Genomic DNA, 57671 nt, shown 5'->3' with positions numbered 1-57671 from the left:
GCGCTGTGCCACGGCGCGGACGGCCAGGGCCAGTCGAGCGGCGGCAAGCCGGTGTTCCCGGCGCTGTGGGGCGCGCGCTCGTTCAACTGGGGCGCGGGGATGGGCGACATCCGCAACGCGGCCGGCTTCATCAAGGCCAACATGCCGCTCGGGCTCGGCGGCACGCTGACCGATCAGGAAGCGTGGGACGTGGCAACCTTCATGGACAGCCACGAACGCCCGCAGGACCCGCGCTTCACGGGTTCCGTGCAGGACACGCGCGCGAAGTTCCACGATTCACCCGACTCGATGTACGGGCGCAGCGTGAACGGGCGCGTGCTCGGCGCGCCCTGACGATCAGGCCGCGCCGGTCGATACGGCCCGCGCGGCCGGCGCGGTCACGGACGCCAGCGATACACGACGATGCTCGACCCGTTGTAGTTGTCCTTCGTGATCACGTACTCGCCGGTCGAGCGCAGGTATGCGCGCACGCCGTACATCGAATCGACGTCGTTGCCGACGTCCATCGCCGACGGGTTCGAGTTCGTCAGCGTCGTGACGAACGCACCGGTGTTCAGGTCGAATATGTCGATGTTCGGCACCGTGTGCACGTAGCCGACGAACAGGTAGTGGCCGGCGGCCGCGATCGATTTCGGGTTCGCGCTCGTCAGGTTGATCACCGGGTTCGGCGTGCTCGTGTTGCCGTTCTTCCAGCCGTGATAGACCTCGATGTGCCCGTTCATCGCGGTCCAGTCCCAGTTGCCCGCGAGGCCCTGCGCAAGAATCATCGTGTCGCTGTCGGCCTGGTAGATGATGCGCGTCACGGGCGCCACGCTGCCCGGCACGGCGGTCGTCACCGGCTTGCCCCATGACGGCTTGCCGGTCGTCGGGTCGAAGCCCGTCATCGGGTAGCGCGTGATCGCGTTGGCGCCGTTCAGTCCGGCCCACACGTCGCCGTTGCCGTCGATGTCGAAACCGGCCGTCACCTGCAGCGTCGTGTTGAACGGCTTGCCGGGCAGCGAGCCGGCCGGAATCGCGATGTAGCCGCTCGCGGTGTTGAAGTAATAGAAGTTGAAGTTGCCGGGGTTCTGGCCCGACGCAACGAGGATCCGGTTGCCGCCGACCGTCACGAGCTGGCCGAAGTGCTGGCCGCGCTGATAGTCGTTCATGTCGAGGCGCGGGTCCTTCGGATAGGTGAACGGATCGACCGTGTTCGCGACGAACGTGCCGCCCGCGGTGCCCGTATACACGTTGTTGCCGCTGAAGAACAACGTGCCGTCCGTCGCGGGATCGGGCGCGGCGATCCCCTCGAAGTTCAGCGCCTGCAGCTTCCATTGCAGCGTGCCGATCGGGCTGTACGAATGCAGATCGGTGCTGCCGTTGCGGCCGAGATCCCAGCCGCCGCCCCAGGCGTTGTTCAGCACGTACAGGTTGCCGGCCGCATCCTTGCCGAGCGCCGCGACGCGCGTGAAGCGCTTGTCGCCGACCTGCCCCTTGATGCCCGTCGTCGTGTCGAGATAGCCGCCCTGCACGCCGAACGTGCCGACCTGCACCGGCAGCCCGGGCAGCCCGCCGTACACCTTGATGTTCATGTCGGGCCCTTCATCGCCCACCATCAGGCGGCCCATCGACGCATCGAAGTACAGCGACGCCGGCCGCGCGCCGGCCGCCATCTGCAGCGTGTTCATCGCCGCCCCGGTCGGACTGAACTGCGCGACGACGCCCGCGCTCTTGCGCGCGACCCACAGGTTGCCGGCCGCATCGAGCGCCAGCGCGCCGGGCCCCGTGACGCCGATGTCGCGCTGCCACACGCCATCGGTCGTATAGACGCGCACGCGGTTGCCGTAGAAGTCGCTCACGTACAGCAGGTTGCCGCCCGTCGCGAGGCCCGTGATGACGTCCGCATACTGGATGCCCGTCCACGTGCTGACCGGAATGCGCAGGTCGCGCTGGTTGGTGCTGCGGTTGTAGCGGCCCACCGAGCCGCTGCCGAACGTGCGGTTGTAGCCGAGCGCGACGAACAGCGACGTCGAATTGCCGGTGATCGCGCCGCCCTGGAATTCGTCGTGGATGCCGATCGTGCCGAGCGGCTGGCCGTTCTGGTAGATCGCGACGCCGCCCGCGTTCTCGTCCCAGCGCGACGCCGTGTAGATCACGCCTTCGGGCGCGACCCACATCGAGCGCGCGCCGTTGCCGACGTGCGAGGCGAGCGTGCCGTAGGTGTTCGCGAGCCAGTCGGTCGAGTATTGCGCCTGCGCGTGGCTCGCCGGCGCCAGCATCGCCATGCACATTCCCAGCAACACCGCGCAGATTTGTTTCATTGACATGAATAATGCTCCCAGACGAACCATGGTCGACACTGTAAATCGCGGCGCATGAAATATTGGTGATTCAGGCAAATGCGCATTCGCCGTTACCCCGAATTATTCACTGCACGCCTTTTGCCGTCCGGCGCTTTTTCGTCAATGATCGAAAAATCTGCGAACCCACGCCACGACGGCCTTCCAGCCACGCTGTCGCGGCGCATTCCCCGGCATTTTCTTCCGGGTCATCCAATGCCAATGCGTCATTTTTTCTGATATGAGCGCATTGCTTTTTCATTCCCCGGCGATCGTTTTGATTATTACAAATAGAAATTAAAATGAAAGGAAAAAAATATTATCCGGCGAGCCCGGCGTTTGCGATTTCGTGCAGGAAGGGAAAACAGGAAGGAAAGCGGAATGCAGCGGGGAAAGCCGCGCGCCGGCCGTACCGGCGCGCGGCGGCGATCGTTCAGTTCGCCGGATCGAGCGTCGGGCCGTCCCAGCCGTCGACGTATTTCGGCAGCGCATCGACGACGTCGAGCACGCGTTGCCGGTAGAACAGGTGCATCGTCGGCTGCAGGTCGCCGGGCAATGGCCCGCCGTGCGCTCGCGCGGTCAGGCTGTTCGGCACGACGCGCATGCCGAGCCGGTTCGTCCCGAACACGATCTCGCCGCACGCTGCGCACCACGTACGCGCCATCGACTTCGACGGATGCGGAAACGTCGCGTGGCCGCCGTCGATCGTCACCTGCTCCGGCGGCCATGCGGTCGCGGACAGCATCGGCGTGCCGTAGAAATCGCGGCAGGTCGCGCAATGACAGTTCGCACGCGCGGCCGGCTCGCCGCGCAACGTGACGGTCACGGCGCCGCACAGGCAGGGCGCGGAAAGCGTTCGGGTCATGTCGTCTCCTCGAAAAGCGAGGCGACAGTATAGAAGCATGCATGCAACGTGACCCGCATCGGCTGCGAGCCCCGTTGCACGCGCAACGACCGCTGCGTCAGAACTTCTGGCGCAGCCCGAGGCTCACGATCGCCTGCGACCGCGAATCGGACGAATGGCCGTTCGCCTTGTCGGACACCGACGCGGTCGCGTCCACCGGCCGGCCGAGCGCGTCGAGCGTCGTGCCGGACGCATGCTGATACGCGCCCAGCAGGTACACGCTGGTGCGCTTCGACAGGTCGTAGACCGCGCCGAGCGTGACGTTGTGATACTGCGCGCGGTTGTCGATACCGTCGACGTCGCTGCCGCGCGTGTAGCTGTAGCCGGCGAACAGCTGCGTCTGCGGCTGCACGTTCCAGCGCGTGAACACGCCCGCGACATTGAACGTCGCATGGCCGCTGAACAGCGACTGCGCGCCGCCGCGGTACTGCACGTTGCTGTAGTTCACGCCGACGACGGCCGGGCCGAAGTCGTACGTCGCGCCGGTCGCGATCACCTGCTGCGACTGCGCGCTCGCATAGCCTTCGTTGATCGACGAATTGAACAGGCCGTCGTCGGTGCTCTGCCACTTGCCCGCCGTCGGGTCGGTCGCGCCCTTCTTGCTGTTGTCCGAGCGCTCGTAGCCGACGCCCACACGCAGCGGGCCGGCCGCGTATGCGGCGCCGACGCTCCACGTGTTGCGCTGCTTCATGCTCCCCGGCTGGCCGCCGAAGCCGTACAGCGCGCCGAACGTGAAGCCCGAGTAGTTCGCGCTCGTATATTTGATCGAGCTGTCGACGCGCGCGGTCTGATCGAGATCGTCGATGTCGCCCGGGTGCGCGCCGAAGCCGCCGATGAACGACGACGGGCCGACCGGGCTCACGAAATCGTCGAGCGACGTGTACTGGCGACCGAGCGTGACCGTGCCGTAGCGGTCGCTGCCGACGCCGACGAACGCCTGCCGGCCGAACTGGCGGCCACCCTGGCCGGACGTGCCGTTGGTGATGTCGAAGCCGTTCTCGAGGACGAACAGCGCGCGCATTCCGCCGCCGAGATCCTCGGAACCCTTGATGCCCCAGCGGCTGCCGGACAGGTTGCCGGTCGTGAGGCCGACGCTCGAGTGCCCGGTGTACGCGCCCGCCGAGCCGACCCGCTCGTTGCTACGATAGGTCACGCCCGCGTCGACGATGCCGTACAGCGTGACGGAGCTTTGCGCGGCGGCGATACCCGCGAGCGAGAGCAGCAGCGGCGCTGCGATCAGTTGCTTGTTCATGTTGTATGTCTCCGGGCGGTGAGCCCGTTGTTCTGGCTGGCTGTTTGCGAGTGGCGCGCGCGGGCGCCGACATCCGCCGGCGGTGCGAGACCGGCGACGTCCACGCGCGACGACGCGGCGGGCATGCCCGCTGCGGCCGGTATGGTAGTTGGAACCGGTTTCGTTCCAAAGCGGAATAATGACAACAGTTTCTTGTCGAAATTGAGATAGTTCGGGCGTGGCCGTCGCCGCTCACTGCCGCGCCTGTACAGCGAGGGCCGACGCCCCCGATAATCGAACGCGCGCCCTCCATCGGGAGTTCAAACATGCATGAAACGACCCTGCTGATCTTCGCCGCTGTCGCATTCGTCGGCATCGCGACACCCGGCCCGACCGTGCTGCTCGCGCTGACCAACGGCTCGCGCTACGGCGTGCGCCGCGCGGCCTACGGTTTCGCGGGCGCGATGCTGTCCGACTTCGTGCTGATCGTCGCGGTCGCACTCGGGCTCGGCGCGCTGCTGATGGCGTCGGCGTTCTGGTTCTCGGTCGTGAAGTGGCTCGGCGCCGCCTACCTCGCCTATGTCGGCATCCGGCTGCTGACGTCGAAGGGAGCGCTCGACGTCGCGGCCGCGCAACACGGCACGGCAACCGAGCGCAACGCGTCGATCTTCGCGAAAAGCTTCCTGACCGCGGTGACGAACCCGAAGGGTTATCTCTTCTTCTCCGCGTTCCTGCCGCAGTTCCTCGATCCATCCGCGCCGCTCGCGCCGCAGTACGTCGCGCTCGCGGTCACGTTCGCGCTGCTCGACGGCGTCGTGATGTTCGGCTACGCGCTGCTCGGCGCACGCGCGGTGCGGCTGTTGAAACGCGCGGGCGCGCTGTGGCTCGAACGCACGTGCGGCGCGATGCTGCTCGCACTCGCCGGTTCGCTGGCGCTGTACCGGCGCCATGCCGCGTAGGCGCCGGGCTCGATGAAAATCGCCACGCCGCCGCGCGCCGGTTACCCCGGGCTGTCGCTCAGGCAACTCGAACGCGCGGACCTCGACGCGTGGTACGCGTACCTGTCGAATCCCGACGCCGTTCGCCACACGAGCTGGAACCTGCGCTCGCCCGACGATCTACTGCCGCTGTTCGACAACATCGAATCGACCGATCCGGATTCGATCCGGCGTCTCGCGATCGTCGACACCGCGTCGGGCGCGCTCGCCGGGACAGTCGGGCTGCATACGGTGTCGACCGTGAACCGCTCGGCGGAAATTGCGTACGACCTCGCGCCGTCGCACTGGGGGCGCGGCATCGCGAGCGCGGTGTGCGAAGCCGTCACCGCGTGGGCGCTCACGCACGGCGGCTTCATGCGCATGCAGGCGGTCGTGCTGACCAGCAACGCGGGCTCCGCGCGCGTGCTGCAGAAGTGCGGCTACCGCTACGAAGGGTTGCTGCGCGCCTACAAGATGGTGCGCGGCACGCCGGGCGACTTCGCGATGTACGCACGCCTCGCGACCGACTGACGCACGGCTCGCGGCCGCGCGCGCCGATGCCGTGACCCGATTGCACGACCCGCGCCGAATTGGCGACAATCGCCATTCCCCACATCGACTTGCCGCCATGAAAATCGCCGCGCTGTCCGACATCCACGGCAACCTCGCCGCGCTCGACGCGGTGCTCGACGACGTCCGCCGCCGCGGCGCCGACGTGATCGTCAATCTCGGCGACATCGTGTCCGGCGCGCTCCATCCGGCCGAAACGGCCGACCGCCTGATCGCGCTCGACCTGCCGACCGTCAAGGGTAATCACGAACGGCAGTTGCTCACCGGCGAGCGCGACGCGATGCGGCTGTCGGATCGCTGGGCGCACGACACGCTGCGCGCCGACCAGTTCGACTGGCTCGCCGCGCTGCCCGAACGCCTGACGCTCGACGGCGACGTGCTGATGGTGCACGGCACGCCGGCCAGCGATCTCGTCTATTTCCTCGAAACGGTCACGCCCGACGGCTGCCGCGCGGCCACGCCCGATGAAGTCGCGCAGCGCGCGGGCGACACGGCGGCGTCGCTGATTCTGTGCGGCCACACGCACGTGCCGCGTGCAGCACGGCTCGACGACGGCAGGCTGATCGTCAATCCGGGCAGCGTCGGGCTGCAGGCATATGAAGACGACCTGCCGCATCCGCACCGGATCGAGACGGGCTCGCCGCACGCGCGCTACGCGATGGTGTCGCGCACGGCGGCCGGCTGGAACGTCGAATTCCATGCGGTCGAATACGACTGGCACACGGCCGCCGCCACCGCGGCCGCGCGCGGGCGCGACGACTGGACCGTCGCGCTGCGCACCGGCCGCTGCTGACGCGCTCGCGCCGCTCGTCGTCCCGCTTCGCTTCGACTACCGGAACACCAACACGCCATGCCCGCTCCATCGCAATTGCTCTTCCTGCCCGGCGCATCGGGCAGCACCGCGTTCTGGCAACCGCTGGCCGGCAGGCTCACGCATCCGGCCGAGCGGCGGATCGTCGCGTATCCGGGCTTCGGCGACACGCCGCGCGATCCCGCCGTCGACGATTTCGACGGTCTCGTGCGTCATGTGCTCGCAAGCGTCGACCGGCCGACCGCCGTGATCGCGCAATCGATGGGCGGCGTAATCGCGATGCGCGCGGCGCTCGACAAGCCGGATCTCGTCACGCATCTCGTGCTGACGGTCACGTCCGGCGGCCTCGACATGGCCGGACTCGGCGCGCAGGACTGGCGCGCCGGTTTCGCCGAGGCGAACCCGCGGTTGCCGGACTGGTTCATGACGTTGCGTGCGGACCTGTCTCAGGACATCGGCCGTATCGCGCAGCCGACGCTGCTGCTGTGGGGCGACGACGATCCGATCAGCCCGGTCGCGGCCGGCCGGCGTCTGCTCGAACGGCTGCCCGATGCGCGGTTGCACGTCGTACCGGGCGGCCGGCACGATCTCGCGGCCGTGCATGCGCAAGCGCTCGCGCCGCTCGTCGACCAGCATCTGCACCGCGCGTGACGTCGCTCCCGTCGTACGCCGCAGCACGCGCCCGACACGGCGACGCTCGCGCGCGGCGTCGCATCAGCCCGCGTTCCTCAGCGTCAACGTCGCTTCGAGCCCGCCGCCGTCGGGCCGGTTGCTCAGCGTGAGCGTGCCGCCCATCGCCAGCGCCAGTTGCCGCGCGATCGCGAGGCCGAGCCCCGTGCCGCCGGTATCGCGATTGCGCGACGTCTCCACGCGCCGGAACGGCTCGAACACCGCGTCGAGCTGGTCGTCCGGAATGCCGGGCCCGCGGTCGAGCACCGCGATCACCGCGCCGCCGTCCGGCGCCGCCCGCACGTCGATCTCGGCCGCGCCCGCGAACTTCAGCGCGTTGTCGACCAGGTTGCCGACGATGCGGCGCAGCGCCTTCGGCCGCGTGACGAGCGCGAGCGGCGCGCGGCTGTGCAGCGCGACGTCCTGCCCCGCATCCGTGTAGTCGCACACGATGCTGTCGAGCAGCGCGTCGACGTCGATGCGGCGTGCGGCTTCCTCGGTGCCGTGCAGCGTCCGCGCGTACGCGACGCCCTCCTTCACCAGATGCTCCATCTCCAGCAGGTCCTGGCGCAGCTTCGCGCCCTGCGTGTCGTCGTCCATCACGTCGACGCGCAGCCGCATCCGCGTGATCGGCGTCTGCAGATCGTGCGAGATCGACGCGAGGATCTGCATGCGCTCGGCCATGTACTGCGCGATGCGGTCCTGCATCGCGTTGAAGGCCCGTGCCGCGCGCGCGACTTCCGACGGCCCGTCTTCGCTCAGCCGCTCGCCCTTCAGGTCGGGGCCGAGTGCGTCGGCGACCTGCGCGAGCTGCTTGAGCGGCCGCGTCGCGAGCCGCACCGCGAGCCAGCAGCACGCGGCCAGCACCGCGAGCTGCACCACGAGCACGGCCGGCAGCCAGCCCGACAGCGGCACCGTCGACATCGGATGAATGTCGATCGTCAGCGGCGAGCCGTCGGTCAGCCGCAGATGCACCTGCAGATGTTCGCGGTCGCCGGGGATCGAATTCGCGGTCAGCGGATAGTCGCCGCCGATGCCGTCCGAGATCGAGCGCTCGACGCGCGCCGACAGCCGCGCCTCCGGCGGCGTGCCGGTTTCGCCGGGCCCGAGGATGAATGCATAGCTGCGCCGTGCGAGGCGCGGCAGCCACGCGGTGCGCTCGGCGGGCGGCAGATGGTCGAGCAACGCGACCGAGCTCGCGACCTCGCGCTCGATGTAGCCCATCATCAGGTTCGTGGTCGCCTGGTCGCGCTCGGTCACGGTGAGCCAGAACGACAGCGTCTGCGCGAGCGCCAGGCCCACGCATAGGATCAGCGCGAGCCGCGCGAACAGCGAACGCGGCCAGCGCCACAGCGTGCGCGCGCTCATGGCGTACCGTCGACGGCGGTCACGGCCGACGAGAACACGTAGCCCTCGTTGCGCAGCGTCTTGATGTAGCGCGGCTCGCGCGCGCCGTCGCGCAGCCGCTGGCGCAGCCGGCTCACCAGCAGGTCGATCGAGCGGTCGAACGGGTCGGACTGGCGCCCTTGCGTGAGGTTGAGCAACTGGTCGCGCGTCAGCACGCGCTGCGGGTTGTCGAGGAACACGCGCAGCAGCCGGTATTCGGCGCCGCTCAGCGCGACCAGCGTGCCTTCGGCGTCGAGCAGATGGCGCCCGGTCGTGTCGAGCTGCCATTCACCGAACGCGAGCAGCGCGGCCGTTTCCGTGACCTGCATGCCGGGCGGCAGCATGCGCGCGCGGCGCAGCACCGAGCGAATCCGCGCCAGCAGCTCACGCACCGCGAACGGCTTGGCCAGGTAGTCGTCGGCGCCCATCTCGAGACCAATGATGCGGTCGGTTTCCTCGCCGCGTGCGGTCAGCATCAGCACCGGTACCGTGCGGAACTTGCCGGCGCGCAGGTCGCGGCACAGCGTCAGGCCATCCTCGCCGGGCAGCATCAGGTCGAGCACGATCAGGTCGGGCGCGCCGTCGTCCAGCGCGTTGCGCATCTCGCGGCCGTTCGCGGCCAGCGACACGCGCATGCCGTTCTTCTCCAGGTAGTCCGCGATCAGTTCGCGGATCGCGCGATCGTCGTCGACGATCAGCACGTGGTCGAGCTTGTCCATGAGTCGTTGCCGGTATCGGTGTCGGGGTTCGGGCGGGGCGATGTCCGCTTTTATACCGCACGGCGGGCACGCGTTTGTATCGCAATGTATCGCGGCGCCGCGACGACACACAACATTGCACACGCGCGGCTGGCCGGACACATCGCGGATACGTCGGCGCCGCCTAATGGGGCCTGTCGAAACCCGTCCGGCCGCCGCCCTCCCGCCGCGGCCCCAAAGATCAGGAGAACGCCATGCTGCCCCGCTTCAAGACCGCCGCCCTCGTCATCGCCCTCGCCGCCACGGCCGGGCTCGCCGCCTTCGCCGGCACCCGCGACGACGCGGGCGTGCAGGCAGCGCCGGCCGGCATGGCGGCGCCCGGTTTCACCGGCATCGACCGCTGGCACAACAGCGCGCCGCTGACGCTCGACCAGTTGCGCGGCAAGGTCGTGCTCGTCGATTTCTGGACGTATTCGTGCATCAACTGCATTCATACGATCCCGTACGTGAACGACTGGTATCGGAAGTATCGCGACCAGGGGCTCGTCGTGGTCGGCGTGCATACGCCGGAATATCCGTTCGAACGCGACGCGAAGAACGTGGCCGATGCGATCAGGCGCTTCGACATCCGGTATCCGGTCGCGCAGGACAACCGCTACGACACGTGGCGCGCATACGGCAACCAGTACTGGCCCGCGCTGTACCTGATCGATGCGAACGGCAAGATCGTCTATACGCGTTATGGCGAAGGCGGGTACGACAAGACGGAAGCCGCGATTCGCGGCGCGCTCGCGCAGGCGGGGGACGGGACGAAGGGTGCGACGCGCACGCCGTGACCGGGGCCGCGCGCGGGCTCGCCACGCGCCCGCGCGCGGCGGTCATGCGCTCATCCGCGCTTCGCGTCGGCCTCCGCCAGCATCGCCTCGCCGATCGCGAGCTGGCCGTCCGCGACCAGCGCTTCGCCCGCGCCGCGAATATCGGCCGCGGGCTTGTTCTGCCCGAGCTTGCGCTTGCCGACGAGCTGCGTGATCTCGATCTGCAGCCCGACGATCGCTTGCAGCATCGCGTCCATGTAGTCCTGCGGCGCGTCGCCCATCTTCCACGGCACCGGCTGCGACGCTTCGTGCGTGCGCGTCAGCCGCGCGACCACGCCTCGCACGAACTTCTCGTCGTCGCGCACCGTGATGCGGCCGTGCGCATGCACGACCCGGTAGTTCCAGGTCGGCACCTCCCGGTGCGTCGCCTGCTTGCTCGGATACCAGGTCGGCGAGATGTACGCGTCGCCCGCACGGAAGATCACGAGCACCTCGTCGCCGTCCGCGACGTCCTGCCAGACCGGATTCGCGCGGGCGACGTGTGCATGCAGCTCGCCGAGCCCGCCATCGCCCGGCATCAGCGCGAACGGGAGGTGGATCGCATCGAGCCCGCTCTTGCCGTGCGTGATCAGGCTGCCGAACGGGTGCTGCACGATCAGCTCGCGCAGCGCGTCCGGATTGGGTTCGTTGTAATCGGCGGGGATGTACATGTCGGCTCCACGGTCGTACGGGGTGGGAAAGGGGCGCGGGCGCAGGCCCGTCATACGTCGATTGTGGCCTTAAACTGGTTTATCCTGTAGAGCCGGTTTGAAACAATTTCAGCAGACCAGAATCATGGCAAGAACGGCCCGGATCGTCGAAATCCCGTCGCTCGGCGCGCTCGATCGCGCGGCCGGCGACCTGAGCCGCCAGCTCGCGCAGGCGCTGCGCGATGCGGTGCGCCGCGGCGACGTCCGGCCCGGCGACACGCTGCCGTCCACGCGGCTGCTGGCGGCGTCGCTGCAGGTGGCGCGCGGCACCGTCGTCGACGCGTATGCACAGCTCATCGCCGAAGGTTTTCTCGAATCGCGCGGCGGTGCGGGCACGCGGGTCGCGCACGCGCTCGCGGAGCCGCCACCCGTCGACGAACCCGAACCACCCACCCGCCATCAACGCCCGGTACGCGACGCCCTGCCCGAACCCGCCGCCGCCTTCGCGCGGCTTGCCAACGAATTCAACCCGCTGCCGGCGATGCCGTTCGCGATCTCGGTGCCGCTCGGCCTCACCGCGCCCGACGACATCTGGCGCCGGCTCGGCAATCGCCTGCGCGCCCGCGGCGCCGGCGCGCCGTCCGGCTATGCCGATCCGCAAGGCGCGCTGCCGCTGCGCGAAGCGATCGCCGACTACGTGCGCCGGTCGCGCTCGGTGCGCTGCGATGCCGGCCAGGTCGTGATCACGAGCGGCACGCAGCAGGGGCTGCATCTCGCGAGCCAGGTGCTGCTCGGCGACACCGACCGCGCGTGGGTCGAGAATCCGGCCTACCGCGGCATCACCGCGCTGCTCGAAAGCACCGGGCGGCGCGACGCGATGGTGCGCGTGCCGGTCGACGCCGACGGCCTCGACGTCGACGCCGGCATCCGGCTCGCACCCGATGCGCGCGCCGCGTTCGTCACGCCGTCGCACCAGTACCCGCTCGGCATGCCGTTGAGCATGGCGCGCCGCAATGCGCTGCTCGCGTGGGCGCGCACGCACCGCGCATGGGTCGTCGAGGACGACTACGACAGCGAATTGCGCTACGAAGGGTATCCGTTCCCGTCGCTGCAAGGCCTCGCGCCCGATCGCGTGATCTATCTCGGCACCTTCAGCAAGATCCTGTTTCCATCGCTGCGGCTCGGCTACGTGATCGCGCCCGACGATCTCGTGCCGGCGTTCTGCGGCGCGCGCGTACTGATGGACCGCCACGCGCCGACCGCCGATCAACACGTACTCGCCGCGTTCATCGCCGACGGCCATCTCGACCGCCACATCCGCCGCGTGCGCGGCGTCTATGCGGAACAGCGCGCGCTGCTGATCGACACGCTCGGCGCGCGACTGCCGCGCGAGCGCGCGTGGGTGCAGCCGGGCGACCAGGGAATGCACGTCGTGCTGTGGCTCGCGGCAGGCATCGACGATCTCGACGTGGTCGCGCGCGCCGCCCGGGCCGGTGTCGCGGTGCGCGCGGTGTCGCCGATGTTCGCGCCCGGCACTGCGCGCCCCGGGCTCGTGCTCGGCTTCGGCGGATTCGGCCGCGCGCAGATGGAAGCGGCCGCGCAACGGCTCGCGGACGTGGTTTCGTCGGTGGAATCGCGGCCCCACGGGCGGTAAAAGGTTGTCGGCGGGCAACAAACGTAATCGTCTGTAAATCCTGCAAGCAAACGGCCGTTTCGGCCGCCGGCGCGCGGGTTCCGTTTGCTAGGATCGCGCGTCTTCCTTCCGCGCCCCTGCCGCCTTGAATCGCTTCGTGCCGTTGCTCCGAGACGCGTGGCTCCGTTGCCGCGCCCGTGTCGCGCCATTCGCCGCCGCCTGCCGCACGCGCCTCGGTGCGCTGGGCGCCGGCGCGCTGCATCGCCTGCGCCATCCGACCCGGCGCGGCGTGGCGCTGACGTTCGCCGCGATCCCGGTGCTGGGCCTGCTGGTCCTGCTCGCGTTCGTTCCGTTCACGCCGAGCATCGGCGACATCCGCAAGGCGCGCATCGACCGCCCCGCGCGCGTGCTGTCGGCCGACGGCCAGCTGATCGCCGAGTTCCGGCCCGTGAACCGCGAATGGGTGCCGCTCAGGCAGATCTCGCCGCACATGGTCGACGCGCTGATCGCGACCGAGGATCACCGCTTCTATTCACATCACGGCATCGACTTGCGCCGCACGCTCGCGGCCGGCCTGCATACGTTCTCGGGCAGCCGCCAGGGCGGCTCGACGATCACCCAACAGCTCGCGCGCAACCTGTATCCGGACGAAATCGGCCGCGCGCCGACGCTCACGCGCAAGGTGAAGGAGCTGATCACCGCGTTCAAGATCGAAGCGGTGTACAGCAAGGACGAGATCCTCGAAACCTATCTGAATACCGTGCCGTTCCTGTACAACGCGTACGGCGTCGAAATGGCCGCACGCACCTACTTCGGCAAGTCGGCGAACCAGCTCGACATCGCGGAGAGCGCGACGCTCGTCGGGATGCTGAAGGGCAACAGCTACTACAACCCGGTGCTGAACCCGGAACGCGCGGTCCAGCGGCGCAACATCGTGCTCGGCCGGATGGCGCAGATGGGCATGCTGTCGCCGCGGCAGCTCGCGAAGCTGCAGCGCCAGCCGCTGCGCGTCGATTTCGAACCGCAGACGGCGCAGCCGGGCCTCGCGCCGCATTTCGCGGTGCAACTGCGCAAGTGGCTGATCGCGTGGGCCGACCGCAACAACTACGATCTCTACGCGGACGGCCTCGTCGTGCGCACGACGCTCGATGCGCGGCTGCAGGACATGGCCACGCAGGCGCTGACGCGGCAGACCGAACGGCTGCAGGCGATCGCCGACGGCGCCTGGCGCGGGCCGTCCGGCTGCGGGCTGCGCAACGACCTGTTCCGCGGCTTCATGCGCCAGACGCCCGAGTATCGCCAGGCGCGCGACACGGGGCTCGCCGACGTGGTTGCGCTGAAGCAACTCGGCGCGAATCGCGAATTCATGCGGGCGCTGTGCGAGCGCAAGACGCAGGTGCAAGCCGGCTTCGTCGCGATCGATCCGCGCAACGGCGCGATCCGCGCGTGGGTCGGCAGCCCCGATTTCGGCAGCGCGCCGTTCGATCACGTCGCGCAGGCGCGGCGCCAGCCGGGTTCGACGTTCAAGCCGTTCGTCTATGGCGCCGCGTTCGCGGACGGGATGCGGCCGGGTGACACGTTCGTCGACCGCCCCGTCGCGATCCCGATCGACGGCCGCGCCGTGTGGCGGCCGACCGATGCGGAACCACCGACCGGCGAGCCGATGACCCTGCGCGACGGGCTGGCGCTGTCGCGCAACCGCATCACCGCGCAGGTCATGCAGCGCGAAGGCGCCGCGAAGGTCGCGCAGCTCGCCCGTGCGATGGGGGTGCGCGACAGCCCGCTCGACGCGGTGCCGTCACTCGCGCTCGGCACGAGCCCGGTCACGCTGAAAGAGATGGTGTCCGCGTACGGCACGATCGCGAACCGCGGCGTGTACGTCGCACCGCGGACGATCACGCGCATCGAGGATCGCGACGGCAAGGTGCTCGCCGCGTTCGGCAGCGCGCCGCCGGAGCGCGCGTTGCCGGAGGCCGCCGCGCAGACGCTCGTCGACGCGATGCGCGGCGTCGTCGATTACGGGACCGGCGCGGACATCCGCTCGCGCTACGGGATTCGCATCGACGTCGCGGGCAAGACCGGCACGACGCAGGACAACACCGACGGCTGGTTCATCCTGATGCATCCGCAACTCGTGGCCGGCGCGTGGGTCGGCTTCGACGACGGCAGCGTGACGCTGCGCAGCGACTACTGGGGCGCGGGCGCGCACAGCGCGCTGCCGATCGTCGGGTCGTTCTACGATGCGGCGCTGCGCGCGCAGGCGATCGATCCGCACGTGCAGTTCTCGCCCGACTTCCGGCCGCGCAGCGCACCGGCGCCGAGGCGGCGCGCGCAGCCGCATTCGGGCCTGTTCGACTGGTTGAGGTTCTTTCGCTGATCGGGGTGGCTGCGCGCCGGGCTACCGAGGCGTCGTCATCATGTGCCCGTCCGCGTACAGCCACACGGGCACGCCGTCGCGATCGTCGTCGAACAGCGCAGCGTCGCCGAGCCGCGTGTAATGCGGCGGGTGCAGCACGGTGCCGTCCGCGCGCGGCAACGGCCTTCACGGCGCCGACGGCGAAGCGCCGCTGCGCGCGACCCGATACAGCTCGATGCCGTCGACCTGGAAGCCTTGCGTCATCAGCAGCAGGACGCCGGTGGTCGAACGCTTCGTCGTGAAGCCGTTGCCCGTGATGGACGTAACCTGGTACGGTGTCCCGATCGGCATCCTGATGATCTGGCCGCCCGGCACCTCCAGCACGCATGCGTCGGCAGGCGGCTTCTCCGGACCGTCCATATCGAGTTCAGCCACGTGCACCGGCGCCGTATCGACGCTCCAGCGCCCGGCTTCACGCGCGCGCAGCACGATGTCGCTCCCCACCTTCTCGACCCGCATCGTCGCGGGCTTGCCGGCGGCCGGCGCGTAATCGCCGAGTAACGCGTCGCAGGCGGTGCCGGCTCGCGCGGACAGCGAGACGAACAACATCAGACAGAAAGCGGGAATACGCACGGTGGAGCCTCTCAGGTTCGAATTGCTATTGGAATGCCGGCGCGGGCGCGCACGGCGGCGGCGCCACGACAGGGTGCTGCCGGACGCCAATATAGCGAACACAAGCGGCGTGTGCCAGTCTGGCTCAGCCCGCCGCGAGCGTTGCAGCGAGCGCATCGAACTCCGGCGCCCACGCGGCACGCCACGCCGCCTTCGTCGCGTCGTCGACCCACGCGCCGTCGATCCCGTTCAGCATGAACTGCTTCAGGTCGGCGACGGTAAAGCCGAAATGACTGAACATCAGTTCCCACGCCTCGCCCGGATTGACCTTGTGCAACGTCGGATCATCGGTATTCGGATGAATCTTCAACCCGAGGCCCGGCATCTTGCGCATCGGATGCAGCTCGGCCCATTGCTCCGGCGGCAGCGTGCGCAGGTAGTACGAATTCGTCGGCACGACGGTAAACACGATCCCGCGCTCCGCGTAGCGCGCGCACAGCTCGGGGTTGTCGACGACCGTATAGCCGTGATCGACGCGGTCGACCTGCAACAGATCGACGGCCGTCTCGACGTTGCGCCACGGCATCCCGAACTCGCCCGCATGCGCGGTCGTGCGAAAGCCGGCCGCGCGTGCATTGCGGTACGCCTTCCAGAACAGTTCGGGTGGCCGGTCGTTCTCGCGATAGTCGATGCCGAGCCCCGCGACTTCGTCCGCCCGATTCGCCTTCATCCACTCGACGATCTCAACCGCTTCGTCGGGGTCCTGCTCGCGATCGATGCTCGGAATCAGGCGCGCGCCGATCCCGAAATCGCGCGCGGCATCGCGGATCGCCGTCACGATCGCGGCCTGCGCGTCCGCATACGCGATGCCCGACACGCGCACCGTTCCCGTCGGATTCCAGAAGAATTCCGCATGCCGCACGTTGTGCGCGGCCGCGTCTTCCAGATACTCGTATGCGATTCGGCGCAGGTCGTCGGGTTGCGTCAGCAGATACTTGTCGAGCGCACGCAGCACGTGCAGCACGCCGACCGGCTTCTCGCCGCGCGCGTAGAACGCGTCGATCTCCGTCCGCTCGATCGGTGCGCCGCTGCGTTCGGCCAGCGCGACGAACGTGTCGTGCCGCACCGCGCCGAGCAGATGGCAGTGCAGCTCGACCTTCGGCAGCGCGTGGAAGAAGGCCCGATGGGCCGGCGTGATGTCGATGCCCGTGCGCGCGGCCGGGACGTTGCCTGGTGTTCCCTTCATCTCAGTCTCTTTTTCGGTAGTGCGATGCGTGGCGAAGCCGTCTCTCAGTGCGGCTTCACGACGGTCCAGAAGTAATAGCCGAGCGGAATCGCAAGCACGACGAGCCCCCACGACACGTCGCGCCAGCGGCCGGCCAGCAGCTTGACGAGCACGTAGCACAGCAGCCCGCCGGCAATGCCGGTGCCGAAGCTGTTCGACATCAGCGTGAGCAGCACCATCGACATCACGGGCAGCGCATCGGTGAAGTCGTCGAAATGCGTATGGCGGATCGTCGCGAACATCGACAGCCCGATCAGGATCAGCGCCGGCGCGGTCGCCTCCTTCGGGATCGCGAGCGCGACCGGCACGAACAGCAGCATCGCGGCGAACAGCACGGCGGCAGCCAGCGACGACAACCCGCTGCGGCCGCCGGCTTCGACGCCCGCCGCCGATTCGATCAGCGCGGTCAGCGCCGGAATGCCGAACACGGGCCCGAGCGTCGCGGCGAGCGAATCGACGAGGAACGGCCGGTTGATGTCCGGCAGGTTGCCCTGTTCGTCGAGCAGGTTCGCCTTCGCGCCGACCGCGAGCGCGGTGCCGAGCGTCGAGAAGAATTCCGCCGCGAAGAACGCGAACAGGTACGGCGCGGCGGCCAGGCTCAACGCGCTGCCGATATCGAGCTTGAACGCGATCGGCGCGATGCTGTGCGGCAGCGACACGAACGACGCCGGCAGGTGCGTGACGCCGAGCGGCACGCCGGCCGCGGCCGCGACGAGGATCGCGATCAGGATCGCGCCGGGCACCTTGCGCGCCTGCAGCACGATCGCCACCGCGAGGCCGATCAGCGCGACCAGCGCGCCCGGCCGCGAGAAGTCGCCGAGCGCGAACGCGTTGGTCTTCGCGTTCGCGACGACCATCCCCGCATTGCGCAGCCCGAGCATCGTGACGAACAGCCCGATCGACGCGCCGAGCCCGAGCTTGATCTGCACCGGAATCAGCCGCACCACGACGCCGCGCGCGCCGAGGATCGTCAGCAGGAAGAACAGCACGCCCGACACGCACGCGATGCCGAGGCCCGTCTGCCAGCCGACGTGCTCGGTCGTCGCGAGCGTCACGCCGATGATCACCGAGCCGCCGATACCGGGGCCGACGAGGAACGGCAGGTTCGCGTAGAGCCCCATCAGCGTGGTGAACAGCACGAACACGACGATCGTCGCGGTGGTCGCCGCGCCGCGCTCCATTCCGCCCGTCGCGAGCAGCGACGGGATCACGACGAGCAGGTACGCGGCCGCGAGGAACGACGTGACGCCCGCGATCGTCTCGGTGCGCACGCTCGTGCCGCGCGCGGCGAGCGCGAAGCGGCGTTCGAGCCAGTTGGCCGGCGCACGTGCCGGCATCGTGTCAGTCGCTGACATGGTGGTTCTCCTGTGATTCCGAATATTGTCCTGTGTCGATTCGTGCGGCGCGGTCTTATACTGCCGCGTACCGCTTCCCCGACCGTCATTGCCCGATGTCCGACCGCTCGTCGCTGCTGCCCGCGCTCACGCTGCGGCAAGTCCAGCACTTCGTAGTCCTTGCGCACGCACGCAGCTTCACGCAGGCCGCGCAGGCGCTGTCGCTCACGCAGCCCGCGCTCACCGCGTCGATCCGCCAGATCGAATTCCTGCTCGGCGGCCGCCTGTTCGCGCGCACCGCGCATCGCCTCACGCTCACCACCGCGGGCGAAGCCGTGCTGCCGCTCGCCGAACGCCTGCTCAACCAGGCGCGCGGCACCTTCGACGACATGACGCGGCTCATCGGCGAACGCATCCAGACCGTGCGCATCGCGTTCATTCCGTCGGTCGCGGGCCGCCTGCTGCCCGCGCTCAACGCACTGCGCGGCACGCACCCGACGCTGCGCTTCACGCTGACCGATTTGCCGAACAGCGCGCTCGTCGAAGCGGTGCGCGACGGCGTCGCGGATCTCGGCATCGGCGTGCGCGAACCCGATAGCGACGACGGCACGCTGCGCTACCAGCAACTGTTCGAGGACGAGATCGTGATCGTCGTGCGGCACGACGATCCGCTCGCCCGCGCGAAGAGCGTCACGTGGGCGAAGCTCGTCGATCGCGAACTCGCGGTGTTCGTGCGCGGCAGCGTCAGCGAATCGCTGCATCGCACCGGCGGCGCCGGGAAGCTGCGCCTGAACGTCACGTACCGGATGGAATACACCGAGCCGCTCTACGCGCTCGCGCGCAACGGTCTCGCGACCGCCGTGCTGCCGAGCCTCTACACGATGCATCTGCACGATCCCGAGCTCGTCGCGCTGCGTGTCGACAAACCGCGCGTCACACGTGCGATCTCGCTGATCTCGCTCGCCGCCGACGATCGCGGCCCGCACGTGCGCGCGTGCCGCGAGTGGATTGCGAAGCACATCTGATGCCGCGTCCGCCGCGCTTGCCGCATTTGCCGCGCGCGTTCAGGGCAGCTTCGCGATGCGCTCGACGAGCGTCGCGTAGAAGCGGTCCGCGTCGACCTCGTTGATCCACGTCGCGTTCGCCGCACGGCCGCTGCGCCCGTTCCAGTCGACGATCGTCTCGCCGAGCGTCCACTGCCCGGTCGTCTCGACCACCACGTTCACCTTGCGTCCGCCGAACAGCGTCGGGTCGACGAGATAGCCGACGGCCGTCGGGTCGTACATCGGCGCGTCGTCGATCCCGCGCCGCTTCTTGTTGTAGGCGAGTTCCGCTTCCATGATGTCCGCGACGATCGCGCCGCAGCGGTTGCCGAGCGCGCGGAACGGCGCGACCCGCGCCGGCGTGATCGGCGCCTTCACCGCGACGTCGCGCGGCAGCACGACGATCGGCACGCCGCTGCCGAACACGACGTCGGCCGCCTGCGGATCGACGTAGATGTTGAACTCGGCGGCCGGCGTGATGTTGCCGCGCTCGAAGAACGCGCCGCCCATCAGCACGATGTCGCGCAACGCGGCGCGAACCTGCCGCGCCTCGACCAGCGCGGTCGCGATGTTGGTCAGCGGGCCGAGCGCGCACAGCGTCACGCTGTTCGGCGCCGCGCGGCTCAGCGTATCGACGAGGTACGACACCGCGTGACCGGCGGCGAGCGGCGCGCGCGGCGCGTGCAGTTCGACGCCTTCGAGCCCCGTCTTGCCATGCACGTTCGCGGCCGTCACGAGGTCGCGCACGAGCGGGCGCGGGCAGCCCGCGTACACCGGCAGCGTCTTCGTGCGGCCGGCCCAGTCGCGGATGATCCGCGCATTGCGTTCGGTGAGGTCGAGCGGCACGTTGCCCGCCACGGCCGTCAGCGCGCGCACGTCGAGCCGGTCCTGCGCGCCGAGCGCGAACAGGATCGCGATGGCGTCGTCCTGCCCCGGATCGGTATCGATGATCACCGTGCGGCGCGCGGCGTCGCCGCCGGCCGCGAACGCGCCCGTTTCGGGCAGCAGCGCGGTGCCGGCCAGCGCGGCCGACAGTTTCAGGAAGGTGCGGCGGGATGCGATCGGATGGGTCATGGTCGGTGCTCAGAAGACGTGCCGGACGCCGAGCGTCGCCATCATCTGGCGCGTGCCGGTCGAACGCGCATACGCGAAGATCTGCGCATGATCCGCGTCGCCGGCCGCCTGCTGCGCGATCACCGTCAGCGCGACGTCGGTGCGTTTGGACAGGAAGTAATCGGCCTGCAGGTTCACCTGATGCCATTTCGGACGCTTGTCGATCACGTCGTACTTGCCGTTCGTGAATGCATACGCCGCGCCAAGAAAGAGCTGCGGCGTCATCGTGTAGACGACGTTCACGCCCAGGTTCTGCAGGTGCAGATGCGAATTGTCGAGGTAATCGTAGCGCACGTCGGTAAACATCGCGGCGAACTGCGCGCGGCCGATCGTGTAGAAGCCGCCCGTGCCCGCGATCCGCTGCCGGCTCGCATACGCGGCCGGCGTCATCGCGCTCTTGCTGAAGATCAGCAGCGGCGACGCGTAGTCGTTCGCGATCGCGCCGTCCTGGTTCGTCGCGCTGTAAGGATGGTTGTACTGCGCATAGACCGCGCTCCAGCGCAGCGGGCCACGCTCATAGCCGAGCCCGAAGCTGTACGCGCTGTTGTTCGCGAAACCGGTCGCATTGCTGAAGCCGTACAGCGCGGTGAACTTCAGCCCGTAGTAGACGGGGCTCACGTACTTCACCGAGTGCTGCACGCGGATGTCGTTGTAGCCGTTGTCGTTGTCGCCGATGTTCACGCCGTTGCTCGCGATGATCACGGGCCCGATGTAGTCGTGGATCGCGTCGTACTGGCGACCGAACGTCAGCGAGCCGTAGGTGCGGTCGGCCAGGCCGACGTACGCCATGCGCCCGAACTCGCGGCCGTTCTGCGCGGCCGTGCCCGTCATCACGTTGAAGCCGTTCTCGAGTTGGAACACCGCGGACAGCCCCTGCCCGAGATCCTCCTTGCCCTTCAGCCCCCAGCGCGGGTTCTGGTTCGTGCCGGACAGCGCCTGCCATGCATTCTTGCCACCCTGGTTCGTCGCGAACCCGACACCGGCCGAGATCAGACCGTACAGCGTGATGCTGCTTTGCGCACAGGCATGGGTCGCGAAGGCGCCGAGCATCGCGAGCGGAGCGAGCTTGTAGAGAGTTTTCATGCGGGTCGTGTGGTCGGTGGTGGTCCAGGCGCGGCAGGGTTCCGCGAAACTGGACTCGACTATACGAACCCGGATCGGATAATAAAAGTTTGCTTTCCTTATATCTCAATAAAACGGATTTATTCTCATCCTCGCACCGCCCGCGCCCGGCGAAGCGGCGCTCAGTCCGCCGTATCACCGCCCTTCGGCAGCTTCGACCATGCGCCGCGCCCCGGCAGCGGCGACCACGCCGGGCGGGTCTTGCGGGCGCTGTCGATCACGACCAGGTAGCGGCCCGCGATCGGCGTGATGTCGCGATCGCGACGCAGCACCCACAGCGACTTGCCGGCCTCGACGCGAGCCTGGTAGTCGTCGTCGAGCAGCCCGTGCCGGTCGAGGAACGTGTTCAGCGACGCGGGAATCCGCACGCAGCCCTTCGAGTGCCGGATGCCGAGCAGCGCTTCGAGCCGGTCGGGGTCGGTCGCATGCATCTGGAAGCGCATCGGCGACACGCCGCCCTTGCCCCAGCCGCGCTCGCCGTCCACCCAGCCGAAATCGTAGATGCGCATGTCGCGGTGACCGTAGCCGCGAATGCCGTTCTCGTTCGTCGTGCCTTCCGCGCGGAAATCCATCGTGTCGGGCGAGTGATGGAACACGCCGAGCGGCGTCAGGAAATGGTCGTACTGGCCCGGCAACCCGGTGCCGACCGGCGATGCGCCGATCATCAGCCACGCATTGGCCGGTGTCGCGCGGAAGTAGATGAACAGCGCCTGCACGTTCGGCGCGCGGTCCACCATCGCGACGTATTCGCCGGCGAGATCGCCGAGATCCGCATCGGCGAGCGCTTTCTGGAGGCGGTCGCCGTACGCGCGCTGCTCGCTCGCGGGCACGTTCAGGCGGCGCGTGACTTCCTGCATGAAACGCTTGCGCATGTCGAGCGCGCGTGTCGTCGCGTTTTGCGCGTCCTCGGCCGACAGCGGCGGATGCCGACGCGGCGGCGTGGGCGGAGGCGGTTCGGCCTCGCTGGCGGGCGTGCCGGAGGCGGCCGATGCAGGTGCGCCGGCCGATGCCGCCGATGCCGCGGAAGCGGCCGACGCACCGGATGCCGTGCTTGCGGATTCCGCGCGATTCGCATGTGACGCGGCGGATGTCGGCGCTGCGGCCGATGCGTCCGACGCCGCATGCGCGGACGAAGCCGGATGCGGACGGGAGGCCGCCGAAGCAGGCGACGCGACGGATGAGGATTGCACAGCAGACGACGGAGCGCCGGACGCGGCAAAGGCAGGTCGTTGTGCGACAGCGGAAATCGACACCGCGGCAGCAAGCCACACGGATGCGGCGACTGCGCGGTTGAGGCAACGCGGCTGCGCGAAGCGCCGCGTCAAGTGGGCAAGAATCATATGTTCGAAGCCATCGGCCGATCCGGCCGCCGCATGGTGCTGCTGCGAGCGGCGCATCTTCCGCGCAAGCCATCGACACGCCCGGCACATCGCGTGCGCCCGGCGCCGACGCCTCTTCACGGCGGAGCCATTCGCTGATGCAACGCGGGCACTCCGATGGCGGCTAATGAGTCGTCAGGCCCCCTATTTTACTCGTCCATGCGCGAATCGGCCGCGGCCGGAAGCACGCTTTTACGGGGAATTGCGCTTCGTCACGCTTTGTTTCAACTCGTTGCCGCGTGCGTATTCGTGGCGTGGCACGCTTGCGTGTTCGATGCTTTCGGCACGCGGCCGAGTGCTGGCGCGATGGATCCGGTTCGAGCGCGTCTCCCGGTTGATTCGCACGACAAAGCATTTTGGCGAGGGGCAGGCCCGGAAGCGGAAACCCCGGACCGCATCGCACGCATGCCGCAACGAACCGTGCGACATGCGTGCGCACCCGCCGATCACTTGGAGATGGTTTCGAGCGCGATGCCCTTCGTGCGCGGCCCCATCAGCCCGATCGCGGCCATCACGATCACCATCGCGCCCGCGATGAACGCGAACACGCCGAACGTGCCGAAGCCGCGCAGCACGGCCGCGATCACGAACGACGAGAAGATCGCCGAGAAGCGGCTCCACGAATAGACGAAGCCGACGGCCCGCGCGCGGATCGACGTCGGGAACAGCTCGGCCTGGTACGCGTGGAAACTGTACGACATGATGTTGCTCGCGAGCGTGAGGCCGATGCCGAGCACGATCAGGAACGCGCCCGCCGTCGTCTGGCTGAACAGCAGCCCGCAGACGACGATCGCCGCCGCCATCGCGACGATCACCGACTTGCGCTCGAAGCGGTCGGCGATCACGAGGCCGATCAGCGGACCGATCGGCGCGGCGAGTGCGATCACGCTCGAATACATCAGGCTCGACGTGATCGTGATGCCCTGCTTGATCAGCAGCGTCGGCACCCAGTTCGCGAAACCGTAGAAGCCGACCGTCTGGAACACGTTGAAGATCGTCATCATGATCGTGCGGCTGCGATACGGCGGCACCCACATGTCGCGGAAGCTGCCGCGCGGCGGCACGGGTTCGGCGGGCGCGGGCGGCGGCAGCGGTCGCCCGTATTCGGCTTCGACCTTCGCCTCGAGCGCGCGCATGATGCGGTCGGCCTCGTCGACGCGGCCCTGCTGCGCGAGCCAGCGCGGGCTTTCCGGCAGTTCGCGGCGAATCCACCACACGAACAGCGCGCCGTGCGCGCCGATCAGCACGACCCAGCGCCAGCCGTCGAGGCCGAGCGGTGCGTGCGGCACCAGCAGGTAGGCGAGAAACGCGACCACCGGCACCGCGACGAACCCCACCGCCTGCTCGCACGCGAACGCGCGGCCACGGATCTGCTTCGGCACGAGTTCGGAGATGTACGTGCCGATCGTCACCATCTCGACGCCGAGGCCGAGACCGACGACGAAGCGCCAGAAGTTCAGCCCGGCCGCGGTGTCCTGGAACGCCATCACGACATTGGCGGCCGTGTACCACAGCAGCGACCACGTGAAGATCGCGCGGCGGCCGAAGCGGTCGGCGAGGAAGCCGCACGCGATCGTGCCGATGAAGAGCCCGGAAAACAGCGCGGCGATGAAGCTCGCGACGCCCGTGGTGCCGAACAGGCCGTGCGTCGTCGCGGACAGGATGCCGCTTTTCACGAGGCCCGGCGCGACGTAGCCGCTGTAGAGCAGGTCGTAGAGTTCGAAGAAGAAGCCGAGGCTCAGCAGCACGACCAGCTTCCAGACGCTGCGCGTCGGCGGCAGGCGGTCGAGGCGGGCCGAGATGGCGCCGGGGTCGATGGAAGGGGATTGGGCAGGTGCCTGGGAAAGGCTGTCCGTTGAGGCCATCTTGGGCGCGTCTCCTGATCGTGTCGTGTTGTGCGTTGTCGTCCGGCGGACCGCCGAACCGCCGCCGGGCGAACCGCTGCATTGTACCGGCAGCCCCGTTCGACGCACGGGCAAGCCGGCAGGCCGGACGCAGTGCGGGCACCGAAGCCATTCGATGCCCCGCTTTCGCGCCTGATAATGTGTAACTTGCGTAACCGTATGTCGGGTACCGACTGCGCGTTCACGTGGCGTTCCGCTACCACCGGCCTCGCGCGCAGGCCGCGCAGGCGGGTGATGACGGGCCTCCCGCGCTGCTTCACCTTGGTGCGCGCCGCGGGAATCGCCGCGAATCGCAACACGCAATCGGGACAACCACGCGTTCCGCGCCCCGGTAACATGCTAGCGGGCCAACTACCGGCTTCCGGCTGCCTTTCGGCAATCGGCATTGTCGGCAAATCGTAAGCATTCCATGTCCATACAACGACTCTCCACGTACGCCCGCCGGATCGCGCTGATCGCGCTGCTGCAGTTCGCGGCGATCGCGACCGCATCGGCGTTTCCGGCGGCCGCTTCCGCGCCCGTCGCGAGCGGCGTCGGCGCCACCGCGCCGGCCATTTCCCTGCCCGACGCCGTCGCGCAGCTCAAGCAGATGCAGGCCGAGCTGGACCGCATCAAGCAGCAGACCTCCACCGCATCCAACAGCAAGGAGCTGGATGCGCTCGACGATTCGGCGCAGGAACTGAGCACCGATGTCGCGAAACTGCAGAGCGACCTCACGCCGCAACGCGCGCAGGTCCAGGCGCAACTCGACGTGCTCGGCCCGCCGCCGGCCGAGGGCGCCGCGCCGGAAACGCCAGCCGTCGCGAAGCAGCGGGCCTCGCTGGACGCGCGCAAGACGCAGATCGACGCCGCGCTGAAGCAGGCCGCCGACCAGAAGACGAGCCTCGCGAACCTGACCGAGCAGTTCGCGAAGCTGCACCGCAGCCTGCTGAAGAACCAGCTCGCGTTCCGTTCGGGCAGCATCTTCAGCGCGCAGTTCTGGCTGCCGCTGTTCCACCTGTCGCCGGACGATCGCCAGCGGCTCCAGGATTTCGACGACGAACTGTTCGACATGCTGCGCTCGTCGTGGGTGCCGGGGCAGCGGGCCATCACCGCGGTGCTGCTGATCGCCGCGTTCGCGGCATGGCTCGGCGGGCGCCGCCTCATCGAGCGCGGGCTCGCCTGGATCGCGCTGAACCGCCTGCCGCCCACCCGCCTGCGCCGCAGTGCGCTGGCGCTGTCGACCGCGCTGTCGACCTTCCTCGCGACGGCCATCGCGATCCAGATCCTCTACCTCGCCGTCGCGCGTCATTACGAGCTCACGCCGTCGCTGACCGATCTGTGGGACCAGTTCGCGAAGCTCGCCGCAACCTGCGCACTGATCGCCGGGCTCGGGCGCGCACTGCTCTGCACGAAACATCCGTCGTGGCGACTGCCCGCGCTCGCCGATCCGGTCGCGCTCGCGATGAAGCCGTTCCCCGCGATCCTGGCTGCGCTGCTGCTGGTGTCGGGCACGCTCGAATCGATCAACCGGATCGTCGACACCAGCCTGTCGGTCACGCTGTTCGGTCGCGGCATCGTGTCGCTCGTCGTCGCGCTGACGGTCGGCGCGTCGCTGTTGCGCGCGAACCGTGCGCGCGCCGCGCTCGCGGCGGCAGGCGAGGCACCCGAGCAGCGCTCGACGCTCGCGGGCCTGATCCACGCCGGCGTCACGCTCGCGATCGTCGCGTCGTTGATCGCCCTCCTGATCGGTTACATCACGGTCGCGCGCTTCATCACGTACGAGCTCGTATGGTTCGAGATCGTGCTGTGCGCGACCTACATCCTGATCCAGTTGACGCGCGACGCGAGCGAAAGCCTGTTCTCGTCGAGCCTGTCGACGGGCCAGCAGATCAAGCACCTGTTCGCGCTCGAAGACCGCCACCTCGACCAGGCGCGCACGGTCCTGTCCGGCTTCGGCACGAGCCTGCTGATGCTGATCGCGGCGATCGCGCTGGTGACCGGCGGCTTCGGCACGACGCCGGGCGACCTGCTCGACAGCGCGGTCGCGATGATCGGCAGCCAGCGGCTGCAGAGTCTGAACATCATGCCCGACCGGATCATGAATGCCGTGATCGGCTTCGCGATCGGCTTCTACCTGCTGCGCTCGCTGCGCCGCTGGCTCGACGGCGAGTTCATGCCCGCGCTCGGCATGGACACGGGCATGCGCGTGTCGCTGATCACGCTGTTCACCAATGTCGGCTACGTGCTGCTCGTCCTGATGACGCTCGGGCTGCTCGGCGTCAGATGGAACAATCTCGCGTGGATCGTCAGCGCGTTGTCGGTCGGTATCGGCTTCGGCCTGCAGGAAATCGTGAAGAACTTCGTGTCGGGGCTGATCCTGCTGACCGAGCGCCCGGTGAAGGTGGGCGACATGGTCAGCATCGCGGGCGTCGAAGGCGACATCCGCCGCATCAACGTGCGCGCGACCGAAATCCAGCTGAGCGACCGCTCGACCGTGATCGTGCCGAACTCGCAACTGATCTCGCAGAACGTGCGCAACGTGACGATGGGCAACAGCACGCAGGGCGTCGCGACGCTGGTGCTGACGTTCCCGCTGAACACCGATCCCGAGCAGGTGCGCGACCTGCTGCTCGATGCGTATCGCGCGCATCAGGCGATTCTCGAGAAACCGGCGCCGTCGGTGACGTTCAGCCAGCTCGCGCCGGACGGGATCACGCTGAGCGTGACGGGTTACGTGTCGAGCCCGCGGATCGCGAGTTCGACGAAGAGCGATCTGCTGTTCGAGATCCTCAAGCAGTTGCGCGCGGCGGGGATCACGCTGTCGAGCCCGCAGATGCTGGTCGTGCAGAACATGCCGGCGAACGATGGCGCCACGCGGCACGAATCGTAGGCGAGCCATCGAGCGGGTCCGCTCACGATCGATCGGCGCGGCGCACGCATCGCAATAAACGACCAGGGCCGGTTACCGCTTCCACGGCAACCGGCCCTGTTCATTCGACGTCGAAGCGCCCAAGCCGGGCGCCCGCACTTATACGTCGAACTTCACCCCCTGCGCCAGCGGCAGCTGGCGGCTGTAGTTGATCGTGTTCGTCGCCCGGCGCATATACGCCTTCCATGCATCCGAACCCGACTCGCGGCCGCCGCCCGTTTCCTTCTCGCCGCCGAACGCGCCGCCGATTTCCGCGCCGCTCGTGCCGATGTTCACGTTGACGATCCCGCAATCGCTGCCGGCCGCCGACATGAACTGCTCGGCTTCACGCATGTCGTTCGTGAAGATCGCCGACGACAGGCCTTGCGGGACCGCGTTGTGCACGTCGATCGCGTCGTCGAAGTTGTCGTAGACCATCACGTACAGGATCGGCGCGAACGTCTCGCGCTCGACCACCGCCGATTGCTTCGGCATCCGCACGATGGCCGGACGCACGTAGTACGCATCCGCGTGGCCGACGTCGACGCGCTCGCCGCCCTTCACTTCGCCGCCCTGCTCGCGCGCATCGGCCAGCGCCTTCTGCATCGCGTCGAACGACGCACGATCGACCAGCGGGCCGACCAGCGTGCCTTCCTCGAGCGGATTGCCGACCTTCACCGACGCATAGGCCTTCTCGATGCGCGGCAGCAGTTGCTCGACGAGGCTGCGATGCACGATCAGGCGGCGCAGCGTCGTGCAGCGCTGGCCGGCCGTGCCGACCGCCGCGAACGTGACCGCGCGCACGACGAGGTCGAGATCCGCGCTCGGCGCGACGATCATCCCGTTGTTGCCGCCGAGTTCGAGGATGCCGCGCGCGAGGCGCTGGCTCAGCACCTTCGCGACTTCCTGGCCCATCCGCACGCTGCCCGTCGCGCTGACGACCGGCACCTTCTTCGACGCCGTCAGCACCTCGCCGACGTCGCGCATGCCGAGCACCAGCTGGCTCAGTTCCGCCGGCGCGACGCCCGGATGCGTCTTGTCGAACTCGCGCAGCGCCTTCTGGAGCAGCACGTGGCACGCGATCGCGGTGAGCGGCGTCTTCTCGGACGGCTTCCACACGACCGAATCGCCGCACACGAACGCGAGCGCCGCATTCCACGCCCACACCGCGACCGGGAAGTTGAACGCCGAAATCACGCCGCACACGCCGATCGGGTGCCACGTTTCCATCATCCGGTGGCCCGGGCGCTCGGACGCGATCGTGAGGCCGTAAAGCTGGCGCGACAGGCCGACCGCGAAATCGCAGATGTCGATCATTTCCTGCACTTCGCCGAGGCCTTCCGACGTGATCTTGCCGGCTTCGAGCGTGACGAGGCGGCCCAGCTCGGCCTTGTGCTCGCGCAGCACGTTGCCGAACACGCGCACGAGTTCGCCGCGCACCGGCGCCGGCACCGTGCGCCACTTGAGGAACGCGTCGTGCGCGGCGTCGATCTTGCGCTCGGCGTCGGCGGGCGTGTCGACGGCCAGCGTCGCGAGCGTCGCGCCGTCGAGCGGCGAACGCGCGGTCAGCGCGTTGCCTTTCCACTGGGCGAGATCGATGTCGAGCGCGGCAAGAATGTCGTTGAATTGCATCACTTCCTCTTCAGGGACAGATTGATCGATGCGGCGGCAGCGCCGCCCGCGTGATTCGATTGGAGCGCGTTCGAGCGCCTCGTGCAAGCGGATGCGCCGCGCGGCGGGCCGGTGCGCCATCCGGCGCATCGCGCTGCGCCGCCGCCGGAAGCCCGGCCGGACGGCGCGCCCCAGCCTCGCGAGGCACGATCCATGAACACATTGTCGATGGCCACAAGTCGGGCCGCTATTGATATTAACTCACGACTTCATTCCCAAAACGCAAGAAGTGCGCTGGCCAGCCGCGGCTGTTTCGATGCCGATATGGGACGTTTCCCAAGCCCGTAACAGGCCGCCCGGACGCATCGCTGCGCGGCCCAAGTTGATGACCATCCCGCATCACCCTGTTCGGAAATATCGTTTGCCGCCGGTGCACCGGGCCCACACAATCGGTGCGACGTCGAGGTGCAACGCACCCGGCGCGCCGCCGGCCGCCACCACGGCAGCCGGACGACCGACGAAGGCGACACGCACCACGGCCCGGCTCAGCGGGCCGGTTTCGCATCGCATCACCGCTGCCCGGCCCGCGAGCCGGCGACGCGTCGCGCTTCGTCACCGAAAAAACAATCCCGGAGACAGCGCCCAGCGCCCGCCATGCATTCAGATGCCCGCCCCGATTCGTCCCGCCCGTCCGGCTCGCCGCCCGCGAAGCCGTCCCTTCACCGCGCGTTGCAGGCCCGCCATCTACGGATGATCGCGATCGGCGGCTCGATCGGCACGGGCCTGTTCGTCGCATCCGGCGCATCGATCTCGCAGGCCGGCCCCGGCGGCGCAATGGTTGCGTACATGGTGATCGGCCTGATGGTCTATTTCCTGATGACGAGCCTCGGCGAAATGGCCGCGTTCATGCCGGTATCGGGCTCGTTCGCGACCTATGGCGCGAAGTTCGTCGACGAAGGCTTCGGCTTCGCGCTCGGCTGGAACTACTGGTACAGCTGGGCCGTGACGCTGGCGGTGGAGCTCGTCGCCGCGCAGCTCGTGATGCACTACTGGTTTCCGCACGTGCCGGGCGTGTGGTGGAGCGCACTGTTCCTCACGCTGATCTTCGCGCTCAACGCACTGTCGGTGCGCGGCTTCGGCGAAGCCGAATACTGGTTCGCGCTGATCAAGGTGCTGACCGTGCTCGCGTTCGTCGGCGTCGGCCTGCTGATGATCTTCGGGATCATGCAGGGCGGCCCGAGCGCCGGCTGGGGCAACTTCACGATCGGCGACGCGCCGTTCGTCGGCGGCTGGGCGACGATGCTCGGCGTCGCGATGATCGCGGGCTTCTCGTTCCAGGGCACCGAAATGATCGGCGTCGCGGCCGGCGAATCGGAAAATCCGCGTACGACGATTCCGCGCGCGGTGAGCCAGATCTTCTGGCGCATCCTGCTGTTCTACGTGTTCGCGATCGTCGTGATCGGCGTGCTGATTCCGTACACCGATCCGAGCCTGCTGAAGAGCGACGTGACCGACATCGGCGTGAGCCCGTTCACGCTGGTGTTCCGCCACGCGGGCCTCGCGTTCGCGGCCGGCGTGATGAACGCGGTGATCCTGACGGCCGTGCTGTCGGCCGGCAACTCGGGCATGTACGCGTCGACGCGCATGCTCTACAACCTCGCGGTCGAAGGCCGCGCGCCGAAGCTGTTCGCGAAGCTGTCGCCCGGCGGCGTGCCGCGCAACGCGCTCTATGCGACCACCGCCGTCGGCGCGCTGTGTTTCCTCACGTCGCTGTACGGCGACAAGACCGTCTACCTGTGGCTGCTGAACACGTCGGGCATGGCCGGCTTCATCACGTGGCTCGGCATCGCGATCAGCCACTACCGGTTCCGCAAGGGTTTCCTGAAGCAGGGCTACCGGCTCGACCAGCTGCCGTACCGGTCGAAGTGGTTCCCGTTCGGCCCACTGTTCGCGTTCGCGCTGTGCGCGGTCGTCGCGCTCGGCCAGGACTACCAGGCGTTCCTCGCCGACCAGATCGACTGGACCGGCGTCGCCGCGACCTACATCGGCCTGCCGTTCTTCCTCGCGATCTGGCTCGGCTACGCGCTCGTGCGCAAATGCCGGCTGGTGCGCTACGAGGACATGGAAATCGCGCCGTGGATCGAACGCAACACGACACGTGAAGCGACCGAAAAGGCCGATACCGGCTATCCGGCCTACGTCACCCGTCCGGCCAACCCGACGCCGGGCGCCTGACGCCCGGTCACGCGCCGGCCGCCGCTCCTGCGCGGCGGCCGCTGCGCTGAAAACCCCATTCGACGCGGCGCGCGCGTTCAGGCAAGATCGACGCGCGCCGTCCGCTTTTCCGCCGTCACGAATCACCGAAAACGCATGCAGAACTTCTACGAAGCCACCGTTACCCGCCAGCCCTATCCGCAACTGACCGGCACGATCGATACGCAGGTCTGCATCGTCGGCGGCGGCCTCGCCGGCCTGTGCACGGCGCTCGGCCTCGTCGAACGCGGCGTGCACGACGTCGTCGTGCTCGACAGCGAACGGGTCGGCTTCGGCGCGTCGGGCCGCAACGGCGGCTTCGTGTTCGGCGGCTACAGCCTCGACAACGCCGACCTGCTGCGCACGCTCGGCCGCGACGAAGGGCGCCGGCTGTACCGGCTCACCGTCGACGCGGTCGACCTGATCCGCGCGCGGATCGCCCGCTACGGGATCGACTGCGACATCGTCGACGAGGGCGTGATGCTCGCGAACTGGTTCGACGATCCGTCGCGGCTCGACGGTGTGCGCACGCTGATGAAGAACGAACTCGGCGTCGAATGGGAGCCCGTCGCGACCGGCGCGCTGCGCGAGCGGCTGAAGACGCAGCGCTATTACGGCGGCCTGTTCGAGCCGAACGCATTCCACTTCCATCCGCTCAAGTACGTGCTCGGCGTCGCGGCGGCCGCCTCGCGCGGCGGCGCACGCGTGTACGAGCGCTCGGCCGCGCTGAACATCGCCCGCGACGGCGCCGGGTACGTCGTGCGCACGGCGCAGGGCGCGGTGCGCGCGAAGGACGTCGTGTTCGCCGGCGGCGGCTACGCGCGCGGCGTGTCACCGCGCATCGAGCGCGCGGTGCTGCCGATCGCGACCTACGTGATCGCGACCGAACCGCTCGGCGCGCGCCTGCCGGACGCGATCGACGCGCCGTACGCAATCTACGACACGCGCTTCGCGTTCGACTACTACCGTCCGCTGAAGGACACGCGGATCCTGTGGGGCGGCCGGATCTCGGTGCTCGACCGCGGCCCCGACGCGATCGCGCGCCTGCTGCGGCGCGACCTGCTGCGCGTGTATCCGCAATTGGAAGGCGTGAAGGTCGACTACGCGTGGGGCGGGCTGATGAGCTACGCGCGGCACAAGATGCCGCAGATCGGCCGCGACGCGGACGGCGTGTGGCACGCGATCGCGTTCGGCGGCCACGGGATGGCGCCGACCACGGTGGCCGGCGAGACGCTCGCCGCCGCGCTGGCCGAAAGCCGGCCGGTGCCGGACGGCTTCGCCGCGTTCGGGCTCACGCGCACGTTCGGGCTGGCCGGACTCGCCGCCGCGCAGCTCACGTATACGGCGTACCAGGCCCGCGACGCGCTCGCGTCCTGCCGCCGCTGAGCGCCCGCGACGGCCGAAACCACCGCGCCGGCGGCCTTGCCGATTAGAGCGGAAGGTCGGCCGGGCGGCCATTTCCCGCATGCTAGAATGCCTTTTCCAAGCCGCCGCGAACCACAATAAAGTCACATGAAAGCAGGAAGCAAGGCCGCCACGTCCGACACCCGCGCGCTTGCGTCCGATGCGCGGCGTAAATACGATCCCGAGCAAACCAAGCGCAACATCCTCGATGTCGCCACGCAGGAATTCTCTGCGATGGGCCTCGCCGGCGCGCGCGTCGACGCGATCGCCGAGCGCACCAACACGACGAAGCGGATGCTCTATTACTACTTCGATAGCAAGGAAGGCCTGTACGAGGCCGTGCTGGAGAAGGTGTACGGCGACATCCGTGCGCTCGAGCAGGAACTGCACGTCGGCGACATGGAGCCGCGCGAAGGCATGCGCCGTCTCGTCGAATTCACGTTCGACTACCACGACAAGCATCGCGATTTCGTGCGCCTCGTGTCGATCGAGAACATCCACGGCGCGAAATATCTCGAACAGCTCAAGTCGTTCAAGAACCGCAACGTCAGCATCATCAAGACGCTCGAGGAACTGGTCGAGCGCGGCGCGGCCAGCGGCGCGTTCCGCAAGGACATCGACGCGTTCGACCTGCACCTGCTGATCAGCTCGTTCTGCTTCCATCGCGTGTCGAACCGCTACACGTTCGGCGCCGCGTTCGGCCGCGATCCGTCGGCGCCGCGCCTGCGCGCGCGCCATCGCGACACGATCGCCGACGCGGTGCTCCGCTACGTCGCCGCGTAAGCGGCGCCAGCAGCCGGCCGGGGCGCGACTCGTTCGCGCCCTTTGCATTTCGGCGTGTCAGCCCATCAGTCCGTCGGCGCGGTCGACGCCAGCGCGATCCGCGCCTTCTGTTCCGGGCTGCCCGCCACGTAATACTTCTTCGCCCAGCTCGAATCGGGCGCAAGCGCGAGCCGCGCATGCGTACCCGCGCCCGTACCGTGCTGCTGCTTCGCGTGGATCGCCAGCGCGCGGGCGCGGTAGTGCTCGTAAAGCCGCAGGAATTCCGCGAGATAGATCGCCGCGATCCGCTTGTCGCGGATCTCGAGCAGGTTCTCGTCGTTGTACTGCTCGGAATTGCGGCTCATGTTCGCCGAGCCCGTATAGACGACCGGATTCGCGCCTTCCGCATCGATCACGATGAACTTGTGATGGATCACCACGGGCGGAAAGGCCGGCGCCGGTTCGCCCGGGAAAAGCCGCAACTCCGGCTCGAAACCTTGCGGCACGGTAGCCGGCGAGAAATACGACGCATCGATCACGTCGTGGTTGTCGCGGCTGCGGTGGTACAGCTCGAGGTTCGCGAGCGTGGCCGCATCGAGCAACTGGCCGGCCTGCTGCGCAGCGTCGGCCTTCGTTGCGCTGCCCGCGTTGATCCGGTTCACGAGGCCGAACATCATCAGTCCGCGATCGCCGGCCGCGAAGCACGCATCGCGCAGCGCCGCGTCGGTCGGCATGAACAGGCAGAACGACACCGAATGCTTCGCGGCCGCGATCGCGGCGACGATCGTATCGATCTCGGTACGCTGCCCCGCCGGCTCCGGCGAGTATGCGACGCGCACCTGCGCGCTGCCGATCGTCATCGGCGCCGACCAGCCCGGCGACAGTCGCGCGGTTTCCGCGATCGACGGATTCCCGGCCAGCGCGTGGGCGCGCTCGTTGTACAGCGCGGCGAGCGCGGGCGAGTCGAACGCGTGCAGCACGTTGGCCTGCTCGGTCAGCCCTTCGGTCGTGAAGTTCGCGGAACCGGTCAGCACGCGCGCGGGCGCCGGGTTCGACGGTGCATCGGTCACGATGAACTTGTCGTGCATGATGTGCGTCCGGTCGCGCGGCGCGAGCGTCGCGAGGCCCTGCAGCGCATCGACGGCCGGCTGGTTCGGCGACGGCAGCGGCGGCTTGCCCTTGCGCGCCGTCGTGTGCGCGTCGTAGACGATCGCGAGCGACGCTGCGCCGTGCCGGCGGCCGAACGCGTCGAACGCGGGCAGCGCCCACAGCGAGTCGGTCAGGTGATAGACGGCCGACACCGCGCGCGACGCCGGATCGAGCATCTGCGCGAACACCTGCTCCATGTCGTTCGCGAGCCACGTGCGCAGCTTCAGCGCCTGCGCGGCGCTCGGCGCCTCGTTCGGCGCGAGGCCGAGCGCAGCAACCTGCTTCGCGAACGCCTGCGAGCTGACCACCGCGCGGTTGAACCACGTGCCGATGCCGTCCTCGATATGCGCGGGCAGCACGACGTCGCACACGCCGGCTTGCGCGTCGAGCACCTGCAGGTTCGCCGGCGTGCCGACGACCGGATAGACGTCGTAGCGGAACGACGCGTCGCGGTCCTGCGGATCGATGCGTGCATCCCACCACATGAATTTCTGGATCGGCGCCTGATCGGTCGGCGCATCGCCCTGCGTGTCGGCGGCCGGGCCGTCGAACGTCAGGCGGTTGGGCAGCCAGCTGTCCGGCGCACGCGTCTTGCCGTCGGCCGACCAGAAGCCCGGCGTGCGCCGGATCGCGAAGCCGAGGAAATCGGACCGCGACGCCGCATCGGGCCAGTCGAAAGCCAGCAGGACCAGGGTGGGGGAAAGATAGCTGCGCACGCTGACGGTCATTCGTTGCTCCCTGGCCTGACGGCCGGTCGAGGTGAATGAGTCAGTCTCGATGGCGGTTCTTCCCGCGCGATGACCGTTCGATGAACCTTGTATGTCGGACGCGCGTCAGTCGCACACGAGCAGCTCGATCCCGCGCGCCGTCAGCGCGCGGCGCACGGCCTTGTCGGGCGCGCGCTCGGTCACCAGATAGCGGGCGGCGGCCGCGCCGTTGATCCGCACCGGCGTCACGCGGCCGAATTTCGAATGGTCGGCGACGATGATCGCCGTGCCCGCCGCCGCGATCATCCGGCTGCGCACTTCGGCCGCGAGCCGCGAGTAATCGGTGCATTCGCCGTCGGGCGTGATGCCGCCGGCGCCGACGAACGCGAAATCGACGTGGTATTGCGCGAGCTGGTGGATCGTGTCGAGCCCGAAGGTGGCGTCCTCGTCGTCGGACAGCTCGCCGCCGAGCAGCGTCACGCGGTTGCCGTTGCGCCGCGCGAGCACGAACGCGGTACGCCAGTCGTTCGTGTAGATCGACAGCCGGTGCCGGTCGGCCAGCGCCAGCGCGACCGCATGCGGCGTGCTGCCCGAATCGATCAGCACCGATGCATCGTCGGGCACGAATTCGGCCGCGCGCCGCCCGATCGTGCGCTTCGCGTCGGCGTTCGCGGCCTCGCGCTCGGACAGGCTCGGCTCGCGGCGATCCGCGGCCAGCGCGCCGCCGTGCGTCATCACGAGCAGCCCGCGCGCGGCCAGCGCGTTCAGGTCGCGCCGCACGGTTTCGCGCGACACGTCGAGCGAACGCACGAGTTCCGCGACCGACAGCGCGCCCGACCGTCCGAGCTCCGACAGGATGTATTGATGACGTTGTTCCGCCAGCATCGCGTGTGCGCCCGAGGCGACTGGTAATGGGTAAGCCGGCCATTGTATTACGGACGTTTGACGACCATTTGACGACGCCGGGAAGCGCGGCCGGCGCGTTTCCCGAAAGCGAAATTCAGTATTGTCCGGCGCGCGCGAATCCGCGCGGCGGCGGGCGCTACACTTTGCGCTTCGCCGAACGACCAACCAAGGGGCTCGCGCCATGTATCGCAAAGGCAGTGTGATCGAAATCCAGTTTCCGCCGGAACGCCTCAACGACGCGGCGGGTGATCCGTACTGGATCGACCTGACGCTCGACGAAGCGCGCCGGCTCTACGAACAGCTCGCCGCGCGCTTCGCGACCGACGCGCGCGCCAACCAGCCGCTCGACACGTTCTCGATCGACTGATCGTCGCCGCTGCGCGCCCCTCCGCGCAGCGTCGTGCGGGGCACGCATCCCCACGGCACCACACATCCGGCGCGCGCTGACCGCCGGCACGATCACGCATCGCGTGGCACGAGTGCAGGATTCGACAAGACGCCGGCACCGCTTCGTCCGATACTGGCCGACTTTCCGGTTCTGTCCGGCCGCCTCGCGGCCCGTCACGCATGCTTACCTCGATCGTCGCCGCCGCCTTCGTCGCGCTCTGGTCCACCGGCTTCATCGTTGCCCGGGCGATCAAGCCCTACGCCGACCCGAACCTGTTCCTGCTCGCGCGCTTCGCGGGCACGGCCGCGTTGTTCGGCGTGGTCGCGCTCGTCGCGCGCGCGCCGTGGCCGGCCCGCCGCGAATGGCCGCGCCACCTGATCGCCGGCGCGCTGCTGCAAGGCGTCTATCTCGGCGCGAGCTACTGGGCCGTCGCGCAAGGGTTGAATGCGGGCGTGATGGCGCTGCTTGGCGCGCTGCAGCCGCTCGCCACCGCCGTGCTCGCGGTCCCGCTGTTCAACGAACGCCTGCCCGCGCGCGGCTGGCTCGGCATGGCGCTCGGGCTGGCCGGCGTCGCGCTCGTGCTCGCGCCGAAGGTCACGGGCGGCGTCGCACCGCCGCCGGGCGCCGCGCCGGCGTGGCTCGTCGTCGCCGTGTCGGTCCTCGCGGTCGGGTCGATCACCGCCGGCTCGCTGTACCAGAAAGGCAAGCTCGCGCAGAGCGACCTGCGCACCGCGGTCGCCGCGCAGAATTTCGGCGCGGCGATCGTCGCGGCCGTGTTCGTCCTGCTGCTCCATGAAACCCGCTGGATCGACGCGCCGGCGCTGTGGGTGTCGCTCGTGTGGGGCGTCGTGTTCCTGTCCGGCGGCGCGGTCACGATGCTGATGTGGATGCTGCGGCGCGGCAATGCGGCGCGCGCGACGTCGCTGCTGTTTCTCGCGCCACCGCTGGCCGCGCTGCAGGGTTACGGGCTGTTCGGCGAAACGCTCGCCGCGATCCAGCTCGCCGGCTTCGCGCTCGCGCTGGTGGGCGTCGTGCTCGCGCGGCGCTGACGCCGCCCCCGGGCGCCTGCCCGGCCGCCGTTCGCGCGGCATCCTGCCCCCGCCCGGCGCACCGTGCACCACGGCGATGCGCCGCGTCTCGTCGATGCAACGCAAAACCGCCGGATCGCCGGCCCGGCGCGGCGGCACGCCGCGATTGCGCTTATGATGGGCGCCTTGCATTTCGTTCCGGAACTTCCTTCATGACATCCGCCGATTACGCCAGCCGCCAACGCGCGATCATTGCCGAACTGAACGTCGCCCCGCACTTCGACGCCGAAGCCGAAATCGACCGCCGCATCGATTTCCTCGCGCAGTACCTTCGTTCGACCGGCCTGCGGACCTACGTGCTCGGCATCAGCGGCGGCGTCGATTCGTCGACGGCCGGCCGGCTCGCGCAACTGTCGGTCGAGCGCCTGCGCGCCGACGGCTACGATGCGCGCTTCATCGCGATGCGCTTGCCGAACGGCGTGCAGAACGACGAGGAGGATGCACAGCGCGCGCTGGCGTTCGTGCGCGCGGACGAGGTATTGACGGTCGACGTGAAGCCGGCCGCCGATGCGATGCTCCGTTCGCTGGTCGCCTCCGGCCACGCGTTCGACACCCCGGCGCAACAGGATTTCGTGCACGGCAACATCAAGGCGCGCGAGCGCATGATCGCGCAGTACGCGGTGGCCGGCGCGCGGCGCGGCATCGTGATCGGCACCGATCACGCGGCCGAATCGCTGATGGGGTTCTTCACGAAGTTCGGCGACGGCGGCGCGGACATCCTGCCGCTCGCGGGCCTGAACAAGCGCCGCGTGCGCGGGGTGGCGCGCGCGCTCGGCGGCGAGGAGCTGATCGTGATGAAGGTGCCGACGGCCGACCTCGAGGAACTGCGCCCGCTGCGCCCGGACGAGCACGCGTATGGCGTGACCTACGACGAGATCGACGATTTCCTCGAAGGCAAGCCGGTCGCCGACCGCGTCTACGAAACGGTGCTGCGCTTCTACGACGGCTCGCGCCACAAGCGCGCGCTGCCGTACACGATGTTCGACTGGCCGGCCGCGTAAGCCGGCCCCCGGCTACCGACATACCGCCGCGCGCACCGTCACGGCCGCGCGCGGCACGCTCGGGACGGGCAACGCTACGCGTGCCCGCCCGTCTTCTTCGCCTGCAGTGCACGAATCCGCATCCGCGCGCCCGTATCGCTGACCGTCGCGTCGTACATCGTCGCGAGATCGCGCTTGAGCGCGGTGCGCGAGCCACCGTCGAGATACACCATGTGCCCCGACGGATAGAACCGTGCGGACAGGTTCTGCCGCACCTTCTGGTCCTCCAGCGGCATCTGCTGCAGATCGATCACGGTCTGGTAGAACGGCGTGACGAAATCGTAGAAGCCGTTCGCCGACAGCACCTTCAGGTCGACGTTCAACGCCATCACCGCGGCGAGGTCACCGGCCGTGTAGAGGATCACGTTCCCCTGCGCATCGATGCCCTGCTGCGCGCCGGTCGGGTCGATGTGGCTGAAATCCCAGTTCTGGAACGCCTGGTCGTTCAGGTCCGTGAACGCGGAATTCGACGTGAACTTCAGCTGCTCGTTCAGGTAGCTGTTCCACATCGCCGTATAGACGCCCGTCACGGCCGTCATCGTCGGATCGTTGCCGCCCGAATTCGGGTCGATCTTGCCGGCGATACCCGACGAGATCCCGGTCACGCGGCCGTCGTACGAACCGAGCGCGAGCCCCTGCGCATGCAGCAGCGTCGTCAGGAACAGCGAATTGCCGCGCGCGTCGTAGCCGGCGATATTCAGCCCCCACGACTGCAGCGTCGCCGTATCGATGCCCGTGTATTGCGACAGTTTCTGCACGGTGGCCGGGTTCGCATGCGGCACCGCGCGCAGCGCGCTCAGGTAGTCGGTGCGCGCGAACTGCGCGACCTCCTCGACGAACGCGCCGAGATCGCTCGGCGGCGGCTTGATGCCGAGTTTCTTGTGATACCACGCATCGGCCGCGGCGGTCGGCAGCGTACCGACCGGGTTGCCGGCCTGCCGGTAGTCGAGGATCGACGATTGCAGCGTGACGCCGTTCAGGTCGACGCCGTCCTCGTGCAGCTTGTACGCGAGCACGCAGCTGCGCGCGGTGCCGTACGATTCGCCGAACAGGTATTTCGGCGAATTCCAGCGGTTGTTCTTCGTCAGGTAGCGCTTGATGAACTGCTTCAGCGAATTCGCATCCTGGTCGACGCCCCAGAAGTCGCGGTTCTTGTTCGGCGCGACGGCCGCCGAATAGCCGGTGCCGACCGGGTTGATGAACACCAGGTCGCTGTGGTCGATCATGCTGTCCGGGTTGTCTTCGATCTGGTACGGCGCGGGCGGCGTGAAGCCCGGCATCGACGTCTTGATGCGCTTCGGCGCGAATGAGCCGAGCAGCACGAACACCGACGACGAACCGGGCCCGCCGTTGTAGAAGAACGTCACGGGCCGCGTTTCCTCCTTCGCGCCGTCGGCCGTGAACGCGACGTAGAAAATCTTCGCGGCCGGCTGCGAACTGCTCGGATCGACGGTCACCAGATGGCCGACCGTCGCCGTGTACGCGATGCGTTTCCCGTCGATCAGGATCGTGTGGTGCGTGATCGCGGCCGCCTCGGTCGTGTCGGTCACCGAATCGTCCGGGCCGTTGCCGTACGCGACCGGGTCGAAGAACGGCTGGTCGCGGCCGTGGCTCAGCGCGACCGGGTTGATGGTCGGCGGCACGCCATGCGAATTGTGGTCGCCGTGATGCAGCGGATACACGCCGCCGGAAGATGCGGAATCGATGCCCATCGTGCTGCTCCTGGAGGTGAAAAAAGACGCGGGCAGACCACCCGCGTCGAACGGAAAGGCGTGCGCCGGCGCGTCAGCTCGACGGCTTGCGCGCGAGGATCGTGGCGAGCTGCGCGCCGTTCGGGCTGCCGAGGCCCGTGCACGCGTCCCAGCCCGACGCGGCCGCATAGGTGCCGTTCGATCCTTTCGTGATGTCGCGCAGCGCGTCCGGATGCTTGTACAGCACCGGATTGATCCAGCCGGCCGACGCGCCGGCCGCCGCATTGATCCGCGCGATCAGCGCGGCCCACAGCGGCGCGACCGCGCTCGTGCCGCCCATCACCGCGGGCGTGCCGGCCACCGACACTTCGTAGCCCGTCTGCGGCGACGCGTCGCCGGCGACGTCCGGCACGCCGCGCTTCGCGAGCGGCGTGCTGCTGCCGTCGGCGCGCGCGACGTTCAGCCCCTGCTGCCACGCCGGCAGGTCGAACAGCGCACTGACGCCGCCGCCACCCGCGCCGCCGCCCGACGCCTCGTCGTTCCACGTGACCTCGCTGCGAATGCCCTGCCCGGGCAGCGCGTCGAGCTGCGTGCCGCCGCAGCCGAGCACGTACGGGCTCGACGCGGGGAAGTCGACGTGATCGGCGCCATCCTGCAACCCGTCGCCCGAGCCGCTGTCGCCGGACGCCGCGCAGACGGTGATGCCCTGCGCGGCGGCCGCCTGCAGCACGCGGTTGAACGCGTGTGCGGACTGCGCCTGCCAGATCGCTTCCGGGCCGCCCCAGCTGATCGAGATCACGGACGGCTGGTTCGTCTTGTCGGTCACGGCCGCGTTGACGGCCTGGATGAAGCCTGCGTCGCTGTTCGGCGCGAAGTAGACGGCGATCTTCGCGGCCGGTGCGATCGCGCCGGCGATTTCGATGTCGAGCGCGACTTCGCCGTCCGGGCCGTTCGGCTCGCCGGTCGGCGCATTGCGGCCGGTGCCGACGTTCACGTCGACAAGCTTGGGCGGTGTCGTGATGCCGAGCCCGCGGAAATACTGCTGGATGTCGGCCGCGCGATAGCCGCCGCCGAGCTCGATGATCGCGATGCATTGCCCGGCGCCGTCGCCGGCCGGAAAGTCGTACAGCGACGCAAGCTGGATCGGCGTGAACGTGACGGCCGCCGCGCCGCGCGCCGGCTTGAACGGCGGACGAAAGCGGAAGTGCGGCCGCGCCTGCGGGCGACTGTCGAGGCCGAGCACCGCCGTCACCGCATCGCCGAGCTCGTCGGGCAGCGCGATCGGGCCCGAGCGGCCGCGGTACTGGCCGATCGAACGATGCTCGAAACGCTCGAGCTTCACGCTGAACGCGGTTTCGAACTGCCTGATCGTGCCGGACAGCACGACGACGCTTTCGACCGGATCGACGCGATCGACCGTCAACTGGTGACGTCGCGCGAACGCCTCGGTCTTGCGGATGTCGTCGGGATTGGCGGAGAAACGCTGCGCGAACGCGTCGCGCGACACCGGTTTTGCGCGGGCGTCGCCGGTGGCGAGCTGGTGAACCAATGCATCGAGTTGCCCTTCTTCCTGCCGCCGCAACATGATCGTGACGTGAATGCGTTCTGCCGGATCGCACTGGCCGAGGCACTTGGACTCGGCCACGATGCGGGGCTCACGGTCGGCTTGAAGATGCCTTGCCATGTTCAGACCCTCCTTGGTACCGCGTTGCACGGAACAGCCAGGAAATCGGACATAGCCTGCGGAAGACGGTTCCGTTCGGTCAGTCGGTTCGCGACAGCGCGTGTGCGACCGCGCGAAGTTAAAGGAAGTTTAGAACAGTCAGACGATTTGCGCGCACGCCCTGCTGCGGCAAGGCATGCGCGCGAAGGCCGGCATTGCGCGCGGCCTGCATTGATCCCTCACGGCGCGCCGCAGGGCCGATCGGCCCGCGCGGCGACCATGCCGCGACGACGCTCAGTCCATCGACAGCCGCAGCGCGAACCCGATCAGCGCCGCGGAAAAGGTCCAGCGCTGCACCGTCTGCGCGAGCGGATGCGCACGCATCCACGCCGCGATGCGCGACGCGCCGAACACGCACGCGAGGTCGAAGCACACGCCGGCCGCCACCAGCAGCGCGCCGAGCTCGAACATCTGCCAGACGACCGGCCCGGCCTCGGGCCGCACGAACTGCGGCAGCAGCACCGAGCAGAACAGCAGCGCCTTCGGGTTCAGCAGGTTGGTCAGCAGCCCCTTCACGAACGACTGCCGCAACTCGCCCGCCGCCGCGTCGCCGTCGCCGAGCGCGAACACCGGCGAGCGGAACACCTGGATCGCGACATACGCGAGATAGAGCGCGCCGCCGTAGCGGATCACTTCGTACAGCCACGGCGCGCTACGGATCAGCGCCGCGACGCCGCATGCCGACAGCGTCACGTGCGCGGTGCGCGCGAGCGACAGGCCGGCTGCCGCCGCCATCCCCGGCCGCACGCCGCGGCCGATGCTGGTCTGCAGCACGAGCGCCATGTCGGGCCCCGGCACCGCATAAATGGCCGCCAGCGCGGCGAGATAAATCAACAGCAAATGCGTGGAAATCATGGTCCGCCCCCGTCCTCCAATGACGATATGTTGCCGCTGAAGGAGGAGGGATTATTGGCCATCTTTGGCCGAGGCTTGGCGATTCGTGGGGGAATCCGCCACAATCCTCCGGTCAGAACAAGGATTCCGCCAACATGATCGACCTCGACAAAACCGACCGCGCGATCCTCGCTGCGGTGCAACGCGACGGCCGGCTGCCGATCGCACGGCTCGCCGAATCCGTGGGCCTGTCCGAGACGCCTTGCGCCCGGCGCCTCAAACGTCTCGAAAACGACGGCTACATCGAGCGCTATCGTGCGCAGCTGTCACGCCAGGCGCTCGGCTTCGGCGTGGTCGCGTTCGTGCTCGTGCGGTTCGCGACGCACGACCGCAAGGTCGCCGACCGGTTCGAACGGGAAGTGCTCGGCATCGAGCGGATTCTCGCGTGCCACAACGTCGCGGGCACGGCCGATTACCTGCTGCAGGTGGTCGCGCGCGACCTCGACGACTACGGCACGTTCCTGCGCGATTCGCTGCGGATGCTGCCGGGCGTGACGTCGATCGAATCCGCGCTGTCGCTGCGCGAGGTGAAGCACGACGCGGGTTTGCCGGTGCCGTGATGCGCGCCGGGCCGGCCAGCCCGGCCGGCCGCAACGCTCGTTCACATTGCCGGCTGCGCCGGTGTCATGCGACGTCCGGCGCTTGATGCGCGCGCTCGAGATCCTCGAGGAACGCCTCCACGAGCGGATTCCCGCGCCCGTTGCGCGCGACGACCATGTGGAACGTCACGTCGTAGCGCAGTTGCTCCGGATTGAGCGGCGCGAGCAGCCCCTGCGCGACGTACGGCGCCGCGAAATGCTGCGGCAGGTAGCCGAGATGGTGGCCGGACAGGATCAGCAGCGCGACGGCCTCCATGTTGTCGGCGGTCGCGGTCACGCGGTCGGGCGTCGTCGACAGTTGCGCCTCGGGCAGCGGATACGAGCGCCACGCCCATTCGAAGCCCGCGACGTCGGCCGGCGTCAGCGTGCCCGCGCCGTCGAACAGCGGATGGCCGCGGCCGCAATACGCGACCTGACGCTCGATGAACAGCGGCGTGTAATGCAGCGACGGCACGCGGTGCCAGAAATAGCCGACCGCGATCTGGATCTCGTCGCTCAGCAGCTTCTCCTCGAGATCGCCGGGCGCGCGCACCGAAATCGAGAAGCGCACGGCCTCGTCGCGCGTGCGGAACGCGGCGATCGCCTCGGCGATCCGCGCATTCTGGCTCACCGGCGTATGGCCGATCAGGCCGATGTTCAGCGTGCCGACCAGCTGGCGGTCCATGTGCCGCGCGGCCATCCCGAATTCGTCGAGCGCCGCGAGCAGCTTGCGGCTCATCGCGTGGAACCGCTCGCCCTTCGGCGTGAGCCGGAAGCCGCTGCGGCCGCGTTCGCAGAGCCGGTAGCCGAGCCGCGTCTCGAGCGACGACAGTTGCGCGCTGATCGTCGACTGGCCGACGTTCAGCACCGCCTGCGCGGCCGACACGCCGCCCGCGTCCGTGACCGCGAGAAACACGCGGATCAACCGCAGATCGAGGGTCGACAGATTCCCCAGCACGTTCATCCCCTTCCATACATCGATGAAAATCGATGTTTACGTCGATATCTTCGCATTCTTCTTTCCCGGCGGAGCGCGTAAAACTGTGCGCCAAGCCGCGTCGCATGATACGGCAACCCCACACTGGAAGAGACGCCCCATGAACGACCACACCCATTTCCAGCCGCTCGGCGGCAATGAAATGCCGCGCTGCGGCGGCATCGCGACGATGATGCGCCTGCCGCACGTGGCGAGCGCCGAAGGCCTCGACGCCTGTTTCGTCGGCGTGCCGTTCGACCTCGGCACGTCCAACCGCACCGGCGCGCGCTTCGGCCCGCGCCAGATCCGCACCGAATCCGTGCTGCTGCGCCCGTACAACATGGCCACGCGCGCAGCACCCTTCGATTCGCTGCAGATCGCCGACATCGGCGACGTCGCGATCAATCCGTACAACCTGCACGATTCGATCGCCCGCATCGAGGCCGCGTACGACGCGATTCTCGAGCACGACTGCAAGCCGATCACGCTCGGCGGCGACCATACGATCGCGCTGCCGATCCTGCGCGCGATCCACCGCAAGCACGGCAAGGTTGCATTGATCCACGTCGATGCACACGCCGACGTGAACGATACGATGATGGGTGAAAAGATCGCGCACGGCACGCCGTTCCGTCGCGCGGTCGAGGAAGGCCTGCTGCACGGCGACAAGGTCACGCAGATCGGCCTGCGCGGCACCGGCTACGCGGCCGAGGATTTCGACTGGTGCCGCGAGCAGGGCTTCCGCGTCGTCCAGGCCGAGGAATGCTGGAACAAGTCGCTCGCGCCGCTGATGGAAGAAGTGCGCGCGCGCATCGGCGACACGCCCGTCTACATCAGCTTCGACATCGACGGCATCGACCCCGCCTACGCGCCGGGCACCGGCACGCCGGAAATCGCGGGCCTCACGGTGCCGCAGGCGCTCGAGATCATCCGCGGCGCGAAGGGGCTGAACATCGTCGGCTGCGATCTCGTCGAAGTCGCGCCGCCGTACGACCCGTTCGGCACCACGGCGCTGCTCGGCGCGAACCTCGCGTACGAGCTGCTGTGCGTGCTGCCGGGCGTCGCGTACCGCGACTGATTCCCGCACCGCCATCTATTCCAAATCAGAGGATTCCAGAGGAGCACACACAAAGATGGGGACTTCCGTCAAGCAACCGAAGCGGGCAGCGCTCGCTTCGTTCGTCGGCACCACGATCGAGTGGTACGACTTCTATAGTTACGCGACCGCCGCCGCCATCGTATTCGGGCCGCTGTTCTTTCCCGGCGAAAACCGCTTCATCAGCCTGCTCGCGTCGTTCGGCTCGTTCGCGGTCGGCTTCTTCGCGCGGCCGCTCGGCGGCGTGCTGTTCGGCTATCTCGGCGACCGCTTCGGCCGCAAGCGGTCGCTGCTCGCGACGCTGATGCTGATGGCCGTGTCGACGGTCGCGATCGGCCTGCTGCCGACCCACGCGCAAGCCGGCGTGGTCGCACCGATCCTGCTCGTGCTGATGCGCGTGCTGCAAGGCATCGCGGTCGGCGGCGAATGGGGCGGCGCGGTACTGCTGGCCGGCGAGCACGCGCCGGAAGGCAAGCGTACGTTCTTCGCGTCGTTCGCGCAGCTCGGCAGCGCGAGCGGCCTGATCCTGTCGATGCTCGCGTTCGGCGCGATCAGCACGCTGTCGAAGGACGACATGATGAGCTGGGGCTGGCGCGTGCCGTTCCTCGCGAGCGCCGTGCTGCTGGTCGTCGGCTTCGTGATCCGCGCGAGCGTGTCCGAGTCGCCCGAGTTCGAGGAAGTCAGGAAGAGCGGCAACACAGCGCGGAACCCGGTGCGCGAAGCGCTCAAATACTGGCCGCTGCTGCTGCTCGCGATCGGCGCGAACGTGTACGGGATCGCCGGCGTGTATTTCAGCAATATCTTCATGATCAGTTATGCGACGCAGTTCCTGTCGCTCGACCGGTCGATGGTGCTGCATTGCATGACGATCGTCGCGGTGCTGCAGTTCGTCGTGCAGCTCGCGGCCGCGTTCCTCGCGCAACGCTTCGGCACCACGCGCGTGCTGCTGATCACCGGCGCCTGGGCGATGATCGTCCCGTTCGTGATGCTGCCGCTCGTGCACCTCGGCACGCCGGTGTCGATCACGGTCGGCGTCGGCCTCGCGACGCTCGCGGAATCGGGCTACTACTCGGTGGTCGCGGGCTTCGTCAGCGGCATCTTCGTCGCGCGGATCCGCTATACGGCGATCTCGATCGCGTACCAGGTGTGCGGCGCGCTCGCCGGCGGCCTCACGCCGCTGGTGGCGACCGTCATCGCGCAGAACACCACGCCGCACTGGTGGCCGCTCGCGATCCAGTACGCGAGTGCCGCCGTGCTGTCGTCGCTGTGCGTGTGGCTGATCTCGCGCCGGGTCAGCATCGACGATGCGGGTGCACCCGGCAAGACGGACGAGGTGCTGCCGCGCGGCACGCGCACCGCGTAACGCCCGGCGCATCGCGCAAATGCACGCATGACGAAAGCGGCCCGCTTCTGCGGGCCGCTTTTTTTGCCGTCGCGATCGTTGATCGCGACGGTGCCGCACGGTGCTTGCCGCGTGGCTACCGCACCTGATTGCGCAGCGTCTTCGCAGCCGCGACCATGTTCGTCAGCGCCGGAATCACTTCCCCCCACTGACGCGTCTTCAGCCCGCAATCCGGGTTCACCCACAGGCGTTCCGCCGGAATCCGTTCAGCCGCCTTCCTCATCAGGCCGACGATGTGATCCTGCGTCGGGATGTTCGGCGAATGGATGTCGTACACGCCCGGCCCGATTTCGTTCGGATACTTGAAGTCGTCAAATGCATCGAGCAGCTCCATGTCCGAGCGCGACGTCTCGATCGTGATCACGTCCGCGTCCATGTCGGCGATCGACGCGATGATGTCGTTGAACTCCGAATAGCACATGTGCGTGTGGATCTGCGTATCGTCCTGCACGCCATTCGCGGTGATGCGGAACGACTCGACCGCCCACTTCAGGTATTCGCTCCACTGCGCGCGGCGCAGCGGCAACCCTTCGCGCAGCGCCGCTTCGTCGATCTGGATCACGCGCACGCCGGCCTGCTCGAGATCGAGCACTTCGTCGCGGATCGCCAGCGCAAGCTGGTAGCACGACACCGAGCGCGGCTGGTCGTCGCGCACGAACGACCAGTTCAGGATCGTCACGGGGCCGGTCAGCATCCCCTTCATCGGCTTGTTCGTCAGCGACTGCGCATAGGTGATCCACTCGACCGTCATCGCCTTCGGGCGGCTGATGTCGCCGAACAGGATCGGCGGCTTCACGCAGCGCGAACCGTACGACTGCACCCAGCCGAACTGGCTGAACGCGTAGCCGTCGAGTTGTTCGCCAAAGTATTCGACCATGTCGTTGCGCTCGGCTTCGCCGTGCACGAGCACGTCGAGTTCGAGCGATTCCTGTTCGCGGACGCTGCGTTCGATCTCGGCCTGCATCGCCGTGCGATAGCCGGCTTCGTCCAGCGTGCCGGCCTTGAACCGGCTGCGCGCCTGGCGGATTTCGGCGGTCTGCGGGAACGAGCCGATCGTCGTCGTCGGGAACGCCGGCAGGTTCAGGCGCGCCGACTGCTTCGACGCACGCTGCGCATACGGGCTCGCGCGGTTGCCGAGCCGCGCGTCGATGCGGGCGATCGCGGCCTTCACCGCCGGATTGTTCACGCGCGGCGAGCGGCGGCGCGACTCGATCGCGGCGGCATTCGCGGCGAGCGCGTCGGCCACCTTGTCGCGGCCTTCGTTCAGGGCGGTCGCGAGCACCTTCAGCTCGTCGAGCTTCTGCAGCGCGAACGCGAGCCATGAGCGGATTTCCGCGTCGAGCTTCGCCTCGTTCGCGAGATCGACCGGCACGTGCAGCAGCGAGCACGACGGCGCAAGCCACAGCCGGTCGCCCAGTTGCTTCGCGAGCGGCTCGAGCCAGTCGAGCGTCGCGTTCAGGTCCGTCTTCCAGATGTTGCGGCCGTTGATCGCGCCGATCGACAGCACGCGTTCGGGCGGCAGCTCACGCACCAGCGCGTCGACTTCGTCGCGTGCGTTGATCGCGTCGATATGCAGGCCGTCGACCGGCAGCGACGCCGCGAGCGTCAGGTTGTCCTGAAGCTGGCCGAAATACGTGGCGAGCAGCAGCTTGATGCGGCGCGTTTCGAGCGCCGCATACGCGGTGCGGAATGCCTGGCGCCATTCGGCATCGAGCTCGGTGACGAGAATCGGCTCGTCGATCTGCACCCATTCGACGCCCTGCGCGGTCAGCGTGTCGAGCAGCGCGCCGTACACGGGCAGCAGCTTCGGCAACAGCGCGAGGCGATCGGAATCGTCCTTCGCCTTGCCGAGCCACAGGTACGTGACGGGGCCGAGAATCACCGGCTTCGCATTCACGCCCTGCGCGTTCGCTTCGGCCAGTTGCTGCAGCAGACGCGACGGATCGAGCGAGAAGTTCGTGTCCGCATGGAACTCCGGCACGATGTAGTGATAGTTCGTGTCGAACCACTTCGTCATTTCGCCGGCCGCGACCCCGCCGCAGCACGCGGCGCGCGCCTCCGCCGACTGCGCCGACCGGCCGCGCGCGACGCGGAAAGCGTTGTCGAGCGCATCGCCGTGGAAATCCTGCACACGCTTCGGCAGGTTGCCGAGCGTGAAGCTCATGTCGAGCACCTGGTCGTAGAACGCGAAATCGCCGATCGGCGCGAGATCGAGGTCGCGCTGGTCGTGCCAGTGGCGCCGGCGCAGTTCGGCGCCGAGCGCCTTCAGTTCGTCGCGCGACGATTCGCCCTTCCAGTAGCGTTCGAGACCGAACTTGAGTTCGCGCTTCGCGCCGATGCGCGGAAAACCGAGGTTGTGTGTCGTGACCATGAAGCTGCCGTCCAGAGAAAAATGAAGATCCGGCAGCCATCATAGGGATTTCAAACCATGAAATAAAATGGCATTATTTCATTCAACCATTAACATTCTTCATGTATTCGTCGGGTGTGCGCAAGCCATGCTGGAACGATTCCATCTCGTCGTCATTCGTGAAGTCGAGCGTCAGGGCTCGCTGACCGCGGCGGCCCATGCGCTGCACCTCACGCAGTCGGCCCTCAGTCATACCGTCAGGAAAATCGAGCAGCAGCTCGGCACGCCGATCTGGGACCGCGAAGGCCGCGGCCTGCGGCTCACGCAGGGCGGGCAGTATCTGCTGAAGCTGGCGAACCGGCTGCTGCCGCAGTTCGAGCTCGCCGAGGAACGGATGAAGCAGTACGCGAAGGGCGAGCGCGGCACGCTGCGTATCGGGATGGAGTGCCATCCGTGCTACCAGTGGCTGCTGAAAGTCGTGTCGCCGTACCTGTCGCGCTGGCCCGACGTCGACGTGGACGTGAAGCAGCGCTTCCAGTTCGGCGGCATCGGCGCGCTGTTCGGTTACGACATCGACGTGCTCGTGACACCCGATCCGCTGAACAAGCCGGGGCTGCGCTTCGATCCCGTGTTCGACTACGAACAGGTGCTGGTGGTCGCGGATTCGCACCGGTTCGCGAATGCCGACTACGTGACGCCCGAGCAACTGACCGACGAGATCCTGATCACGTACCCGGTCGAAACCGACCGGCTCGACATCTACAACCAGTTCCTGACGCCGGCCGGCATCGTGCCGAGGCGGCACAAGTCGATCGAGACGACCGACATCATGCTGCAGATGGTCGCGAGCGGACGCGGCGTGGCCGCGCTGCCGCGGTGGCTCGCCGACGAGTATGCGGACCGGATGCCGGTCGTGCCGGTCAAGCTCGGCAAGAACGGCATCGCGAAACAGATCTTCCTCGGCATCCGCGAAGCGGATGCCGCGATCGACTATCTGGCCGCGTTCGTCGCGCTGGCGCGCGAATCGACGTGGAGCGCGCCGCGCATGCTGCGCTAGGCGCGCCCGCCTGGCCCGCGTCAGGCGGCGCGAATGCCGGTGCCGGTGCGTTCGCCGCGTTCGACCCACGCACCGAACAGCAGGCCGATCGTCGTCCACATGATCACCTGCATGCCGATGGCCGCCACGCGGAACTTCCACAGCAAGGCCGCCGGGAAATCGGCCGGCAACTCGCTGACCGACGGCAGCCCGATCTGCACGGCCGCGATGATCGCGACAAACACGAGCCCGGCGACGATCGACGCGTTCCACTGCCCGAGCTTTGCCACCAGATGGCGGCGCACGCTGACCGAGAACACCATCGTCGCGATCGAGATCGCGATCATCAGGAAGAACAGGCCCGTGCGATAACCGATCGTGTCGGGGTCGCCGACCGACGGCGGATTGGCCGGGTACTTGAGGTTCGGCACGATCACGAGCGCGACGAACGCCGCCAGCGCGAGCCACGCGGCCAGCGGCCGTGCCGGCAGGCGGCTGCCGCGTCCGTACGCATACGCGAAGACCAGCGAAAACAGCCCGCCGAATGCCGCGCCGTAGGTCACGACGCCCGTCAGTAGCCCGAGGCCGGCCTGCGTGTGGCGGCTGACCAGTTCCGGCTCCGGTGCCTCGCCTTGGGCGGCGGCGGTTTTCTCTTCGAGGGCGATCGCCTGATCGACCTGCGGTTCGCCGACGACTTTCGCGAAACCGAACGTGAGGAGGCCCGCGGCGATGCCTGCGAGCATCCCGCGCATGAGCAGCTTTCCGACCATCTTTTACTCCGCGTCAGTGGCAGGGAAAGCCGAGCAGATGGCGGCCGTCGTGGACGAATTCGTGGACATACATGCCCGGCACGAGCGACGTCGCGCCCTGTTCCGCACCGACGAAATACAGGGCGAGCAGCAGGATCAGGCCGACGAACACGGCCCACGGCAACAGCTCACGGACGGGGATGGGTGCCGGCACGACCGCCGGCTTCAGCACTGCTTCGCTCATGGATGCACCTCAGGGGAATCGCGCCCCGACAAATGATGGATGGGTACGAAGGCAGGTCTGGCTTCCGGGATCATCGATTCCCCGGTTACAGTGGCGCGACCGCGCCGGAATTGCACCGGCTTCCGCGCTTCGTATCGGGCGAATTGTACGCGCGAACGTTCGCGTATTGAAGCGACGACAGATGGGCAAGCGCGCCCCGCTCCGGATCATCCGACCACCGACATGAACCTGCATGCCTCGCTGCGCCTGATCGCGCACGCCTCGACCCGCGCGATGCGCACCGGCACGTTTCCCGACGACGATCCGCTCGACGCGCGCGGGCTTGCCGAAGCCGCCGCGCTGCACGGCCGGTGGACGGCCATCGCCGGCTCGCTCGTGCTGTGCAGCCCGGCACGCTGCGCAACGCAGACCGCCGACGCACTCGGGCTGCACGCCGACATCGACGACGCGCTGCGCGACATCGACTACGGCGACTGGCGAGGCAAGCGGCTGCACGATCTCGCACGCGATCTGCCTGACGAACTTGCCACGTGGATCGGCACGCCGTCCGCGTCGCCGCATCGCGGCGAATCGTTCGACGCCGCCGCACGTCGGGTCGGCACGTGGTTCGACGGGTTGCCGCGCGAGCGCGACGTCATCGCGATCACGCATGCGCCGATCGTCCGCGCGGCCATCGCGCATGTGCTGCGGATGGACCACGCCGCGGCCGCGCGTCTCGACGTTGCGCCGCTGTCGTGCACGACGTTCGTCGCGTCGCCGGCCGGCTGGACGTTGGCGGCGACGGATGATGAGCAGCGCGATACCGGCGCGTAAGCCGCTGTCGTGTTCACTATGTGAGTGATCGACGCGACTCGCTGCCTCGCATGCCGCCACTCGCCTTACATCCCCGTAAGACACACCGTTCGTCGTCCCGACTGTCATCAAACTGACTGCTAGCCGCAGCTAGGATCGGACGCGGTTCCCTTACGAGATGCCGTCATGAATCAACCTGCTTCGTCCGCCCCGAACAATCCGGGCTCCGTCGCGCGCACCCGGCAGGTCGGCTATGCCGCCTTCCTGCTGGTGCTCGTGCTCGGCGCCGTCTATATCGCCACCCACCTGGTCGCCGATCTGGCGCCGGTCCGCGAAGGGACGCTGTTCCCGTACCTGCTGCTCGGCGCCGCCCTGCTGATCGCGCTGGGCTTCGAATTCGTCAACGGCTTCCACGACACCGCGAATGCGGTCGCGACCGTGATCTATACGCACTCGCTGACGCCGAACGTCGCGGTGATCTGGTCGGGCATGTGGAACTTCCTCGGCGTGATGGTCTCGAGCGGCGCCGTCGCGTTCGGCATCCTGCAGTTGCTGCCGGTCGAGCTGATCCTGCAGGTCGGCAGCGGCTCGGGCTTCGCGATGGTGTTCGCGCTGCTGATCGCCGCGATCGTGTGGAACCTCGCGACCTGGTATTTCGGGCTGCCGTCGTCGAGCTCGCATACGCTGATCGGGTCGATCATCGGCGTCGGGCTGATGAACCAGCTGATGCATGGGCCGTCCGGCACGAGCGGCGTCGACTGGGGCCAGGCGCTCGGGGTCGGCAAGTCGCTGCTGCTCTCGCCGATCGTCGGCTTCCTGTGCGCGTCGCTGCTGCTGCTCGTGCTGAAGGCGCTCGTGCGGATTCCGGAGCTGTACAAGGAGCCGCCGAAGGATCAGCCGCCGCCGTTCTGGATTCGCTGCCTGCTGATCCTCACCTGCACCGGCGTGTCGTTCGCCCACGGGTCGAACGACGGGCAGAAAGGGATGGGGCTCATCATGCTGATCCTGATCGGCACGGTGCCGACCGCGTATGCGCTGAACAAGGCCGTCACGCCCGCCGAATCGCAGACCTTCGTGGCGGTCGCGAACCAGGCGGCTGCGACGTTCGGGAAGTACACGAACGGCATCGCGCCGTCCGCGAACCCGCGTGCCGATGTCGAACACTACGTGCAGCACCGTGAACTGACACCCGCCGTGCTGCCGGCCGTCGCGCAGCTGTCCACGTCGCTCGCGACCGCCGTCGGCGCGTCGGGCTCGATGGCGGCCGTGCCGCAACGCGACGTCGACAACGTGCGCAACACGATGTACCTCGTGTCCGAGGCCATTCGCCTGATCGAGAAGTCGGGGCAACCCGCGTTCGCCGCCGCCGACAAGCTCGCGATCGACAACTACCGCAAGCAGCTCGACCACGCGACCAAGTTCATTCCGACGTGGGTGAAGGTCGCCGTCGCGATCGCGCTGGGCCTCGGCACGATGGTCGGCTGGAAGCGCATCGTCGTGACCGTCGGCGAAAAAATCGGCAAGCAGCATCTGACCTACGGACAAGGCGCATCGGCCGAACTCGTCGCGATGCTGACGATCGGCGCCGCCGACATGTACGGGCTGCCCGTGTCGACGACTCACGTGCTGTCGTCGGGCGTCGCGGGCACGATGGCGGCGAACGGCTCCGGGTTGCAATGGAGCACGGTGCGCAGCCTCGTTCTCGCGTGGGTGCTGACGCTGCCGGCGTCGATCGCGCTCGCGGCGGGGCTTTACTGGTTGTTCCGGTCGCTGGCCTGATTTGGGGACGCGGCGGGTGGCGGGCAGGAGCCGCCATCCGCCGCGATAGGCTGGATCTGGCGTTTCGTTACCTCTCCGCTTCCCCTTCTCCTCCGCCACCTCTCTGGTACCTCACCACATTCAGTGTGCCGATGCCGCAGCCCGCTTTTCGCTGTTTCATCATCCGAATTAAAGCGCAAGATCTGGAGCGTACCGGCGCATGGACGCCGCTAGACTGGGTTCATCAACTTCCATCGTGGACTCGACCGTGCGCGACTGCACGGCCCCACACCGCCGATGCCCAGAGGTACGCCCGTGAACATTGCCGATCTGCAACCTGCCGTCGAATCGCTGGACATCGCGCAACGCGTCGACACCCTCGACTGGCCGACGGTCGAGGGCGAACTCGATCGCTACGGATGCGCGCGCGTACCGGGCCTGGTGTCGGCAAGCGAATGCGATGCACTCGCGTCGCTCTATCCGTACGATGCACTCTATCGTTCACGTGTCGTGATGGCCCGGCACGGCTTCGGCCGCGGCGAATACAAGTATTTCGCGTATCCGTTGCCTGCGGTCATCGCCGAGCTGCGCGCGACGCTCTACCCGCATCTCGCGCCGATCGCTAATCGCTGGAACCAGGCACTCGGAGTCGACGTTCGTTATCCGAAGGAGCATGCGACGTTCCTCGATCGCTGCCATGCGGCGGGACAGACGCGAGCGACGCCGCTGATCCTCCAATACGGCGCCGACGACTACAACTGCCTCCATCAGGACCTGTACGGCGAGCACGTGTTTCCGCTGCAGGTCGCGATCCTGCTGTCGGCGCCGGGCCGCGATTTCAGTGGTGGGGAGTTCGTGTTGACGGAACAGCGACCCCGCATGCAGTCGCGCGCGGAAGTGGTGCCGCTGACACAAGGCGACGCCGTGATCTTCGCGGTGCACGGCCGGCCGGTGCAGGGAACCCGCGGCGTCTATCGCGTCAACTTGCGCCACGGCGTCAGCCGGATTCGAAGCGGCCATCGCCACACGATCGGCATCATCTTCCATGATGCGCAGTAGCGGGAATCGGGACGACGGCGCTACTGTCGTCCGCATATCGCATTCGGCCTTGATGCTCGTTCCGGCACCGCACGTCATTGTCCGGAGAGCGCGGCGGTCCAGCATGGTTGCGCGGCAGGCCCATTCGCCCGCGGTGACGGCAAACCGGTTACGCTGACCGTCAAGCGATCGCTACCGTGACGAATCGGCGCCTCGGGTGAGCGCCCAAAAACAAGCTCACTCACTGGTTGCACCGCCAATTCGATTTGCAGTCGGGCCTATCCTCGCGCTATGTTGGCCCGCAGCCGGTCGCCAGCATTGGAAGCCAGCCGTGCATAGCCCGGCAACGTCAGCAGCGCGAGCACGCCCGCCGCGACGAACGCCCAGCGGAAATCGTCGAGCACGTAGTGCATGCCGGCCGCATCGCCGCGCACCAATGCCGCTAGCCGCAGCGACAATGCGCCAAATGCGATCCCCATTCCGATCGTCATCTGCTGCGCGGCGCTCCACAGCGTGCTGGCCGCGCTCGTCTGGTGAGACGGGATATCCGCATAGGCCAGCGTCGCGAGCGTCGTGAACTGCATCGACCGCGTGAGCCCGTAGACGAATACGACGAACAGCGTGATCGCCAACGGCGTCGACGCAGTGAGCCAGCCGCATGCGATCGTGAAGATGCCGACGATCGTCACGTCGACGAGCGCGACACGCCGAAAGCCGTAACGGTCGAGGATCCACGATGTCCCCGCCTTCATCCCGAGATTGCCGAGCGCGCTCGCGAGCAGCAGCAGGCCTGACTGAAACGGCGACAGCCCGAAGCCGATCTGGAACAGCAGCGGCAGCAGGTACGGGACGGCGTTGATCGCCATCCGCGTAATCGAACCGGTGATCACCGTCACCGAGAACGTCGGCACCTTCAGCGTCGTGAAATCGAGCAGCGGATGCGCGCTGTGTCGCGCATGCAGCCACGCGGCGATGCCGAACAGCACGCTTGCGCCCACCAGGACACCCGCGCGCGTGAAGTCGACATCCTGCTGCCCGGCCGCTTCCGTGCCGATCAGCAGGCACGTCAATGCGCCACCGGCCAGTACGAAGCCGACCCAGTCGAGCGGCCGTTGCTCGTCGGCCCGCGTATTCCGGACGATCAGCCAGGTACAAACGAGTGCGGCAAGACCGAACGGGACGTTCAACAGGAAGATCCATCGCCATGACGCGTAGGTCGTGATGAAGCCGCCGATCGGCGGCCCGACGACGGGCGCGACGATGCCCGGCCACGTGATCGTCGCGATCGCGCGCATCAGTCTCGCCTTCTCGGTACTGCGCACGACGATCATCCGGCCGACCGGCACCATCATTGCCCCGCCGACACCCTGCAGCAGCCGCGCAGCCGTGAACGACATCACCCCTTCGGACAGCCCGCACAGCACCGACGCGCCGGTAAAGACGACGATCGCACTCGCGAAGACGGTACGCGAACCATAGCGGTCCGCGATCCAGCCGCTGATCGGAATGAACACCGCCAGCGCCAGCATGTACGCCGTCATCCCGAGACTCAGCGCATTCGGTCCGACGCCGAACGAGCTGGCCATTTGCGGCAGCGCAGTCGCGATCACGGTCGTGTCGAGGTACTCCATGAAGAACGTCGCGGCGACGAGATACGGCAAGAAGTCGGTCGTCCGACCACTTTGGGCGGGGCTGTCAGTCATGAACGATGCAGGAGACGGAAGGCCAAAGACGCCGATCGCCGGGGATGCAGACACGCACCTGCGAATCGGGACGAACGGCGATATTACCCCGAAGGGCTTGCTCTCCGCTCTGTCGAGCATGCCGGGCGAATGAACTTTATGCGCATAGATTTTTTATGACGATTTCGCGCTGTGCTCGCGGAGTGAGCACTTGATGTGGCACACCGAAGCGTCGGGAGATGAAGCGAGGGCTTTCGTCAGGAAGCGGCATTTATCAATCATCGTCGATCAACATCGCTCATCACCGGCCATCACAGCTATCGGCGCTGGATGTGCAGCATTAGCTGGAACCGGCCCGAAGAGGGATAGGTCCGATTGGCAAAAGGAAGTGGCGGGAGATGCCGGACGGCACGAACAGCGAGTGTGGAACTGGCGGGCTCGGCGCTCCGATTGATTGCGTCAGCGGGGAGCCAGCGGACGTAGCCTTGGCAACGCTTCGCCGCACGATTTTTCTGGTGCGCCAATGCAAAAACCCCCGCCTTTCGAGCGGGGGTTTCTGGCTTAGGGAGCCTGACGATTACCTACTTTCACACGGGAATCCGCACTATCATCGGC

General features: G+C 68.0%; 48 protein-coding genes and 1 riboswitch (1 of these 49 running past the window's edge). Of the genes, 23 read left to right on the top strand and 25 right to left on the bottom strand.

The window, feature by feature from the left end:
* Positions 1-333: the 3' portion of a c-type cytochrome gene (locus tag DFS13_RS34635; protein ID WP_006493755.1), read on the top strand. The gene continues 606 nt to the left of window position 1, outside the view; only the last 333 of its 939 coding nucleotides appear in the window; its start codon lies off the left edge, out of view; its stop codon occupies positions 331-333.
* A 44-nt stretch (positions 334-377) separates the two neighbouring features.
* Here DFS13_RS34635 and DFS13_RS34630 read toward each other — a convergent pair whose 3' ends face one another.
* The 4 genes from DFS13_RS34630 to DFS13_RS34620 form a co-directional block, all read right to left on the bottom strand.
* Complete coding sequence (locus DFS13_RS34630; protein WP_111442718.1) at positions 378-2306, bottom strand: SMP-30/gluconolaconase/LRE-like region family protein; 1929 nt, start codon at positions 2304-2306, stop codon at positions 378-380.
* A 100-nt stretch (positions 2307-2406) separates the two neighbouring features.
* Positions 2407-2580: a hypothetical protein gene (locus DFS13_RS40465; RefSeq protein ID WP_006490061.1), complete on the bottom strand. Its 174-nt coding sequence runs from the start codon at positions 2578-2580 to the stop codon at positions 2407-2409.
* A gap of 171 nt (positions 2581-2751) precedes the next feature.
* Positions 2752-3183 (bottom strand): GFA family protein, encoded by a 432-nt coding sequence (locus tag DFS13_RS34625; RefSeq protein WP_034203288.1) that lies wholly within the window; start codon positions 3181-3183, stop codon positions 2752-2754.
* A 97-nt stretch (positions 3184-3280) separates the two neighbouring features.
* Entirely contained in the window at positions 3281-4474 is a 1194-nt protein-coding gene (locus DFS13_RS34620) for a porin (RefSeq protein ID WP_111442717.1), read from the bottom strand.
* 305 nt (positions 4475-4779) lie between these two features.
* On the opposite strand from DFS13_RS34620, the gene DFS13_RS34610 reads away from it, so the two are divergent.
* The 4 genes from DFS13_RS34610 to DFS13_RS34595 all read left to right on the top strand — a co-directional run bounded on the left by DFS13_RS34610 (position 4780) and on the right by DFS13_RS34595 (position 7462).
* On the top strand, positions 4780-5412 hold the full coding sequence (locus DFS13_RS34610; protein WP_006490064.1) for a LysE family translocator: 633 nt from the start codon (positions 4780-4782) through the stop codon (positions 5410-5412).
* A gap of 12 nt (positions 5413-5424) precedes the next feature.
* Complete coding sequence (locus tag DFS13_RS34605; RefSeq protein WP_058903523.1) at positions 5425-5961, top strand: GNAT family N-acetyltransferase; 537 nt, start codon at positions 5425-5427, stop codon at positions 5959-5961.
* A 97-nt stretch (positions 5962-6058) separates the two neighbouring features.
* A complete protein-coding gene (locus DFS13_RS34600; RefSeq protein WP_006490078.1) occupies positions 6059-6793 on the top strand; it encodes a metallophosphoesterase in 735 nt (244 codons plus the stop codon).
* 57 nt (positions 6794-6850) lie between these two features.
* The gene (locus DFS13_RS34595) at positions 6851-7462 is read left to right on the top strand and encodes an alpha/beta fold hydrolase (RefSeq protein ID WP_006490057.1); all 612 of its coding nucleotides are present in this window, start codon (positions 6851-6853) and stop codon (positions 7460-7462) included.
* Between the two features lie 63 nt (positions 7463-7525).
* On the opposite strand, the gene DFS13_RS34590 is transcribed toward DFS13_RS34595, so the two are convergent.
* Positions 7526-8848 carry an ATP-binding protein gene (locus DFS13_RS34590; protein WP_111442716.1) on the bottom strand — a complete coding sequence of 441 codons (1323 nt, stop codon included), beginning with the start codon at positions 8846-8848 and terminating at the stop codon, positions 7526-7528.
* Positions 8845-9585, bottom strand: coding sequence for a response regulator (locus DFS13_RS34585; protein WP_006490080.1), 741 nt, complete (start codon positions 9583-9585; stop codon positions 8845-8847). The genes DFS13_RS34590 and DFS13_RS34585 overlap by 4 nt, the downstream gene beginning before the upstream one ends.
* A 233-nt stretch (positions 9586-9818) precedes the next feature.
* Here DFS13_RS34585 and DFS13_RS34575 point away from each other — a divergent pair, with 233 nt between their 5' ends.
* On the top strand, positions 9819-10400 hold the full coding sequence (locus tag DFS13_RS34575; RefSeq protein ID WP_006490070.1) for a thioredoxin family protein: 582 nt from the start codon (positions 9819-9821) through the stop codon (positions 10398-10400).
* Between the two features lie 50 nt (positions 10401-10450).
* Here DFS13_RS34575 and DFS13_RS34570 read toward each other — a convergent pair whose 3' ends face one another.
* Positions 10451-11089: an FMN-binding negative transcriptional regulator gene (locus DFS13_RS34570; protein ID WP_006495144.1), complete on the bottom strand. Its 639-nt coding sequence runs from the start codon at positions 11087-11089 to the stop codon at positions 10451-10453.
* 124 nt (positions 11090-11213) lie between these two features.
* Between DFS13_RS34570 and DFS13_RS34565 the strand changes: the two genes are divergently transcribed.
* Both DFS13_RS34565 and DFS13_RS34560 read left to right on the top strand, forming a co-directional pair.
* Entirely contained in the window at positions 11214-12722 is a 1509-nt protein-coding gene (locus tag DFS13_RS34565) for a PLP-dependent aminotransferase family protein (protein WP_060210947.1), read from the top strand.
* 124 nt (positions 12723-12846) lie between these two features.
* Positions 12847-15078, top strand: a complete 2232-nt coding sequence (locus tag DFS13_RS34560) for a penicillin-binding protein 1A (protein WP_062910309.1) — start codon at positions 12847-12849, stop codon at positions 15076-15078.
* 165 nt (positions 15079-15243) lie between these two features.
* On the opposite strand, the gene DFS13_RS34555 is transcribed toward DFS13_RS34560, so the two are convergent.
* From DFS13_RS34555 to DFS13_RS34545, 3 genes are read right to left on the bottom strand one after another with little or no spacing between them, the layout of a single operon-like run.
* Complete coding sequence (locus tag DFS13_RS34555) at positions 15244-15846, bottom strand: hypothetical protein (protein WP_226245377.1); 603 nt, start codon at positions 15844-15846, stop codon at positions 15244-15246.
* On the bottom strand, positions 15815-16915 hold the full coding sequence (gene add / locus DFS13_RS34550) for an adenosine deaminase (RefSeq protein WP_006495138.1): 1101 nt from the start codon (positions 16913-16915) through the stop codon (positions 15815-15817). Before add ends, DFS13_RS34555 begins: the two co-directional genes overlap by 32 nt.
* Positions 16916-16959: 44 nt before the next feature.
* Entirely contained in the window at positions 16960-18309 is a 1350-nt protein-coding gene (locus tag DFS13_RS34545; protein ID WP_006491121.1) for an NCS2 family permease, read from the bottom strand.
* 95 nt (positions 18310-18404) lie between these two features.
* On the opposite strand from DFS13_RS34545, the gene DFS13_RS34540 reads away from it, so the two are divergent.
* Positions 18405-19313: a LysR family transcriptional regulator gene (locus tag DFS13_RS34540; protein WP_006495136.1), complete on the top strand. Its 909-nt coding sequence runs from the start codon at positions 18405-18407 to the stop codon at positions 19311-19313.
* Between the two features lie 39 nt (positions 19314-19352).
* Here DFS13_RS34540 and DFS13_RS34535 read toward each other — a convergent pair whose 3' ends face one another.
* From DFS13_RS34535 to DFS13_RS34520, 4 genes are all read right to left on the bottom strand, one after another.
* Positions 19353-20405 carry a nucleoside hydrolase gene (locus tag DFS13_RS34535; RefSeq protein WP_111442715.1) on the bottom strand — a complete coding sequence of 351 codons (1053 nt, stop codon included), beginning with the start codon at positions 20403-20405 and terminating at the stop codon, positions 19353-19355.
* Between the two features lie 9 nt (positions 20406-20414).
* A complete protein-coding gene (locus tag DFS13_RS34530) occupies positions 20415-21527 on the bottom strand; it encodes a porin (protein ID WP_006491111.1) in 1113 nt (370 codons plus the stop codon).
* A 161-nt stretch (positions 21528-21688) separates the two neighbouring features.
* The gene (locus DFS13_RS34525) at positions 21689-22996 is read right to left on the bottom strand and encodes a hypothetical protein (protein ID WP_111442714.1); all 1308 of its coding nucleotides are present in this window, start codon (positions 22994-22996) and stop codon (positions 21689-21691) included.
* 395 nt (positions 22997-23391) lie between these two features.
* Positions 23392-24810, bottom strand: a complete 1419-nt coding sequence (locus DFS13_RS34520; RefSeq protein ID WP_111442713.1) for an MFS transporter — start codon at positions 24808-24810, stop codon at positions 23392-23394.
* 448 nt (positions 24811-25258) lie between these two features.
* Here DFS13_RS34520 and DFS13_RS34515 point away from each other — a divergent pair, with 448 nt between their 5' ends.
* Positions 25259-27721, top strand: a complete 2463-nt coding sequence (locus DFS13_RS34515; RefSeq protein WP_006491122.1) for a DUF3772 domain-containing protein — start codon at positions 25259-25261, stop codon at positions 27719-27721.
* Between the two features lie 138 nt (positions 27722-27859).
* Here the strand turns inward: DFS13_RS34515 and DFS13_RS34510 are convergent, their stop codons facing one another.
* Positions 27860-29371: an aldehyde dehydrogenase family protein gene (locus DFS13_RS34510; RefSeq protein ID WP_034175147.1), complete on the bottom strand. Its 1512-nt coding sequence runs from the start codon at positions 29369-29371 to the stop codon at positions 27860-27862.
* 633 nt (positions 29372-30004) lie between these two features.
* Here DFS13_RS34510 and DFS13_RS34505 point away from each other — a divergent pair.
* The 3 genes from DFS13_RS34505 to DFS13_RS34495 all read left to right on the top strand — a co-directional run bounded on the left by DFS13_RS34505 (position 30005) and on the right by DFS13_RS34495 (position 33790).
* Positions 30005-31585, top strand: a complete 1581-nt coding sequence (locus DFS13_RS34505; protein ID WP_059720893.1) for an amino acid permease — start codon at positions 30005-30007, stop codon at positions 31583-31585.
* A 135-nt stretch (positions 31586-31720) separates the two neighbouring features.
* Positions 31721-32989, top strand: a complete 1269-nt coding sequence (locus DFS13_RS34500; protein ID WP_006491119.1) for an FAD-binding oxidoreductase — start codon at positions 31721-31723, stop codon at positions 32987-32989.
* A gap of 126 nt (positions 32990-33115) precedes the next feature.
* Positions 33116-33790, top strand: coding sequence for a TetR family transcriptional regulator (locus DFS13_RS34495; RefSeq protein ID WP_006491110.1), 675 nt, complete (start codon positions 33116-33118; stop codon positions 33788-33790).
* 65 nt (positions 33791-33855) lie between these two features.
* Here the strand turns inward: DFS13_RS34495 and DFS13_RS34490 are convergent, their stop codons facing one another.
* On the bottom strand, positions 33856-35646 hold the full coding sequence (locus tag DFS13_RS34490; RefSeq protein ID WP_111442712.1) for a phospholipase D-like domain-containing protein: 1791 nt from the start codon (positions 35644-35646) through the stop codon (positions 33856-33858).
* A gap of 105 nt (positions 35647-35751) precedes the next feature.
* Positions 35752-36510: a DeoR/GlpR family DNA-binding transcription regulator gene (locus tag DFS13_RS34485; RefSeq protein WP_006491117.1), complete on the bottom strand. Its 759-nt coding sequence runs from the start codon at positions 36508-36510 to the stop codon at positions 35752-35754.
* Between the two features lie 202 nt (positions 36511-36712).
* Between DFS13_RS34485 and DFS13_RS34480 the strand changes: the two genes are divergently transcribed.
* The 3 genes from DFS13_RS34480 to nadE all read left to right on the top strand — a co-directional run bounded on the left by DFS13_RS34480 (position 36713) and on the right by nadE (position 39008).
* Positions 36713-36898, top strand: a complete 186-nt coding sequence (locus tag DFS13_RS34480; protein WP_006480515.1) for a hypothetical protein — start codon at positions 36713-36715, stop codon at positions 36896-36898.
* A gap of 200 nt (positions 36899-37098) precedes the next feature.
* A complete protein-coding gene (locus DFS13_RS34475; RefSeq protein WP_111442711.1) occupies positions 37099-37968 on the top strand; it encodes a DMT family transporter in 870 nt (289 codons plus the stop codon).
* Between the two features lie 191 nt (positions 37969-38159).
* On the top strand, positions 38160-39008 hold the full coding sequence (gene nadE / locus DFS13_RS34470) for an ammonia-dependent NAD(+) synthetase (protein WP_006483847.1): 849 nt from the start codon (positions 38160-38162) through the stop codon (positions 39006-39008).
* A gap of 74 nt (positions 39009-39082) precedes the next feature.
* On the opposite strand, the gene DFS13_RS34465 is transcribed toward nadE, so the two are convergent.
* The 3 genes from DFS13_RS34465 to DFS13_RS34455 all read right to left on the bottom strand — a co-directional run bounded on the left by DFS13_RS34465 (position 39083) and on the right by DFS13_RS34455 (position 43316).
* Complete coding sequence (locus tag DFS13_RS34465) at positions 39083-40759, bottom strand: S10 family peptidase (RefSeq protein WP_006483848.1); 1677 nt, start codon at positions 40757-40759, stop codon at positions 39083-39085.
* Positions 40760-40832: 73 nt separating this feature from the next.
* Entirely contained in the window at positions 40833-42422 is a 1590-nt protein-coding gene (locus tag DFS13_RS34460; protein WP_111442710.1) for a protease pro-enzyme activation domain-containing protein, read from the bottom strand.
* A 273-nt stretch (positions 42423-42695) separates the two neighbouring features.
* Positions 42696-43316 carry a LysE family translocator gene (locus DFS13_RS34455; protein ID WP_006488495.1) on the bottom strand — a complete coding sequence of 207 codons (621 nt, stop codon included), beginning with the start codon at positions 43314-43316 and terminating at the stop codon, positions 42696-42698.
* A 134-nt stretch (positions 43317-43450) separates the two neighbouring features.
* Here DFS13_RS34455 and DFS13_RS34450 point away from each other — a divergent pair, with 134 nt between their 5' ends.
* Positions 43451-43915 (top strand): Lrp/AsnC family transcriptional regulator, encoded by a 465-nt coding sequence (locus DFS13_RS34450; protein WP_006488501.1) that lies wholly within the window; start codon positions 43451-43453, stop codon positions 43913-43915.
* A 64-nt stretch (positions 43916-43979) separates the two neighbouring features.
* Here the strand turns inward: DFS13_RS34450 and DFS13_RS34445 are convergent, their stop codons facing one another.
* Positions 43980-44891: a LysR family transcriptional regulator gene (locus DFS13_RS34445; protein WP_034203465.1), complete on the bottom strand. Its 912-nt coding sequence runs from the start codon at positions 44889-44891 to the stop codon at positions 43980-43982.
* A 139-nt stretch (positions 44892-45030) separates the two neighbouring features.
* On the opposite strand from DFS13_RS34445, the gene speB reads away from it, so the two are divergent.
* On the top strand, positions 45031-45987 hold the full coding sequence (speB, locus tag DFS13_RS34440; protein WP_006495120.1) for an agmatinase: 957 nt from the start codon (positions 45031-45033) through the stop codon (positions 45985-45987).
* A 55-nt stretch (positions 45988-46042) separates the two neighbouring features.
* A complete protein-coding gene (locus tag DFS13_RS34435) occupies positions 46043-47368 on the top strand; it encodes an MFS transporter (protein WP_006495119.1) in 1326 nt (441 codons plus the stop codon).
* Between the two features lie 115 nt (positions 47369-47483).
* On the opposite strand, the gene metE is transcribed toward DFS13_RS34435, so the two are convergent.
* Complete coding sequence (metE, locus tag DFS13_RS34430; RefSeq protein WP_111442709.1) at positions 47484-49778, bottom strand: 5-methyltetrahydropteroyltriglutamate--homocysteine S-methyltransferase; 2295 nt, start codon at positions 49776-49778, stop codon at positions 47484-47486.
* Between the two features lie 127 nt (positions 49779-49905).
* Here metE and DFS13_RS34425 point away from each other — a divergent pair, with 127 nt between their 5' ends.
* Complete coding sequence (locus DFS13_RS34425; protein ID WP_059720899.1) at positions 49906-50814, top strand: LysR family transcriptional regulator; 909 nt, start codon at positions 49906-49908, stop codon at positions 50812-50814.
* A gap of 20 nt (positions 50815-50834) precedes the next feature.
* Here the strand turns inward: DFS13_RS34425 and DFS13_RS34420 are convergent, their stop codons facing one another.
* Both DFS13_RS34420 and DFS13_RS34415 read right to left on the bottom strand, forming a co-directional pair.
* A complete protein-coding gene (locus DFS13_RS34420; protein ID WP_077021344.1) occupies positions 50835-51563 on the bottom strand; it encodes a CbtA family protein in 729 nt (242 codons plus the stop codon).
* A gap of 13 nt (positions 51564-51576) precedes the next feature.
* On the bottom strand, positions 51577-51786 hold the full coding sequence (locus DFS13_RS34415) for a CbtB-domain containing protein (protein ID WP_006488502.1): 210 nt from the start codon (positions 51784-51786) through the stop codon (positions 51577-51579).
* A gap of 32 nt (positions 51787-51818) precedes the next feature.
* Positions 51819-51962, bottom strand: a riboswitch (cobalamin riboswitch).
* A 46-nt stretch (positions 51963-52008) separates the two neighbouring features.
* On the opposite strand from DFS13_RS34415, the gene DFS13_RS34410 reads away from it, so the two are divergent.
* From DFS13_RS34410 to DFS13_RS34400, 3 genes are all read left to right on the top strand, one after another.
* Positions 52009-52599, top strand: a complete 591-nt coding sequence (locus DFS13_RS34410) for a histidine phosphatase family protein (RefSeq protein WP_012493567.1) — start codon at positions 52009-52011, stop codon at positions 52597-52599.
* 165 nt (positions 52600-52764) lie between these two features.
* Positions 52765-54357 (top strand): inorganic phosphate transporter, encoded by a 1593-nt coding sequence (locus DFS13_RS34405; RefSeq protein ID WP_006488499.1) that lies wholly within the window; start codon positions 52765-52767, stop codon positions 54355-54357.
* A 276-nt stretch (positions 54358-54633) separates the two neighbouring features.
* Positions 54634-55395, top strand: a complete 762-nt coding sequence (locus DFS13_RS34400) for a 2OG-Fe(II) oxygenase (RefSeq protein WP_111442708.1) — start codon at positions 54634-54636, stop codon at positions 55393-55395.
* Between the two features lie 257 nt (positions 55396-55652).
* Here DFS13_RS34400 and DFS13_RS34395 read toward each other — a convergent pair whose 3' ends face one another.
* Positions 55653-57077, bottom strand: a complete 1425-nt coding sequence (locus DFS13_RS34395) for a DHA2 family efflux MFS transporter permease subunit (RefSeq protein ID WP_012493569.1) — start codon at positions 57075-57077, stop codon at positions 55653-55655.
* Positions 57078-57671: the final 594 nt, after the last annotated feature.

The sequence above is a fragment of the Burkholderia sp. 28_3 genome (assembly GCF_003253915.1).
GTDB lineage: Bacteria > Pseudomonadota > Gammaproteobacteria > Burkholderiales > Burkholderiaceae > Burkholderia > Burkholderia cenocepacia.
Note: the sequence above shows the minus strand (reverse complement) of the source record. Positions and strands in the feature narration are given on the sequence as shown.

Excerpts from the sequence above, each read along its gene's own strand:
- DFS13_RS34630 (WP_111442718.1), bottom strand. The coding sequence starts at position 2,306 with ATGTCAATGAAACAAATCTGCGCGGTGTTGCTGGGAATGTGCATGGCG.
- DFS13_RS40465 (WP_006490061.1), bottom strand. The coding sequence starts at position 2,580 with ATGAAAAAGCAATGCGCTCATATCAGAAAAAATGACGCATTGGCATTG.
- DFS13_RS34625 (WP_034203288.1), bottom strand. The coding sequence starts at position 3,183 with ATGACCCGAACGCTTTCCGCGCCCTGCCTGTGCGGCGCCGTGACCGTC.
- DFS13_RS34620 (WP_111442717.1), bottom strand. The coding sequence starts at position 4,474 with ATGAACAAGCAACTGATCGCAGCGCCGCTGCTGCTCTCGCTCGCGGGT.
- DFS13_RS34610 (WP_006490064.1), top strand. The coding sequence starts at position 4,780 with ATGCATGAAACGACCCTGCTGATCTTCGCCGCTGTCGCATTCGTCGGC.
- DFS13_RS34605 (WP_058903523.1), top strand. The coding sequence starts at position 5,425 with ATGAAAATCGCCACGCCGCCGCGCGCCGGTTACCCCGGGCTGTCGCTC.
- DFS13_RS34600 (WP_006490078.1), top strand. The coding sequence starts at position 6,059 with ATGAAAATCGCCGCGCTGTCCGACATCCACGGCAACCTCGCCGCGCTC.
- DFS13_RS34595 (WP_006490057.1), top strand. The coding sequence starts at position 6,851 with ATGCCCGCTCCATCGCAATTGCTCTTCCTGCCCGGCGCATCGGGCAGC.
- DFS13_RS34590 (WP_111442716.1), bottom strand. The coding sequence starts at position 8,848 with ATGAGCGCGCGCACGCTGTGGCGCTGGCCGCGTTCGCTGTTCGCGCGG.
- DFS13_RS34585 (WP_006490080.1), bottom strand. The coding sequence starts at position 9,585 with ATGGACAAGCTCGACCACGTGCTGATCGTCGACGACGATCGCGCGATC.
- DFS13_RS34575 (WP_006490070.1), top strand. The coding sequence starts at position 9,819 with ATGCTGCCCCGCTTCAAGACCGCCGCCCTCGTCATCGCCCTCGCCGCC.
- DFS13_RS34570 (WP_006495144.1), bottom strand. The coding sequence starts at position 11,089 with ATGTACATCCCCGCCGATTACAACGAACCCAATCCGGACGCGCTGCGC.
- DFS13_RS34565 (WP_060210947.1), top strand. The coding sequence starts at position 11,214 with ATGGCAAGAACGGCCCGGATCGTCGAAATCCCGTCGCTCGGCGCGCTC.
- DFS13_RS34555 (WP_226245377.1), bottom strand. The coding sequence starts at position 15,846 with ATGCGCTCGCTGCAACGCTCGCGGCGGGCTGAGCCAGACTGGCACACG.
- add (WP_006495138.1), bottom strand. The coding sequence starts at position 16,915 with ATGAAGGGAACACCAGGCAACGTCCCGGCCGCGCGCACGGGCATCGAC.
- DFS13_RS34545 (WP_006491121.1), bottom strand. The coding sequence starts at position 18,309 with ATGTCAGCGACTGACACGATGCCGGCACGTGCGCCGGCCAACTGGCTC.
- DFS13_RS34540 (WP_006495136.1), top strand. The coding sequence starts at position 18,405 with ATGTCCGACCGCTCGTCGCTGCTGCCCGCGCTCACGCTGCGGCAAGTC.
- DFS13_RS34535 (WP_111442715.1), bottom strand. The coding sequence starts at position 20,405 with ATGACCCATCCGATCGCATCCCGCCGCACCTTCCTGAAACTGTCGGCC.
- DFS13_RS34530 (WP_006491111.1), bottom strand. The coding sequence starts at position 21,527 with ATGAAAACTCTCTACAAGCTCGCTCCGCTCGCGATGCTCGGCGCCTTC.
- DFS13_RS34525 (WP_111442714.1), bottom strand. The coding sequence starts at position 22,996 with ATGTGCCGGGCGTGTCGATGGCTTGCGCGGAAGATGCGCCGCTCGCAG.
- DFS13_RS34520 (WP_111442713.1), bottom strand. The coding sequence starts at position 24,810 with ATGGCCTCAACGGACAGCCTTTCCCAGGCACCTGCCCAATCCCCTTCC.
- DFS13_RS34515 (WP_006491122.1), top strand. The coding sequence starts at position 25,259 with ATGTCCATACAACGACTCTCCACGTACGCCCGCCGGATCGCGCTGATC.
- DFS13_RS34510 (WP_034175147.1), bottom strand. The coding sequence starts at position 29,371 with ATGCAATTCAACGACATTCTTGCCGCGCTCGACATCGATCTCGCCCAG.
- DFS13_RS34505 (WP_059720893.1), top strand. The coding sequence starts at position 30,005 with ATGCATTCAGATGCCCGCCCCGATTCGTCCCGCCCGTCCGGCTCGCCG.
- DFS13_RS34500 (WP_006491119.1), top strand. The coding sequence starts at position 31,721 with ATGCAGAACTTCTACGAAGCCACCGTTACCCGCCAGCCCTATCCGCAA.
- DFS13_RS34495 (WP_006491110.1), top strand. The coding sequence starts at position 33,116 with ATGAAAGCAGGAAGCAAGGCCGCCACGTCCGACACCCGCGCGCTTGCG.
- DFS13_RS34490 (WP_111442712.1), bottom strand. The coding sequence starts at position 35,646 with ATGACCGTCAGCGTGCGCAGCTATCTTTCCCCCACCCTGGTCCTGCTG.
- DFS13_RS34485 (WP_006491117.1), bottom strand. The coding sequence starts at position 36,510 with ATGCTGGCGGAACAACGTCATCAATACATCCTGTCGGAGCTCGGACGG.
- DFS13_RS34480 (WP_006480515.1), top strand. The coding sequence starts at position 36,713 with ATGTATCGCAAAGGCAGTGTGATCGAAATCCAGTTTCCGCCGGAACGC.
- DFS13_RS34475 (WP_111442711.1), top strand. The coding sequence starts at position 37,099 with ATGCTTACCTCGATCGTCGCCGCCGCCTTCGTCGCGCTCTGGTCCACC.
- nadE (WP_006483847.1), top strand. The coding sequence starts at position 38,160 with ATGACATCCGCCGATTACGCCAGCCGCCAACGCGCGATCATTGCCGAA.
- DFS13_RS34465 (WP_006483848.1), bottom strand. The coding sequence starts at position 40,759 with ATGGGCATCGATTCCGCATCTTCCGGCGGCGTGTATCCGCTGCATCAC.
- DFS13_RS34460 (WP_111442710.1), bottom strand. The coding sequence starts at position 42,422 with ATGGCAAGGCATCTTCAAGCCGACCGTGAGCCCCGCATCGTGGCCGAG.
- DFS13_RS34455 (WP_006488495.1), bottom strand. The coding sequence starts at position 43,316 with ATGATTTCCACGCATTTGCTGTTGATTTATCTCGCCGCGCTGGCGGCC.
- DFS13_RS34450 (WP_006488501.1), top strand. The coding sequence starts at position 43,451 with ATGATCGACCTCGACAAAACCGACCGCGCGATCCTCGCTGCGGTGCAA.
- speB (WP_006495120.1), top strand. The coding sequence starts at position 45,031 with ATGAACGACCACACCCATTTCCAGCCGCTCGGCGGCAATGAAATGCCG.
- DFS13_RS34435 (WP_006495119.1), top strand. The coding sequence starts at position 46,043 with ATGGGGACTTCCGTCAAGCAACCGAAGCGGGCAGCGCTCGCTTCGTTC.
- metE (WP_111442709.1), bottom strand. The coding sequence starts at position 49,778 with ATGGTCACGACACACAACCTCGGTTTTCCGCGCATCGGCGCGAAGCGC.
- DFS13_RS34425 (WP_059720899.1), top strand. The coding sequence starts at position 49,906 with ATGCTGGAACGATTCCATCTCGTCGTCATTCGTGAAGTCGAGCGTCAG.
- DFS13_RS34420 (WP_077021344.1), bottom strand. The coding sequence starts at position 51,563 with ATGGTCGGAAAGCTGCTCATGCGCGGGATGCTCGCAGGCATCGCCGCG.
- DFS13_RS34415 (WP_006488502.1), bottom strand. The coding sequence starts at position 51,786 with ATGAGCGAAGCAGTGCTGAAGCCGGCGGTCGTGCCGGCACCCATCCCC.
- DFS13_RS34410 (WP_012493567.1), top strand. The coding sequence starts at position 52,009 with ATGAACCTGCATGCCTCGCTGCGCCTGATCGCGCACGCCTCGACCCGC.
- DFS13_RS34405 (WP_006488499.1), top strand. The coding sequence starts at position 52,765 with ATGAATCAACCTGCTTCGTCCGCCCCGAACAATCCGGGCTCCGTCGCG.
- DFS13_RS34400 (WP_111442708.1), top strand. The coding sequence starts at position 54,634 with ATGCCCAGAGGTACGCCCGTGAACATTGCCGATCTGCAACCTGCCGTC.
- DFS13_RS34395 (WP_012493569.1), bottom strand. The coding sequence starts at position 57,077 with ATGACTGACAGCCCCGCCCAAAGTGGTCGGACGACCGACTTCTTGCCG.